This is a genomic window from Paenibacillus anseongensis (genome assembly GCF_009757995.1).
Lineage (GTDB): Bacteria > Bacillota > Bacilli > Paenibacillales > NBRC-103111 > Paenibacillus_E > Paenibacillus_E chondroitinus.
The window spans coordinates 1-57,671 of sequence record NZ_WSEM01000005.1 but is presented as its reverse complement, the minus strand read 5'-3'; the positions used below and the strand labels follow the sequence as shown (position 1 = coordinate 57,671).

Below are 57,671 nucleotides of genomic sequence, written 5' to 3'. Positions count from 1 at the left end.
TGGCCTTGATACTCTTCGTAAATGTTAAAATCATACGTCTTCAGGAAGGATAACTTGTAAAGTAAGTCTCCGTTTGACAAACTGATTTTGAAATCCTTATGTTTGCCAACTTTCAGCTTGGATTGCGGCGTCTCAGGAGCCTCATTGGCGCGGGGCTCGAAACTACTCAAATCCGCCGACCATTCAATCGCCCTCAAGCCATTCGTGTCGTTAATCTGGAAGACAATTTTACGTCCCTCCGTATTTACGCTCGTACTCATATCCTTGACAATCTCATAATTGAACTTCAAGGATAGCTCGTTATTATCCAGTGCCGTGCTGACATGATCCATGGAGAGCGTATATGGCGCAAGGGATACCCCCTTCAGTGGTGTCCCCACTTCCTGCTTCTCTTGCGGCAGCCAGAAGGCAAATGGCTTCACATACATGTCGGCGTCGTCCGAATCTTCGTCATCATCATCGTCGTCATCGTTTGCAGGTACTTGCGTTAGCAGCTTGCCGTCATGAACACCCTCTCCGAGCAGAAGATTCATACCGCTTGTATCAACGCCCTTCGGAATCATGCTTGAGACAATGAGCAGCGCTTTCTCTCCGGGACCCACTTTCTCCTTCACATCCAGCACATTCGCCGGATAAACGGTTCCGTTCGCTGCTCGAAAGCTGGCAACCAGCTTCGCCAAGTTCGTGAATCGCCTCTCCTGATTCTCAACCAGCACCCTCACGGTATATTGTTCCGTGGACTCTGCTTGATAGCTCACCACGTTTTGAATGGAGAACTTAGATTGATAACCTACATCCGTCAATTCAAAGGAAGAAGCCGCATCAAGAATCGGCACATGCAGGAGACCAGCCTGCGACTCTAAATCCAACACGTCGATGATTTTCCCTTCGGACGTTTTTTCCTGCAGCACGAGCTCTATGTTTGAAAATGCATACGTATATGGCACTTTAGCCACCATCTGCATACCGACGGAGCTGTCTTTCGGAAGCCCCAGCACTTTCGCCGAAATGATGACTTTCGCCTCTACCTTCACTTTTCCATCCAATAAAAAGTAACCGGACAACTGTGGAATTGGCAGTGAATCCGAGCCTTTATTCATCAGCATGAAGTCTGCAGTCAAAATGTCCGTGTCTTCCCAGGGCAACCGGTACATGCCGTTCATCCTTGTCGTGTACAAACCATTTTCGTCCGTAAACGCAACTTCCTCGCCTGAGCTTCTCACCTCTTGCTCCGATTCTTTCGGCAGCTCCAAGTCAGCGATCGGCACATTCAACTTCAAATCGGGCATGTACTGTGTAACAACAATCTCCCAGCCTTCGGTTGAAACGTTCGCCGGGACACTTCCCGTAAGGGTAATTTCCTTCGTTTCCTGAGAGTTGATGAGGAGATCGGTTAATCCTTTTGCGATTAACGGATACGTATATCCCTCCGAAGTGCGAACGTTAAACTGATAATCAGGCACGGTTACACTGTATTTTCCTAAATTTTTCAGTTTCAGGGTTACGTTAGGCAAGCTGTTTTTTTCATTTTTCCCAAGGTTAAAATCGGAGAGTGCAGCCTCCACGATCGTGCCTGACATCTTGATCTCTTGAGAGCTTCCTGCGGGTGCCACTTGTGTAAAATCATCCGGCACTGAGATTTCACCGATTTGACGTTCGAATGGACTGCGGGAGAAATCCCATTTCCCGAGAAGAAACTTCAAATCATGCAGCGAGGTTGCTTCATTAACCAGGGCATAGTAGGAAAACTCTTGCGAGGAACCCGCCGCAATTTTTGTTTTTTCTTTGTCCTGCGGCATCATTTTGGCGATGAATGAATCTCCATTCCTCCCTAGTAAGCGTATCCAATATTCAGTCAGCGATAGGCTCTCTGAGCTTTCGTTCGAAATATGCAGGGTGAATGTAACGATATTACCGGTGTGATCGGATAAAAGTTTTAGCTGCTTAATCTCAGCATAAGAATTACCGCCAAGCGGGATTTGCTCGAATGCGGCACTGGTATCGTCTGGATTACCGCCATCTGCGAATGCGGATACCGGCAGGAACATCAGGCTAATGATAACGGCTATCGCAAAAGCCATGAAGTTGGGGAAACGTTTACAAATTCTAGTCATCGGCAGTTTCCTTTCTACGCTTCGTGTTTCAATGCATCCAAGCCGATCAGCTCATCCGGCCGCATCGCCTTTAACTGCTTTTCATATAATTCACGATATAACCCGTGTTGCGCTAGCAGTACCTGATGTTTACCTCTTTCAACGATCCGTCCCCGGTCGATAACAAGAATTTGATCGGCTCTGACGACAGTTGCCAAACGATGAGCGATGACGAACGTCGTACGTCCCTGCATTAACCGCTCCAGCGCTTCAGTGACCAGATGTTCAGATTCTGCATCCAGTGCCGACGTGGCCTCATCCAAAATTAAGATGCGAGGACTCTTGAGCAGCGCTCGCGCAATAGCGATACGTTGTTTTTGTCCGCCTGATAACCTAACGCCGCGTTCTCCAATCATCGTTTCATATCCGAGCTCCCACTCTTCGATGAATTCATGCGCGTTCGCAGCTTGTGCCGCAGCGATAATTTGCTCTTTTGCCGCTTTCGGATTGCCATAAGCAATATTCTCATAAACGGTTCCGGAAAACAGAATATTATCCTGAAGCACAAGCGCCATGTGGCTGCGCAGGTCATGCAGATCATAATTTCGCAAATCAACCCCGTCCAGCAAAACGGAACCTTCGTCCGGATCATAAAAACGAAGCAGCAAATTAATAATGGTAGACTTGCCTGCGCCGCTTGGGCCGACAAGCGCTATCACATCTCCGCTGCAAGCTTTAAAGCTAATTCCTTTAAGAGCTGCCCTCGTCTCCAACACCATCAGAGGCGGATCCGGCCTCATCTTTGGCGGAATCCAATAAAACCGTTTGGCAGGTCTTTGGCGCTCGACCAAATCTTTATCCTTCTGATCGACCTCAACTTGCTGCTTTTCAGGCCTTTCAATCACATAATCGAACCCGACTTGGTCAAACTGGATGTCGCCTTTACACGTTTTTAGAGGCAAGGGATTGTCATTGTTCTTAATTTCAGGTTCAATATCGAACACTTCAAAAATTCGTTCCACGTTGGCAAGTGAATTCTGAATCGTAACATTCACATCCGAAAAACGCTGAATTGGGCCATACATCTGGGATAAATAAGCTTGGAAGGCGATTAATTCCCCTACCGACATGTTGCCCCGAATGACCATTGTCCCTCCAACGAACCAAATGATCAGCCCGCCGAAATCCTGAAAGGTTTGACTAATGCGGCCAAGCGTGTTGGATAAAAATTGAGCCGTCATCGCATAGCCAAAATGAGCCGATGCTTGCTTCTTGAACCGGTTTAGCTCCATGCGTTCCCGGCTAAACGCCTGAACAACCTTCATCCCGGCAATTCGCTCGACAAGCACGCCTGACATTCGTTCCATCTGCCGATGGACAGAGCGCCATGCGTAGCGAATATGCACATTAATGTTCGTAAACGTTAAATAATAGACAGGAAGCAGCCATAGCGACAACAACGCCAGTTTCCAATCCATATGAAACAGCATAAATCCGGCGAACAGCACCAGGAAGAAGTCAATCGCCAGATTAATAACACCTGAGCCGACCAGATTCTGAGCGCCGTTTACATCGTTCAGTATTCTGGAGACGATGCTTCCGACCTGACGGCTGTCGTAAAACCGCTGAGAAAGCTTTTGCATATGTTCATATAGCTGAAAGCGGATATCGATGACCATGGAATTCCCCATTTTGGCCATCACCCATTGACGCACATAATTAACCGCTGTTCCGAAAACGTAAACGCCTCCCAGAACCCCAATTACCTTCGACAATGTCCATGAGCTTTCTTTACGCGGAAGAACTTCGTCAATCAGAACTTTGGTCATCCAAGGTACCGTCATGGGGACGACAAATTGCAGAATACCGAGCCCAACAATGGTCATGATCATGTACCGGTACGGTTTTAGAAACTTAAAATAACGTCGTATGAGATGGGATTTTGTGTCCTTCTGCATATCAAACCTTCTTTCTTTCCGTGGATCGGCAGTCAAGATGACCCGCGAAGCACCCGATCGAAGAAATCCGGTGGTCCAACTTGACCGCCTTTCAAAACGATTTCTAAACCGTCCATCCATTCATCCTGCGAAAATGCCCGACAAAGCGGCCCTCCTGGAACAACAGGAGCTATCATTTCCAGCGCGTACATATTCATTCGTTTTACGGCAAAACCTGAGGTATCCCCTCCAGCCAAAACAACTCTCCGGACTCCTGTAGACTGAACAAGCGCACTCGCCATTTCACCCAAGCGTCCGCCTATTCGCTCACCGCTTCCTGCCAGATTGTGCCCGTTTAAACGCATCAGATTCTGAGTTTCCGGAATAGATTCGTCATTCGGACCTAGAGCAGTATATAAAATAACGTTCTTGCCAGCCTGCAGCAATCGCTCAGCCTCGCTGAGCAGCAAAGCCTGAGCTGATTTCGCTTCCGAATCCTCTGCGAAAAAAAGAGGCGCTGGCACGCGAATACCCGCATAGCCGTGCGCCATTGCCCATTCGATTTGCGCACAAGTCGCTGGCGAACAACTGCCTGATACGACAAGGAGCCGATCCGCAGGCTCTGCCGTCCTCCGCTCAGACATTGCGGGTAGTGTACCTCGCTGCTGCCAATGGGAGACTAGCGCGTACTCCACTCCTGAAGAACCAATAACCAATATCGGTTCATGCTTGCTCTCTTCCGCAAATATTTCTCCGATTTTGGTAAGATGATCGTCCGTTAACACATCAAACAGCAAAACATCGGGTGCTTGATCGAGCTTCTCATTCAATCGCTCTCTCAGCATTGCTCCATGATGCTCCAAATCTAAAACGCTCATCAGACCGATCGTGCAAGATGTCTGCTCAGCCAAATGAACCCGAAGATCCGCTTCCTGCATCGGCGTAACCGGGTGCTGTATCATGTTGGGATGCCTATCCAAACGCAGCATTTCCGTCCCTTTTCCAGCAAAATGGTTCCCAAACACCGTATACCTTTTTAACGCAGGCGAGCCTGCGAGAAGAGGCGTGAATCGTTGTTTCGGAAACACACGCCGTCCGATGTCAATAACCTTACCTATGCTGCCCGTTAAGGGAGAGGAATCGAAGGTGGAACAAATTTTGTAATGCACAATTGGTGCTTGAAATGCCTTGAGGGCAGTAAGTGCGGGATGAAGCGTAATCTCCATCTCTTCCGGACTCATCGTCCGGCTTACGCCCGCCACGCCAAAGCCGTCATACTGGCTGAATTTCTCTTGCCAAGTCGATACGTCTGGCATATCCATAAATAAAATCATTCGCAAACCGCCGGTCGCGAGCGCCTCTAACACATCCGTGGAACCAGTGAAGTCATCGCCGTAATAACAGATTCGCATTCGTTATCATCTCCCTTCCATCCCTTCGAGGCCGGCTTTAACCAAATGCTGCCAAAGCTTGCTTCAACTCAGGATGTTTATCGGCATGCAGATGCAGAGGAATTCCCTCCAAGGCTGCCTCCCACCCTTGCACGAGACTGCGGAATCCTGCCCCGGATCCGCCCGGATGCCCATGAATGCCACCGCCGGCAATATTCATCAGATCGACGGTGCCCAGTGTGCTGTATGTTTCCGGCGCTGCCCCCGCCCATTGCTTGGATGACAGCACGGGAAGCACAGTGTCCGATGGGTCAAACATCGGCGTCATACAAGCACGTACGCTATCAACGACGGATGCATTGTCTTCATAGAACTTGTTATTGAGCCCATTGACATGAAGATGATCTACGCCAGCCAGACGGCACAATTTTTGATAGGCTGCAAAAGACATGCCAAGATACGGGTATCGTGACATCAACCCCCATTGGTTGCGGTGTCCATGTATGCATACGGGGGCATTCTTTCTTAGGTGCGCTAGCCCAGCAAATCCGATACTGTTGATGCTGACCATCACACAGTTGCCTCCGGCTTTCACGACAGTCTCCAGGTGACGTTTCATAGGATCGATATCATCGGTAATATTAAAAGCGTACATCGTCTTTTTGCCTGTTCGGTCCGCAGCACGTTCTATTTCATCCATAACCACCTTAATACGCTCGGCAATCGGGGCATAAGGCGGGTTCCCATGCACCTCGTCGTCCTTGATAAAATCAATGCCAGACAAGGCCAATTCACGCACGATCAACCGCAGCTGTTCCGTCGGCAATCCGATGTTTGGTTTAATAATCGTTCCGATGATTGGCCGACCATGCACACCTGTCAATTCCCTTGTACCGGAAATACCAAACTGCGGGCCTTCATACCGTTCTTGAAACGCCAACGGTAAATCCAGATCCAGCAGCCGAAGCCCTGACAGCTCTTCCAGCTCATACAGATTTCCTGCAACAGTCGCAAGCAAATTCGGAATTGAAGGCCCAATGTTCACATAGGGGAATGCAATCTTCACAATGCCACGTCGGAATTCGCCTTTACTTCCCGCAGGCACCTTAGCGCCTGGGAGCGAAGGGAAAGGCGAGCTTTCCAACTCTTGAATGGACAAAATCTGCGCGCGATGCTCTTGCTTCAGACTATCCGTTTCATTCGGCAGCGGGAGGAACGTTCCCGTAGACTGCTCGCTGACGATAATTTCACAAGCCTTTTCTAAGGAAAATGCGGTTTCGAGCCAATAAGTGGCAATGACTTGGTCGTTCTTCAACATGGATATTTCCCCTGTCTCTCCAACTCGGCGCGTACAGCCATAATGCCAAGACGTGGGCTAGCATAAACGGGTAGTCCGGTTTCTTCGCTTAACGCTTTTTCCATTCTAGCCATGGACCCCTGAGCCAGCACCAGTACATCCGCCTGTTTGGCTACTAATTTGGCCGCTTCATAGATCAAACGATCATGTTCCTCAGGCTGTCCAGAAATTAATGCTTGATAAGCCCCTTCCGCCAAAGCGTCAACAACACGGACATTCCGGTTTTGAAGATCTGCTTCTCTTTGCAGCAACTGCCTGGTTGGCTCGAGTGTAGTAGGCAATGTAGCGAGCACACCAATTTGATTAAAATTTTTGGTGACCTGACGTGCCATGTCATCGTCGATTTTAACGATCGGAATGTTGAACAATGATCGTACCCTGTCCGCTGCTTCACCTACCGATGAGCAAGTATTGAGAATGAGATCGGCGCCGATATCTTCGGCGTGCCGGTAATACTGAACCAAGCGGCGAACTACTGCAGTAGTCACTCCACCTGCCTGAATCACATCGGCAATCAAACTGTCGTCGATAATGTTGACGAGGCGGCAGCCCGGCAATTCCTCCCGAAACAGCGGCCCAATACGTTCCGATAACCCTTGACCTGTGTAAACAGCAACAACTGTAGCCATGCCTATTCCTCCTTTAACTTGCGGTGTTATTCCTATACTTAATGGCTGTTCCTAATCTGCCTTCTTGTTCGAGCCAGTTGTCTGCATCCGGGATATCGAAATAACGGAGCATTCCTGGCAATATGAAACTTAAAGAATCATTCTCATCATAAAATGGTTCTCTGATCCACTGCGCAAGACTGCTCATTCGGTTTTCCAAGCATACGCGTTGGACGCGTGAATCGAGCAATGCCGCTAACTCCGCATAGATGGCATACTTCCCACTGCCGTAAAGTTCAATATCATCTGCATCGATATTTTTCAGAGTTCCTGCTAATTCAATGGCTCTCAATACATCGTAGGTTCGTACGGCTGCCATACTATCGCCCAGCCACATTAATTCATCCGTGTAGCGGTCCATCATGCCGAAACGTTTGTAAGGTCTCTCCTCTGGCGAGTTCACGTGCGGCAAAAGCGAGCCGATGCCCACTGGATTGAGAACCAGGGCAATACGTCCGGCTGCGCAGGTCTCCTCGATCCATTTGGCATGCGCATTCGTTTGTTTGGTCCCTCCATCCCAGACAGCGATGGTAACGGGCAGCTTGCGGCCCGCTGCTTCAGCCGGGAAAAATTGCAAAGCATTATTGAGCAAACCTCGTTGGCTCCACCATACCGTCCTAAGCGCCCACAGATTCTCCACCTCACCGCCTCCGGAAAGACGCGGATTCAGGTCACATGGCTTGCGATTGAAGTACACGGCATTTCGCAGCCACTTCAATGCCTGCTTCTTGCGCAGATCTTCCGGCAGTTCATTGCGCGCTTTCTCCAGCTGCGCCAGCCGTTCGTTGTTCTCGTCGTGTGTATTGCGGGCACTCGGACATTCGCCGATCACCTGCCCGCTCTGCGTGCAGTGAAGCTGATCCGCAGGCAGCAATTGAATACCATCATCCTGCGGAGTAACCTTACGACCCAACAGTTGTTCCGAAAAGAACTCTGCTGCCGCACGGGCGAGCGGGATCGAAAAGCGATGAGCATTTTCATCTTCAAAAATGTCCAGCAGCTCCCCTTTGTCATACATGTCCCAGAATCTACGGTTAACCGCTACGTTATGGCGTGGAGCTTCAATCGGGACGGAATCATACGTCGTAGCGAGCACACGTACAGGGCGTGGCGCCATCGCCAGCACGATATCTTCGTGATCAAAGCCTAGCGCTGAGAAGCCAGGCCACTTCTGTTCGGCATCTTGCGCTTTGCCGGTCAGGAGAAAATACGGCCTGTTCATGATAAATCCGCCCGGGGCTGCAGCAGCGATGCGCTCGTCGGCCATCATAAGCAGCGATGTTTGGGTGCCGCCGCCTGAATGCCCCGTTACTCCGATCCTTTGCGGATCCACTTCTTTTCTCGTGCACAAATAATCAATGGCTCGCATAGCATCGTGCAGCATATAACGCGCCAAGCTGTCGCCAACCGGCATGCATTGTCGCCCTACATTTTCATGCTCGGTTACGCTCGTCATTGGCGCTTGCCCTGTTTCAGGAGCATAGAAGCCGAAGCGCTCCCCTTGACCTACCGGATCAAGCGACAATACGATTAGACCCGCATGCACCAAATAGTGACATACCGTCTGATATTCGTCGCAGTGTTTGGCCTGCTCGCGATGTCCGCACAACACAAGGACAGCGCCACGTGGCTCGGTTACGCCATCTGGTATATAGAGATTTGCCGTTGCATAAACGAGCGGTCTGGGTTCGAAAATCACTTTCTCTACTTGAAAGCCATTTCCTGAAGTTGTACCCGTTATTTGAGGGTTTAACGGTGTGTCAGAAGCAGGCAGCCCACCGATACACGTGAGGATGCCTTCACGGATCTCCTTCTGGCGCTGCATAAGATCGGCTTTATTTGCGATCGAACCACGCGCAAGCTCGCCCCTCTCTGCTGCGCGCATGGCGGATTCATAAATCCACCTTGGCAGCTGGCTTTTCACATCAAAATGGGCGATTTGAACATTTTCAAACTTTTCAAACACGATGAGCTCCTCCTCCTTTTGACACTTCTGCCAGCTCTGACTCGACCAACAGATCGGTTAAACGTATAGGTTGATTGGCAGCCGCAGATTTCCAAACGGCTTCGCCAGTTAGCACCGCAAGCGCCCCTGCCTCTGCACCCGCCATAATGTCATATTGACGCAGCGGATCAGGTCCCAGGAATAAATCCTCCAAAATAAGCGGATCGCCACCGCCATGTCCGCCGGCTTTCGGTACAACGTGTATCGTTTCTTTACCCCCGAACAGCGGGAAGTAGTCAATCGTTTGCTCAGGCACATGGAAAGCAGCGCGCCCGGACATGATTTCCTTTGTTTCAATCCTGCCTTTTGTCCCATTAATAGCCAGACGATAACCCTCGTACGGCACCGAGAAATTCACGGAATAACTTAAGATAGCGCCTTTATCGTACTTAACTACAGCTGCATACGTATCCTCAATATCAATTTCATCATCGAAAATGCAACCGTCCGGACGATATCCTGTAAAGTTATCAGGCTTAATATCAACCGCATTCACATGGTCGTCTGGCGGTACAACCTCTTTGCTCCGTGATGACCATCGCATGAAATACGCACAGGACGATTTGACCCTGCACGTCCCGCAGTGTCTGCCGTCTTCCTTGACGGGATTGAACTCCCCATCTGGACCAAAATAGTTCAGCGCGCCATATGCGAACGCTTCCAATGGTTTCTGGCCGATCCACCAGTTCACAAGATCAAAATGATGTGTGCTCTTATGAATCGATAACCCACCGGAGTTGCTGCGTTTGCGGTTCCATCTTTTGAAATAGCTTGCACCATGATACGTATCAATGTACCAATTCAAATCAACCGACGTTACCCGGCCGATTCTGCCTTCCAGAATCAATTCCTTAATTCTTGTATGAATCGGAGAATACCGATAATTAAAAGTGACGTGAAGTTTGCCCCTGCTGTTATGCTGAGCATCCAAAACCCGCTTGCAATCAGCGCCGGTCGTCACCATCGGTTTCTCCGAGATGACATCCAGATGGTGCTGCAAGCCCCCTACTATATAATCCGCATGGGTGTAATCCACTCCTGCCACAATGACAGCGTCTGGATTCGTTTCCTGAATCATCTGCTCAAATTGAGACGGAGCGTATACAGGTGTCCCTGCCAGCGCCGGAAATTTCCTAAAGCAATTCGCAAAGCGGCTTGGGTCCGCATCCAACAAGCCGACAATCTCGCAATGCTGATGGAACGTCTCCAGCATTGGACGAATAAACATGCCGTTTGCCCTCGTGCTCACGCCGCAAATCACGTATTTTTTCTTCGCCATGATGTTATCCCTCCTTGCTTCTACTGTTAAGTATACAAAGTTGCGAATGGCAAACCATTAGTGAAAACGACTGTCATTATAGGTCAATCCTGTCTGGGCTGGCTGGGCATAGAAATACCCTGCCGGGTTGCGGCAGGGTATTTCTATTAAAAGTTTAAGAACCTAAGATAACTGTGAATTTGAGAATCTGCGTTCCACCAACAAGGTAAATATTGAATTGTTGAATATTGTTCGTCGTAGGATCGCTGCTTTTTGGATTGCGAGTATAAGATAATGTAAAGTTAGGATTCACAGACACCGAATCTTGTTTGGCTGGATCGAGTTCTTTATAAATAATGTCTCCAATAAACGATTGCAAACCGATAAAATCATTGGCTGGGCCAATTTGATCTTGATTCGTAACGGCAGCAGCGCACGTAGTTGCTTTATTGTCTTTGTCTTTACATACATTAGTGAATGTACCGTAATTCGTAGCAGCCTGTAATTGATTCATTAATTGCGTATCCCACAAATAAAGACCGTTTAATTGCAGTTTGGCACCGTTACTTATCGTTTTTGGGTTACCGCCAGATATTTTGATCGATGTTGGGGCCATAGAGTCGATACCGGATCCAAGACTTTGTGTCAGCGACTTAACTCCGCTCGGAGTATCAAAGAAGACGGTAAGGTTGAATTTTCCGCTGTCGAGACCAATAATTTTCCCGTTGTTATAAGCCATGGCCTTCGGATTGTCGGAAGTAACCGCTCTGACCTTAACGGAAAGACCTGTATCCAAACCTGCAGAATCTTTGGTTAAAATGGTGACGCCTCTGGCCAGCGACGAATAGTTACTGAACAAGTACGTCGCATTCGTAACACTGTTGACTTTCGCTGCATCGTACAATATCCTACCGACCGCCAAGAGCTCGCTGCTTGAACCTAAATCTAAAGAGTAGGTCAGATTCGGATTATTGATATCATCGACATCAACAATGATTGAGTCGTTGCTGAGCCTTTCTTGGATCTGCCCGCTTCCATCCAAATGAACTAACGTAGCAGTTAATTTGTAGCTGCCTTTTTTGACGGGATCCGGTTTGAACGTGATGGATTGACCGTCACCTCCGCTGGCTTTGACAATATCCGTAATCTCCCTTAAAACAACGGGAGTAGCATCAGTAAGCGTCACCGCTCCTGTGGTATAAACAGCTCCTGTAACACCGCTCAGCTTTTCAAGTTTCATTTCAACTTTATAATCGTCGCGTTTAGTCGAATACACTTGGTCGAACTGATCATAAATTTTGAATACGCCACTCGTTTTCGCTTGCGACAAGGAATTGATTAACAAAATGGTTCTTGCCGAGTTTCCTTCATCCAGCTTGATGGAATTAGGCTTACGAGCCGGTTCGATCATCATAGGAAGGCTAAACGTTTGATCGAGACCGTTCACTCGGACATAAATCGTGGCTGGTCCTGCCGACGTCACCTGTTTGACGTGAATAGTACCATTAAGGTCTATTCCTACATTGCGCGTAATATTTGTTTTCGGATCTGTACGGGTATTCGGACTCGCTTCTACTACAAGGCCTCCTGTAGCATATACGGAGATTTTGCCAGCTGTTTCTAGCGCAGCTATTTCTGTTGAAGTTAACTCCTGGTTTGACGAATCGATGATTTTCAAGCTTATCGCTTTATCTTTATCGCCTTCTGTCAATGGCGTGAGTACGGGTCCGATTACAACGGAGTAAGCTGTCTTCGGCGCTGCTACATTTAATGTTTGTGATATCTGCTCGCCGTTAAACATTAAATTTAGCGTCACTTCTTTATTGCTGTCCAAATCCGAATAGACGACCAATTGCAATTCCGGATAGCCATCGTTATCGAAATCAACGAAGTCATTAGGATCATCCGTTTTGAAAACATTACCAAGTGCCCCGGTAAAAGATTTGAATATTCCCATATTCAAAATTTTAGGATCTACAATTCGATTGCCGTACTGGTCATAAGCCTTAAAGGTGAGGTATGCCCGCCCTCCGGCTTGAAACACGAGTTGTCCGACCGGCAACTTCAAATTGTTTTTCGGATCACCTAAGTCGACTTTCTTCACTTGCGGCATGTCACCGATCGTGAATGTTTTGATGACATTTAGATATCCACTTTTCTCCAGCACATTAACTGTAATCGCATCATCTGGACGTAAATCGCTTAAATCCAAAATAATTGCATTGCTGTCGGCCAAAATAGTTGATTGAACTTTTTTCGGTGCGCTTACATACACGTTCACATTGCTTGCCGATAACTTCATTGTCTCGCCATATTGATTAAGTGCCTTATAAGAAATCAGCGCCTTAGACCATGGCAACTTCTCCGTATCTGTAACGAATTCGAATTTAGCAGCCCGTTCATTCTCAGCGATAAAACCCATCGTGCCGTTTTCAACATCCACGCCGCTTAAGATAACTTGATATTGCGCAAATTCTAAATCATCACTCATTTCAAGCGTTGCTATCGTGCTGTCATCAGACCATGAAGTGATGGGTTCGAATTTAACAGGCTTGTTGTCCGAATCTAAATAACCCATTTTCGTCACGTTCAGAACAGCCTTATTGCTGTCAACTTCACGATTCAATCTTACGGTTAGCTTATTTTTCCCGATAACTTTTACTTCCGCAATCGAAGCTTTAGCAGGCTTAGCCGTTGTCAGATGAAGCTGCAGCGCTGCATAAGCAGCAAGTGCCAGTGTTTTTCGAGTCACGTTAACGTTGCCGCCGAATTTGCCGCCTGTCTGATTGGTCATGAGCTTTTGCTGCAGGGCGTAGGTGACATAGCTTTTATAATTCGCGTCTACCGTCGCATCTTTACTAGGAGCTGCCGCTTTTGCCTTATCATCTAGGCCAAGTCCTTTGATCAGCAGCATTGCCAGCTCTTGGCGGGTCACGACCGCTGTCGGATTGAATTTGTTATCAACCACGTCGTAGGTCAGATTCGCTTTCTTTAGTGCTTCAATATAGATTCGTGATGCATCATTCGTTTGGACATCCGTGAAACTTGATCCCTTAGCCGTATTGTCCATGGTCAATCCCAAAACGAGTGTTGCCGTTTTTGCTAACTGTGCTCGATTGATGGTATCATCCACACCAAAAGTTTCCCCAGATGACTTCTCAATCGCGTCCATTTTTAGGAGAGCGCTGATTTTTTTCTTGTCATCCTTCGAAAGACTTTTTAAATCACTGAGCTGGTCAGCTAAATAAGTGTCGGCAGTTACGCTTGAAGAAGAAGCTGCTGGTTTCGTTGCCGCTGGTTTTGTTGTTGATTTTGGTGCTGGTGTCGCCGTCGTTGTGGATGACGTTTGTGGTGCAGCAGCTTCTTCTGCACTGACTAAAGGGGCAAAACAGTAACATAGCAGCATAAATGATAGTAACAGAGCAAGTTCTTTCCTCATTTCGTGCACCTCCCTATTATGATGATACCCCGTTTTAAAACGCTTACATTATGTGTGGAACAAAACTAATGCCTCAAAGTAATCAGCCCCGCTCTCATTCGTTCATTTTCTTGCATGGACTAACTTTATTACAAAAACGCGACCAAATTATGGGGGCTTTTGTGCAATTTTATAGGTTGTTTTATTCATCCTGTCGTTGATGGTCTATTTTGGGCTAGTTAAAATTCCACGTATCCCACCAATAGCCGCTCATCCTCCAGCCCTTCCAAGTAGCTACTTTTCTTACGGACTCTGGAGACGCTATTCCGCCATATTCGGTTGAATTTGAGAGGCTATCGGTCTGAGGAGGCACTCGCAAAAAACCCTGACAAAGCCTCCTTCGTCAGGGTTCATCAAGCACACGTGCTTGAACTACAAGCTCAAATTTGAATAAATACTTTCCCCGCTTCTATTTTCACCGGATACGTCTGCAAATCCACACAAGCAGGCACACGTTTCGCGACACCCGTGGGGATGTCAAAACGGCCATTATGCTTAGGGCACTCAATTTGATTGCCCATGACTAAACCATTGGACAAATGAAATTTGCCATGGGTGCAAAAACCATCCGAGGCATAGTAGTCGCCTTTCTCCGTGCGATAAATCGCAAACGTCCGATCCTGATGATCGAAACGGATAACATCTTCGATCTCCACCTCGTCTGCAGGGCAGGCTTCAATCCATTCTCCGAGACTCATCCTAATTCGCTCCTTTCTTCTAATGCATGAGCAGGCCCGTACATATAAGGGCGCGCCGTTTTGGGCAGTGGTTTCACCACAACGTAAGCAGGATCTTGCTTCTGCTTTCTTAGTGCGCCAACAACCTCTTTCAGAGCTGCCCACAGACTTGGCCTGGCTGCCGGACAATCGGATTTCATTTCTTCATGCAGCTTTGGCAGCGCATGGTAAGGGACCATCGGAAACATATGGTGCTCCGTATGATAATTCATGTTCCAATAGAGAAAGCGGAAAATCGGATTCATATAAACCGTCCGTGTGTTTAACCGATGGTCGAGCACATCTTCATAGAGACCTAGATGCTGCGTAACACCAAACAGCAGCACGACGATTCCACCGTAAAACGAAGGCAGAAACACGAACATTGCGGGCAATAGGCTCCCAGTGAACAAGCATCCTGCCAAGACAGCAAGAATAATGAGCATATAAATGCGCGCTTCGCGGAATGTTTTCCGGTGCTGAGAGGAGGGAATGTATTCATTCTCCTGCTCATCCAACTTGCCAAACGTATGCAGAAAAAAACGTTTGATTTCGATAGGACCGCCATACAGATGAAAAATTTGCATAATGAGGATTTTCCAAATTGGCGGCCGTTCGGTAATAATTTCCGGATCACGTCCCACGATGATCGTATCCGTATGATGGCGGGCATGGCTCCACCGCCAAGGTGTGGCGGACCTCAAGACGAGAAAAGACGCGAATTGATACACGACCTCGTTCATCCAAGGCGTCTTGAATGCCGTTCCATGGCCGCACTCGTGCCATCTGGAATCGCCTGGGGTCGCATAGAGAATGCCATAAGCGAGAAAGGCGGGAATAGCCCACCAGGTTCCCCACGACAAAAAGGCGAGATATCCCAAAATGAAAAGTCCGCCAATCCAAATGATGGTGTCGCGAATGGCCGGGCCATCTTTCCGTTTCATCAATTCTTTCATCCGCTGACGAGGGATCGGGCACGTATACCATTCCGCCTCCGCCAGCCCGAGCTCAATTGCCCGTTTATTCTCAGCTCCAGTAATGCTGTAGTCCCTTTTTTTCTTTTTTACAGACATGTCAATTCACTCCCTCATCCTTTACCTTTTAACCGCCGATTGCTTTCAGCTTGTCGTCAAGGAACTTTTTCGCACGCGGGATATCCTGCTCATCCAGATGCTCGATAATAATGGGAATATTCGGGTGAAGCTTAGACAGCTTTTGCAAATATAAGTCATAGTTCAGAATGCCAAGTCCAGGAGCTGGAAGCTCAACGGCGCCTGCACCACGGAAGGTATGCGACTCGACGGCGTCGATTTCCGCATGTTTCTCCGACAAATCTTCCGCAGGCTTGCAGTCCTTGGCATGGGCAATTTTAATTTTATCCCCGAGCGTATGGAAAATGCGGTTCAACGTCTCGTCGACGTGGCCAATGTTGCTGTCCGTGAAATAGTTCGTCGGGTCCATCAGCAGGCCAAGCCCTGGATGATTCACATCGGAGAATAAACGAGTCAGCGCGTCAACGGAACCGATTACGTTATTTACGTAGTTTTCCACAAGGAATACCGATCCATGGTCATAAGCAAACTTGGCTAAAGCCTCAATTTGACGGCACGTCTCTTCGTAAGCTTCTTCCGAGCCATTTTTCGGGTCCCACACCCAATCGCTTTCCGTGTTGTAGGTCCCCGTCTCACTGATGACATAAGGCGTCCCCAAATCGCGGGCAAATTTCAGCAAAGTCTGCAGACCGAACAGGTTTTGTTCACGTTTCTTTGGGTCTGGATGAATGATGTTCGTATAACCGGAAATACAGACGATCGGCAAATTGGCATCACGGAAGGCATCGCGAATCCGGTGGCATTTTTCCTTTGTAAGCGATTCGTAGGCAAGGTCCATGTCTTTGAAGGACAAATCCAGTTGAACACAGGAAAATCCGTCCCTTTTCATGCGGGAAATGGATTCCTCCAAGGAATACGGATAGTACCCGTTAAAAATACCGACTGAGATCATTAGAAATTTCCTCCTCGAAAGTCTATTTTATTGAAATGAAGTTGTGACTTCAGAAAATAAAACCGTCCTGCCTTCGGCAATTGACTTGTAACAAGCATCAACTGCCGCCATGGATTTCAAGTTGTCTCGTCCGCCGATTTCCGGCTCGCTGTCTGTCTCAACGGCCCGCAGCAGCTGCGCCATCGTACCTTGGAACGCATCCGGAAACCAGACTTCCTCCCACGTCGGTCGGAACCACTGATTCGGCGCTTGTCTAGTTGTAAACGCCAGTGTGCTCGGGGATCTCTCCGGGTAAACCGGCCACCCGATCGTGCCCTGTGCCATGCCGTCCAGTCCCTCAACCCGCCATTTGATATAAATGTCCTTCTCAGTGCCTTCCCCAGGCCATGCCCAGACGTCATCGAGACTCGTTGCCATTAACTCGTTCGCATACTGGAATGTATATTGCGATATCCCGTCTATATGCGGGAATTTGGTGCGGGGGTCGCTGCGCGTAACGGCTGTAACCCTCTCCGGATCGCCGAACAAATACCTGAACACATCGATATGATGAATGCCCATATTCAACATTTCGAGGTGTTCATACTTATGCAGAAAATCCTGCCAATGCGGAATCGCGCGCATATCGATCGACGCCAGCACAGGCTGACCCAGGTATCCTCGGTCAAGTATAGTCTTGAGGGCACGCATCGATTGGTCATACCGCATGTTGGAATTGACGGCGATTTTGATACCCGCATTCTCGCACAAGTCCACGATTTTCTTAGCTTCCTTAGAGTTCATCGCCAACGGTTTTTGACACAAAATGCCCTTGATATGCTTCATCTGTACGGCGAGACGAACAACTTCAAGCTGCCGGTCAGGAGGAAAAGCAATATCCAGAATCTCGATTTGCTCATCTTGAACGAGCTCCTCCCACGTCCTGTGCACAGTTTTAATGTTCCGCAGTTCTGCAACGGCTTTGGCGTTATCGTAGGTTCGCGATGCGATCGCCACCGGATTAAAACCGGCATCGCGATAAGCCACAAGATGGCAGTCTCGCATAATGAACCCGGAACCGATGCACCCAATACGGAAATCTTTGCGTGCCGGCCATTCCGGCCTGATATTCAAGTCTAAGTTAATCAAACGCAGCGCCTCCTTATTTTTCAATCCACATCCCTGTCGTGAATAGGACTTGTTCACCTGCCCGTATGCCCCGGGCTCCTGTCAGTTCATGTTCGTAAGGGAGATTGAAGGCATCCGTAACATAGGTGTAAGGCTCCAAAGAATAAGCTGATGCCCAATCCGGTCGAAATAAGACCACATAAGGAAAGGTTTGATCGAACTGGTAAGCAATCGTATAGTCTTGATTTTTCATCTCAATCCGGCATGTTCGATCCCCATCCTGACTCATGGTTATCAGAGAACAGCCAAGCAGCGGGTAGTTCTCGATATCAGCACCTTGTAACAACTCTCTGCTGAATGCTGATTCCTCCGGCGTGCCTATGACGAACGCTTGGTTCGTAACGGGCCATTCCGCAGCCGCAGGTACACGAAGTGAAATCTCTTCTCCGTCCCCGAACGGTACTGCAAAATAAGGGTGCAGCCCAAATGCGAACGGAGCCTCCTCCACGCCTTTATTTTCAATCCCCCCTTCCATATAAAGTCGGCCAGCCTTCAGCCGATACGTCATTGTAAAGACCAGCATATGAGGAAAATAGCCCATAATCTCAGGATAATCAGCGTAACGAAATTGGCTGGTAACCCAGGCCCCTTCCTTCTCGGAAGCGCCGTAGCCTACCACTTTCCATGCTTTTGAACATATTTCACCATGCAAATGATGATCAGGAGGCTCGTTCAGAGGCAGCTTATATTCACGACCTTTGAATAAAAAACGACCGTTTCGAACCCTATTCGGCGGAGATAATAGTGGTGTCCCGTATTTAAACACCTCATTGGGTTCATGCCATAACGAGCTTAAGCTCGCAGGCGGCATGAGAACTTCAACCCCATCGCACGTGAAACGATAAAGATTATTGCCGATTGCCGGGATTAGCTCCGCGGAGGCACGGCTTTCCTCATCGGTTAACCGAATGATGGAGAATCCCTCTTTGTGTAAGGGGCCAGCCCAATATGTACTCATTTGCCCCTCCTTTTTACCAATAAAATTCTTCCTGTAATCGGCGATACTGGCCTGAACGAAGAGGTGCTTTCTCGAATATTTTCCGGTTGTTATAAAAGGGGTGATGCGTCCCTGCCGGACTCAAATGAATGACATCATCCCCGCGCCAACGCGTGATAAACTCCTGTCCTACCGCCTTCTCTATGGTTTGGCGTTCACTAAGCGGGAAGGTTAGCGTAATCTTCTCTCCTGCCTGTACTGGACCGAGCGCGAGGAAGCGTTGATTCACCCATATGCTCGGTTCACTGCCGGATTGTGTCCGTACGCTATCGCCAAGTTCACGGTAGACTTCCACCTTCGCATAACCCGCCCATTCAGGTATACGAACCTGTAATCTTGGCACGCTGCGATGAATTTCCAGTTCCACCTTGCCTTCGTGAGGCAAATGACTGGAGACATCAAGCCAACGTGAGCCCCGGTTCAACAGAAAATTCACGCTAATCGTCCCGTTATGCTCTGTAATCGTATTGCTCCAGCCCATGAACAAACCGCGCGTCCCCGAGCCGATACAGCAGGTTTGCAAATCACTGGTATGCCCTCTGCCTCCACTGACATTACAGCAGAAATCATTGGGAGCGGAGTAACCAGCGAATGCGCCACGCGTACGTTCCGCCACGTTGAAGAAAGACTTCATGCCAACATCATCGTTGGCTTTATTATCAGCTCCCACAACCCAGTCCAGATTCAACAACTGGGATTCCGTTAAGTGGTTGCGCAGGAAGCGTTCTACGATGCCCCAGTACTCGACATACCCAACTCTAGCCAGCGTAATTCCTGTAGAAATTAAGTCGACCAGCGAGCAAGTTTCATGCTCAAAAGCCTGTTCATGCATGTCGCCAGGCGTCCAGCCGAACGTTGTGGAGCGAGTTAACGCCCAGTCATAGCTCTTCTTGACGAAATGGATGATTGAAGCGTCCTGGGTATGCAAAGCGAAACGCGCGAGCGCATCAAGCGTACCAATGCGGGTATGGAAGTGACCGCTGCGGTAAGCAAGCGAATCGTTAAAGCTGCCATCCGGATTAAACACACCACTGCGATGAACGATAAGCGCCGAAAAAAACTGGCATAGCTCGAAAGCATCCATATTTCCTGTCAGCTCATAATACTTGAGCAGCGGCATGACCAAACGTCCGCAGAAGGCTGCCGGATCGGGTGCCAACCGAAGCTGGACCGCGTTCGTGGACGGCCAGCCATTGACGGTGTACTCGGAAGCCGGGTAGTACCACACATCTTTTTCCTTAATAGCGATACGTTTGAGCGCTGCCACATGTTTATCAGCCACATGCTTGATTTTGCGGTCACCTGTTGACATAAACCAGGAGGTCAATGCGAGAATAACAGCCCGCTGGTCAATCAAGTTTGCGTTCGTTTCCCAAGGTGCTTTCGGATTGATTTGCCGGTAGCTGAGACCATCCTCTTTAAAAAAGCTGAGGAAGTTAGCTCGGTAACGCTCCTCAATGTCCCGCCCCCGCTCGTCTCCTGTCATATGTCTGGCCAAAATAAGAGCATCCACCAAGCGGCCATGGCTGGAGCCGTAATCCCAATCCCCATGGGTCAAAAACGCCGGCTTCTCCATCAAATTCGCTGCAAAAAAAGGAATATATCCGAAATCCTCATCTGCCATCCCGATAATGGCGCTAAGCACGTGCCCTGCCCGCTCCTCCAGCAGGAGGGTATCCGGTATTTGTTTCGTTTCCTGACTAATCATCGACAATTGCTCCTTCGTTATACTTTAATTGGAGGTATGAGCACGATCCTGCCGTCCTCCACCGTAACCTTCACTTTGTTCGTTTCTTTCATGCCGATGGTTTCCAAGTAGCTCGCAGGAATTTGCAGCCGACCGGCTTGGTCAAGCACCGCATATTCGTCGTGAGACTCCTCTTCTTCCTCTTCAATGCCTTCTTCTAAATCCTGCATTTCTTGCTCATACGACTTACGCCGTAAAATTTCTGACGACGTTCGTCCGTCCCGGATCGCAACCACACGATCCACCTTCTTGGCGAGCATGGGATCATGTGTCACAATCACGATCGTGAGCCCCAATTCCCGGGAAAGTTGCCGGAACAAATCAAGGATTTGATTCGCCATGCGCGTATCGACCGAGCCCGTGGGTTCATCCGCAAGCAGCAGCTTCGGATGGTTGGCAAGGGCAATCGCAATCGCCACGCGCTGCTGCTCTCCACCGGATAACTGGTTCAACTTGTTATTCCTTCTGTGGCTAAGCCCGACGGCTTCCAGCAGCTCAAGCGCGCGCTCCCGTTTCCGTTTGCCCTGCAGCAGAATGGGCAGCTCCACATTTTCCTGAGCGGTCAAATAAGGGATTAAGTTGCGCGCATTGTTCTGCCAGACAAAGCCGACGGACTCGCGCTTATATTTGACGAGGTCCTTCTCGCGTATGCTGAGCAGGTCCTTGCCGTCTACGATCAAACGCCCGGCCGAAGGACGATCCAGTCCTCCAAGCATATTGAGCAGCGTCGATTTGCCGCTTCCGCTATTGCCGATAATGGCCATCAGCTCGCCTGCTTCCACATGCAAATCCAATCCTTGCAAGGCCACGACTTCCAAATCGGCAATTTTGTAGATTTTAACCAGATTATCGCAATGGATCATCTTAATCCTCCCCAAGCTTCACGGCCTGATGTATCCGGATTCGCGAGACAATATGTCCGAGCACCACAAGCCCAATTGTAATCATGACGGTAACGATCGCGTACAGCCGCTCATGGTCGCGCGGATCGAACGTAACTTGAAACGGAGGCACTTGCGTGCTGGGATCGAACGATAACTCAAATAAGGGAACAAACAAGTGACTGGCGATATTGCCCGTCATCATCCCAATAAGAATCGCTGCGCCCGATACCATCACTTGTTCACCAATCAACATGCCAATGAGTTGAAAAACGGAAACGCCCATCGCCCTGAAAATCCCGAACTGCAGAGTCCGAGCGGATAACGACAACACCCAGTAGAGCAGGAACCCGAAAAAGCAAACGACAACCGAAATGATAAATCCTAACGTCATAACACCATTAATCGCGAGTTGAAAAGGATCTTTGACAGCTATGATCTGCGCTTGCTTGGCGTCGGTCAACGATTCGATATCATACCCATGTTTAATCACAGCCTGATACACGGCTTGACTGCTTGCTTCCGGTTTCAGTTTCATCCAAACCTCATAAGGCTCGATCCCGATGTTATTCTGAATGTACGTGAGGTGACCGACGATTAGCATCGGTTTCTTCACCTTCGTGGTCGTCCCTTGCTTCGTGGTAACCGAAATCGTATCGCCCGCTCCCGGATTAGGATTCCAGGAAGGCCAATAATTAATGATCCCGAAGACGGTCACGGAAGCAGGTTCGAGGTTCCCCCAACCAACCGACAGGGTATCTCCTACTTGGACGCCGTATTCTTCCGCCACCGACTTTGATATCAAAACAGCGGAAGGATTTTTGGCAATTAAATTTAAATACTCGTAAATATGATGGTCCAGCAAATGATCTCTTAACCACGCCGTCTCGCCGAAGGCTTTGGTGTCTATGCCCATCAACTCAACTTTGGCGTTCGTTTTACCTTTGGTGAAGGATGCATCGTTTTTGACAAACACCTTAGCGGCATGTTCCACGCCTGGCAGCTGAGTAAACGGTAAAAAAGACGGCTCGCTATATTGAACCTTAGGCGGTGGAGTTACTGCAGCATCGTCCGATGAAGCCTCCTCAGACGAACTGTCATCGCTCGATTCCTCTGCACCAAATAAGATAGCCGGTGGCGCATCGTTTTCCCAATGAATCTGCATGACGATATCGGAACCGGCGGAATACCGGATTTTATCCGTCGTGTTCTGATTGATGGTACGTGTAGCGCTTGCGCTGAACAGTCCGGTAGCAATCGTAATGATGAGAAACACCATAATAAATTGATACTGAATAATCGAACGGCTCACCTGGATCAAAGTCGTGTACACGGTTGGCGGCCACCAGCGTTTCCCGATTCTGTACAAAAGCTTCATAAACAAGGGATATAAACGAAGCACAAGCAGGCCGAGCCCGAAAATAAACATCGCGGGAATGAGAAACAACAGGGGATCTACTCGTAAATCACCTGATTTCAAACCGAGTGAAAGGATATCTTTGACCCTCGTTTTGTAATTCTGCAATCCGTACAACGAAATACCGATGATCGCGATATCGAGGAAAAATTTATGCCAAAAAGACTGTTTCTGCAGTCTCGCTGATTGCTGCTTGTGACCGACAATGGTGACTCTTGTGGCAAGGATAACGGGAATAATCGTCATGACAAGCGATGCTGAAATTGCGATCAACGCATAGAGAAAAGCATCCTGATTAAGCGCAGTTTCCAGCTTTGCGCGTTGGACAAATTCAAGAAATCCACTAGAAGCACCTAATAAGCTTGTAATCGATTCGCCAATATACGGCCCGACCCCATAGGCAATCGCCCCGAGCACTACGCCTTCAACGGCGTAACTAAGCACAATTTGCCAGCGACTGGCTCCCCGGCTGCGCAGCACGGCGATCTCTGTTTTTTGCCTTTCCGTGATGAGGTTAGCCACCATGTATAAGTAAAATGCGAGCATCAGCATAACAGGCACATTAAGTGACCATAACATTTTCCGCAAATTCGCTTCTTTTACATAATAGTTAGTGAGTGTTTGGAGGGCTGGCACGTTTTTATTATGGTTTTCATAATGAGTATCCATGTAGGTATTGATCGCTTCATCGTTGTACAGAAATCCGTCTGCGGATGCCAAAGTCAACAGCTTGTAATCAAGCGCAAAATACCAATAGCTGGATTGAACATTTAACTTGCCATCCACCGTAAACGCTTTCTCGAACAATTGAAAATCGATGAGAAAGCTGTTTTTATAACTGCTCGTATTGTTGTACCAAAAAATATCAGTGTAGTCTTTACGGTCGAACACGCCGACAGGTTTAATGGAGATCGGCTCCTGCAAACCCGCATCTTTGATAATGAAAACGGTGTTCAGCACCATCCCGAGCTCAGTTAATGCCTCTGGAGCAACAAGGGCTTCATACACACCGTTAACCGGCTCTTTCGCCGGAAGCCGCCCATCTACAAGTCTGATGTGACTCTCCATGCCATCTATTGCGGAAATATCGGCTGATCTTTGAACATTAACATCGATTTTATCCGGCTCAGCTGGCGTTAAATTGTAACGCTGTGTTGCTCTTTCACGCACGAAGGACTGCACGGGGATGCCGAATCGTCCTTCTTTTCCCTTAAGAAACTGCTCTGTTTCTGCGATCGTGACATGCTTCGGTTGTTTTTCTTGCGCGGAAAAAGAGGCCGACAGCCAATAAATGCCCGGATATTGATTGCTGCCCAGCTGCAGCTGCTGCATTTCTTGAATGAGAAGCCGTTGCAAAATGGCACTCGTATAAATCGGCATGCTGCTCGCCAATGCGACGGACAGCACAAGCCCGAACAACAAGCTAAGCTCAAGCCATTTATTATTGATCATTTTGCGCAAGATCATGATAAATAACGCCAACGTCTTAGCCTCCTAGTTGTTCAGGATAATCTGCTGCCCTTCGCTTAACCCTTTGCGAATTTCCACTTCTGTCGCCGCAACGATACCCTTTTCCACATCAATTTCTTTGCGGCTTTCACCATCAAGCACCTGGACGAAATCCCGACCCATGTAGTTGCGAAGTCCGGCTCTTGGGATTACCATCACTTGATCGCGCTTCTGGGTCACAATCGTGATATCGGCCTGATTGCCAATCACGACATCCGGTGGCAAACCTGTCACCTGAATGTAGATGGCTTTCGCATTTTTGTCCTGAATCGCTTTATTACTGTTTGGTGGCGCAGAGAGAGGCGTTTGAACAACCTTCCCCGGGTAGGTTTTATCTTTGATTTTCACCGTTACATCCATGCCGACTTCGACTCCACCCAGATCATTGCTGCTTGAAGCCGTATAAACGAGCTTCATCTGTTTCTGATCGGAAAGCGTGATGACCTGTTTGTAAGCAACAACTTGATCCCCTGGCTGAAGCGTATCAATAAACGTCACAATCCCGTCAATGGTAGACGTCAGCCTTGTATTCTGGAGTTGATTCTGGAGCGATTCCAGTTGCAGCTGGGCGCTCTCCATATCGAGCAGCTTCATCCGAATATCGGGATCATCGCCATCTTTCTCAGCCATGGCTTGCTGAAGTGAAATTTTTAGCTTCTCAATGGCGATTTGCTGGAGCTTCACTCTCATATCCAAATCGGACGTTTCTGTTGTTGCCAGTACGTCCCCGGCTTTTACCTGATCCCCCAGTTTCACGTTGATTTGTTTCAAACGTCCGCCGGACTCCGAGTAAAATAAATAGTCCATTTTATCGGAAGCAAATGTCGCAACACCCGTAATTTGTTGGGCAATATTGCTGCGTTTGACCGTGTACAGGTTTAAGATTTCCTTAGCGGGCTCGACAAGCGGTGGTTTCAGCTCACCTTCCTCAACGGGCAAGAGCGCACACCCCGCCAGCACCCACGCCATGCAGCATAGGCCAATAACCGGCATAACTGCGCGTTTAAGTCGCATCGACAATTTGTCCATCCTCCAATGCGTAAACATGATCGGCATAACTCATAATGGCGGGATCATGCGTCGTGAGGATAATGGTCATGCCCTCATGCTGCACCAAATCTTTGAATACCCGCATCACTTGCGCCCCCATCTTGCTGTCTAATTCAGCCGTCGGTTCATCTGCAAGAATTAACGTCGGTTTGTGGGCAATCGCTCTTGCAATTGCCACCCGCTGCTGCTCTCCCCCAGACATTTCAAACGGCCTATGCTTCATCCTCGCCTTAAGCCCTACATACTCTAAAGCACTCTCGGTATACTCCTTAAAATTCACCGACTTTACGCCGGCAATACGCAAGCCAAACTCTACATTCTCATACGCTGTCATTAACGGAACAAGGCCAAAAGATTGAAAAATAAGCCCCATATCCTTTCGCCGGAGGGCGTTACGTTTGCTCTCGGAATAGCCGCTGATTTCATTGCCGTTAAAAAACACCCGTCCTTCTGTCGGTCTATCCAGCGCACCCAGAATATTGATTAATGTGGTTTTGCCAGAGCCCGAACGACCTCTTAGTGCAATGAGCTGCTTGGAAGGAATACTTAAGCTCGCTCCTCTTAACGCATGAACAGCTGCAGAGCCGCGTCCAAATATGCGAGTGACACCTTCAGCTTGAACCAGAGGTGCAGAGCTTGCTTGTTGAAGGACATTCATGACCACTCACGCTCCTATATGTGCGGATTTGGCTAGAGAAAGAACTCCAGTTCGAAAACTGGAGTTCGACATGTTGATGCAAAGCTATTAGCCGTTTTGCAGTGTCCACAAAACAAGTGCGTCCAAAAGCTTCCAACTATCTTCAGTAGCGTTATCATAATTACCGGCAAAGGAGAAGAAGGAAAGACGTGCTTGCACCTCATAGCCGCTATCGGAGTGCGTTCCTTTGTTGTAGTAGAAAATGGTTGCTTCTTTCGGTTTTCCTGGAACTGTCGCAATAACCGTAGCGTCCTTGCCTGGAAGACCATAAGCCATAGCTGTTTTTGGATCTGTCGTTAATAGAAGGTCTACTTCACCTGAAAGTCCTGCCGCAGCTTTATCTTTTGGCTCAGCAATCGTTGTAGACTTGATATTATATTCGTTGGTATTCTCCTCTTGAGAGGAAAGACCTAAATAGTACATGCCGTGATTTTTCAAGTAAACCGTTGGAATCGCAATATCTTTCATAATGCCGGAACGAAGATATTTGGAGTTGAGCGTGTTGCTGACGAAAACCAAATCATATCCATCTGCTTTATCTGCCGTAAACTTATCACAGTTGACCCATGTCACTTTGAAACCAAGATCTTTCAAACGGTTAATAATTTTCTCATCATCCGGATTTTCTTTCAGTTGTGTCATTTGCGAGCTTTGACGTGTGATGAAAAGCAGTTTTTTGCCTTGTGCGGATATTTCGCCAGCTGGCGCTGCAGGATCTTTACCAGTCTCCGGCTTGACCTCTGGTTCTTCTGTTTGTTCCGGCTCACTACCGGAAAGAATTTGTTTGGCTGCAAAGCTTGCTAGAGCCAGCATTTTACGTGTAGCGGATGTTTTTCCGCTAAATTTACCTGCCGATTGATTTGCTAGCAGGTTCTTCTCTAGTGCAAGTGAAACATAACCCTTGGCCCAGTCATCTACCGTAGAATCATCAACCGGCGTAGCTGCAGCCGCATCGTCATCCAGACCTAATCCGCGAATCAAGAAAGCTGCAAGCTCTTGACGGGACACGTCGCCAGCCGGTTTGTACGTTTTGCCTTCTGCATCATAACCATTGGTAAGTCCTGCCTTCTTCAATGCTTCAATATAAGGAAGCGCATAAGAATTGGCTGGATCGTCACTTCTGACGTCAGTAAAAGAAGAAACCGTCAGTGTATCGTCAACTTCGAGGTTAAAAATAATCGCAGCTACTTTCGCAAACTGTGCCCGATTCATGCGAGCATCCAGTCCGAACGTATCTTCCGTCAACCCATTAAACACGCCGTCTTGAATCAGTGAATCAAACTTATCCTTATCTGCTTGCGGTAAATTTTTCAAATCTTTGAAGTCGTCAACACTTTTAACCGTTGCGGCTGGTGCATCCGTGTCTGCTGCGAAAGCAAACGGAAGAACAGTTAGTGACATAAGAAGGATGGACAGTAGCGAGAATACAAATTTTTTCACGTGAACTCACCTTTCTCAATTTGATTTGTAGTGTATGTTAGCATGGTTGGTAAACGGTTATTTGGTCGTGCTTGCTGCCTTATTAATTTCAGTTTTAGCTGCCTTTGCAGTCTCAATCGCTTTCGTAGCTTGCTCCTGAACCATCCTGAGCGCTGTTACGGAATCTTTGGACTCCTTAAAAATCAGCGGTTGGAATACGCCTTGAACAGGAACGTCATACCAAACTAAACCAGGATTACGTGCAGCAGGAGGCATCGCATTTTGACTGCTAAAAATGGATTCTACGTGCTTACCCTGCATTTGAGGCAAGTTTTTCCCGAAGGCTGCTTTGACCGCATCCGTCTGAAGCGGACCGATGACGCCTTCTTTGGCAAGCTCAATTTGATGCTCTTCCGAAAGCAGTGCATCCATGACCTGGAAGGCAAGATCTTTTTTCTTCGATTGCTTCGTGATGTACATTGAGTACACATTCGGCTGATATTTCGTGTTAGGAGCATCACTTAAAGACGGAACAGAAGCAATGTCGAAATTCAAGTTTTTGTTTTCCTCATAGAACTTGACTAAATGATCACTTACCGTTGCCACGGCCATAGCGATACTTGGCTTGGAGGCAAACGTCTCCACAGTATCGAACTGGTTGGCTGGAATGTCGTAGAACCTTCTCATGTTGTCTACTAGCTTCTTCCAATTAGGATCGCTCATATCTCCTTTATCCTCGGTTTTGCTTAACGGGGACAAGGACAATTGATTATAATTTAAATAATGACCCGGGTTTTGTGAGAAACCTTTGTACGTAACGTCACCTTCAACGCGCGTCAGCTTTTTCGCCAACTCGTAGATTTCATCGTACGTCATACCATCTTTTGGATAATCAACACCGAATTTATCGAAAATATCTTTGTTGTAAAACAAAGCAAAATCGTTGTTATAGAACGGCAGACCGTATATTTTTCCATCCGGGGTTAAATTTTTGATTTGCGCCATATAAGCCGGATTCAATTTGCTCGTATCGAAGTTATACTTTTTGATCAGATCGCTAATATCATACTGAAGATCATTATCGATCAAATATCTTTGAACATTCATCCGAGTGTCGTCCATGATGATATCAGGAATCGTCCCGGCTGCGATCAAGTCCTTGTACTGTCTGCCCGGATTGTCCCAAGCTACGTGTTTGATCGTGACATTCGGAAATTTCTTTTTAATAAAGTCTCCGACTTGTTTCTGAAAAATTTCCTCTTTGACGTAATAAGCCGGCCATACGGTATAAATAAACAATTCGTTATCCGGTGACGATTGGGCTTGCGGTGACGTTTTCTCATCCGTTCCCCCCGGTTTGGTACTTGGAGCTGCCTCGTTCGTGCATCCAGCCGCCAGCGCTAGGGTAAGCGCAAGGGCCAGACTTATTTGTACTCGTTTCATTACGACTATGACCTCCTTCATGAACCGCAAGATTTAGTTATCCGTTCTGCAGCGTCCACAAAACAATGTTATCCCAAAGCTTCCAGCCCGCATCCGTAGAAGTATCCTGCATGCCGTTACTCCAATAGTAGTAGGATAATCGCGCTTTCACTTCATAACCGTTATCGCCTTTTGCGCCTTTATCATAGTAATAAAGAGCAGCCTTCGTTTTGTCGCCAGGAACCGTAGCGATCACTTTCGCTTCCTTGCCTGGAATCCCATAGCTGACGCCGAAATTATCGCCGGTTTCCGTGTAAACTTCTACAGTGCCAGATAATCCGCCGGCAATCTTAGATTTGCTATCGACGATATCAATGGATTTCAACTTCTTAACCGTCGTGCCTTCCTCTTGGGAGGAGAGTCCGAGATAGAACATCCCGTGGCTTTTCACATACACCGTTGGAATCGCAACTTCTTTCATCGCACCTGTTTTCAAAAATTTTGAATTCGTCGTTTGGCTGACGTAGATCAAATCGTACCCTTTCGTCGCATCAGCGGTAAGCTCGCGATCTGCAAGATGGGTTACGCTAAATCCCATCCCTTTCAAACGGCTTGCAATTGCAACGTCTTCAGCGGGAAGCGGCTCGGAATCCCTGCCGACAAGAAGCACTTTCTTCCCTTGCGGAGAAACTTCCGCTTTCTGAGCTGCCTCTGGTTGGCTCGCAGCCGGCGCTGGCGCAGCCGTTGCCTGTGCAGGTGCTTCACTTGCCTTCGCTGTGGAAGCCGCAGTCGGTGCCTTCGTTGCATCAGCCGTAGGGCTTGCCGCTTTCGTTGCTTCCACGGTTGCAGCAGGCGTTGCTGAAGCTGCAGGTGTTGACGAAGCTGCTGGAGTCTCTGAAGCTTTCGGCGTAGCGGTTGGAGTCGCCGATGGTGTTGCCGTTGCTGTCGCTGTTACCGTTGACGCAGGTGTTGTCGATACGCCCGGATCAGCTGCTTTCTCTGAGGATGAACAGGCGCTCATCGCGATAGTCATAAACACAGCGATGAGCAGCAATAGTAAACGTTTCATGAAATGGGTCACCCCTTTTTCAAATTGGAATGAAGGCCCCTCCATGAATTGGATGAAGGAGCCCTATACTGCATTATTGGGCGGCTTTCTCAGTCTGAATCGCTTTTGTTGCAGATTCTTCAATCATGCGCAGTGCGGTTACGGAGTCCTTGGATTCTCCGAAGATCAGAGGCTGGAACACGCCGTGTACCGGCACGTCAATGTAAGTTAAACCTGAAGCGCGAGCCGCTGGCGGCATCGCATTTTTGCCGTAGAAGATAGCTTGCGTATGTTTCCCTTGCATTTGCGGCAAGTTTTTACCGAAAGCTTCTTGTACTTTCTGCGTTTGCAGCGGTCCGATGATACCTTCTTTAGCAAAGTTGATTTGCATCTCTTCAGACAGCAGATACTGGATCACTTGGAAAGCTTGATCTTTCTTGGTCGACTGTTTGGTAATGTATGCCGAGTATAGATTTGGCTGAGCTTTGACGCCCGGCGCATCTGAGAAGGATGGCATTGCAGCGATATCAAAGTTCAAGTTTTTATTTTGCTCATACCACTGAACGATCTTCTCTGTCACGTGAACACTCATCGCCATTTTCCCTTTCGGGAAATCATCGACGGATGTAAATTGGTTAGCCGGAATCTCGTAGAAACGTCTTAAATTGTCGACTTCCTTCTTCCAGCCCGGAGTATTCATCTCCGCCTTATCTTCCGTCAAACTAAGAGGTGAAAGGGAAAGCTGATTGTAAGTCATATACAAACCAGGATGCTGTTGATACCCTTTGTACGTATTTTCACCCTCGACACGAGTCAGCTTTTTAGCCAATTCATAAACCTCATCATAGGTCATTCCGTCTTTCGGGTAATCCACACCGAATTTATCAAAAATATCTTTGTTATAGAACAGAACGAAATCGCTCAATTGGAAAGGCAAACCATAAATTTTCCCTTCCGGCGTTACGTTCTTCATTTGCGTCATTGCCGCAGGATTTAATGTGCTCGTGTCAAAATTGTACTTTTTGATCAGGTCCGTCATGTCATACTGCAAATCGTTTTTCAAAATATTGCGCTGCAAGTTCATCCGGGCGTTATCAATAACAATGTCAGGAATCGTACCTGCTGCAATCAAATCCTTATACTGCCGGCCGGGATTATCCCACTGTACGTGTTTGAACGTGAGATCCGGGAATTTCTTCTTGAGGTATTGCCCCACTTGTTTCTCCCAGATATCTTCTTTGGCATAAAAGGCTGGATACACGGTATAAATGAATATTTCGTTATCCGGTGATTTGTTTGCTGAGGCAACGGGCTGCTGTTTATCGCTTTGAGCGGGCTCGGACGTACAGCCTGTCAGGATAACAAATGCCGACGTGATCGCTAAAGATGCTTTGAGAAATTTTTTCATTTTCTCTATAAACCTCCCAATCTTGATTTCAAATTTTGTATACTTTCACTTTATTACGAAATGTTTACGTTTACATTAGGGGGGTTCTCCAACATTATAGGTTGTTTGTTGCATCATTCCGATTCAACCTTTACCCACTGCCCAGTGAACGGCTGCATCAAAAAGCTTCCATCCATTATCCGTCCTGTTGATTTCTTCCCCGCCTGTCAAATTGAAAAACAAGCGCTTAGCCGGCAAAACTTGGCCGCTCATATTTTTCGTACCTTTGTCAAAAGCACAAATCACGGCACGTTTATCGTTATCCGGTGCTGAGGCGATAATGACGCCTCCCTGCGGCACAACAAAGTTGATCTTCGCTGCTTCTTTATAAATGTCCACGCTTCCCGGTAATCCGGCCGCAAGCTCGTGCTTACTCTCTTTTATACCGATCGACAGGCCGGTATAATCTCCGTAATCGGAATCATCTTTGCTCGCCAATCCCACTTCACCTAATATTTTGCCATTGGCATAAATGACAGGCGCAGTTGATCCGAGCAATTTATCCGCAACACGATGAGAGCCTGCGAATGAACTGACAAAGACCAAGCCGTAATTGGCCGGCTGTTCCGGAGTAAGCTCTTTATCTGACATCAGCGTAGTCTCATAGCCAAGCTCCTTGAAATGCTTCATCACAATTCGGTCGTTTGCACTGTCCGTGCCGACAAAAAGGACTTTCTTCCCGTTTCCAGCGTCTTTTTGCGTCGTCGGCATGGAACAGGCAGCGCTTGCAAAAATAAGGATGACCATCATTAAGTAAGAAAACAACCGCTTCATTAACTCCCCGCCTCTCTCAAGAACTCGTGTTATTTGGTCTCTTGCGCCCAGCGGACAGCGGCATCAAACAGCTTCCATCCCTCATCCGTTTGATTGATTTCTTCACCTGTCATCATGTAAAAGAAAACCTCACGTGCAGCAACCGTCTGCCCTTTCACATTCGTCATGCCCTTATCGTAAGCAAAAATGGTCGCCTTCATCTCATCATTGGGCACAGTTGCCACAACAATCGCATCTTTGCCCGGCGTTGCCCAACTCATTTTTCCATTATCTTTGTAGACATCCACATTGTTTTGGAGACCGGCTGCCAACGCATGCTGACCATTGCGGATTTGAATCGTCTTCGCTGCATTGTTCCCTTCCAGCTTGCCGTTCATGTCAACATCCGTCATGCCTGTATCACCGGAAATTTGCGGCTCGTCGTAGATAACAGGGACTGGAATAGCCACGAATTTGTCCTTGATTTTCCCTGAATTGACCGACTCGCTAACAAAAATCAAATTAAAACCGTTGGCTTTCTCTGTCGTCACTTCTTTGTCGGAAACCACGGTGACATTCATCCCGTGTTTTTCCTTAAACCGTTTGATCATAATCCCGTCGCCACCGCCTTCTTGGCCGATAAAAAGCACACTTTTTCCATTGCTCTGCGACTTGGCTGCCGCGCTGGATGCCGGTTGGTTGGATACCGATACAGGATGACTGGTCACTGAGCTGCAAGCGGAGAGTGCAAAGACCATACAAGCCATGAGGGCTGCATTTACCTTTTTCATAGACGAATTTCCTCCCTGTCAGGAATGTTTATTTTTGTCCATTTTGAGCTGCCCATTGCACAGCCGCATCCAATAGTTTATAGCCGTCATCCGTCTGATTCATTTCTTCCCCTGCACTCAAATAAAAGAATACCTGCCGGGAAGCGACCGGCTCATTGTTCATATTTTTGGCGCCCTTCTCATAGCCAAAAACAACCGCTTTCTTATCATCACCGGGAGCTGTTACGATCGTAACAGCCTCTTTGCCCGGGATGGCGTAACCGATTTTACCGTCATTTTTATAAACCGTTACTTGATCTTTAAATCCAGCGGCCAAAGGATGTTTACTGTCTTTAATTTGAACGGTTTTTGCCGCGCTGAGCTCATTGTAATCCAGCAGTCCCGTTAATGCGGAAATACTGGCCACTTGCGGCTTCGCAAAAACGATAGGCACCTTCGAGCCCTTAAGCTGATCATTGATTCTGGAAGCATTGACAGTCGGGCTGACATAGACAACGCCATAACCGTTTAGATTTTCCGGTTTAAACACGTTATCCGCCATATCAATGACGGTATAGCCTACCTTCTCAAAATGTTTCACCACATAAGGGTCATTCGTCCCTTCCCCTCGTTTGATATAAAGCATTTTAACCGGTCCGGCTGACTTGCTTGCCGTCGTTGTTGCATTCGAACATGCCGTCAATATGGCGACCAGCACGCCAACTAAACATAATGCGAGAAGACGTTTCATCTCTTTTTTACCCTCCGTTTCAACTGTCACTGATCAAGTTTCTACTCCACTAAACCTGTACGTTCTACGCCTTCTACAAACCATCGCTGCGTGAACGTGTACAGTAGCAGTGGCGGGATAATCATTAAGAACGTTGTGGACATGCGGATCGCCTCGTCATTCACGGACGGCCCATAAGCCTCGGCTTGCTGCCGCAGGGCTGAAGCGATCTTCTCTATCCCGAGCGATAACGGCGCCGTTTCGATATCCGACAAGTACATGCTCGGCAGGTAGAAGTCGTTCCACGTCCAGATGAAGGAAAACAGAAAAACGACGAGAATCGCCGGTTTGGCTAACGGCATCATAACCTTGTAAAAGATTTTAAACACGCCAGCCCCATCAATCCGTGCTGCTTCTTCCAATTCCTTCGGCTGTGTGGAGAAAAATTGGCGGTAAATAATGACGAACAGCGCTCCTTTTAACCCCAAGCCGAAAAAGGCCGGAACGATGATCGGATAAATCGTATTCAACAGGCCTAACTGTCTGGCATAAATAATGTTGGGCAGAATCGTAACTTGCATAGGCACAATGAAGGTTAACATCAGGAAAAAAAACAGCACTCGCTTAAACGGGATTTTCAGCCTTGCAAACGCATAACCGGTAACGGCACACGATAAGGTTTGCAAGATAGCCACAGAGAGTGAGAGGCCTAGGCTGATGCCCAGCGCCTTCGGGTATTTCATCCACGACCAAGCCTCTTGGAGATTCCCGAGGTAGATTGTCCTCGGGAACCAGTTGACGGCCGGATCCAGTAAATCGTCTGCATTTTTAACCATGGTCGCTACCATGTGCAAGATCGGCTTCAAATAAATGTAAGCTGTATCCAGCAAGATCAAGTAGATGAACAATTTGAATAACAGACCTTTATCCGCTTCCCGCCCGATAACCGCATAACGGATTTTGCTGAGCAGCTGTAGCATACCGACCGTCTGCTCTTCTTTCAATTTGATACGAAACATAGCGTCATCCCTCCTGTCGTAAACTTGTTAAGCACGATGTGATTTCGTCACCCTGGCGAAAATAATGAATAGGATCGCTAAGAAAAAGGCGATGATCATGAAGTAGATCCAGAACAAAGCGCTGTATTGTCCATACTCGCTCTCCCGTACCTTCGACAAAATCGGATTGGTCGGAAACGTAAAGAGATCGACAACAGTATAAATCAAATTGAGGAAAATGAACGGCGTCATGGCAGGCAGCGTAATTTTCCAGAACGTTTCCCAAGGTCCTGCGCCATCAATTCGGGCTGCTTCATAAGCGGAATTCGAAATCGTCTGTCTGCCGCCCAGGAAGATCATAATTTGCACGCCGGAATACCACAGAATAAGTACGAACGAGTTCAAAATGGAAATCAACGGATCTGACCAAGTGGCCGATAAGTTAGCCTGGATAAGGCCTGAAATATTAAATTTGGACATAAAGCCGAGATCGCCTTCGCCCTGCGTTAGAAATTCCTTCACGACCTCGCCTGTCGCCAAAATGACGGGGAGGAAGAAGATAGCCCGAAAAAACGTGCGGCCGGGGAATTTTTGATTCAAAATAATCGCAATTAACAACGCGAATATGACAATGATCGGAATCATGAAAAGCGCTTGGCGCAGAAACGGCAGCAGCTGATTGTACAGCAGGCTTCCGTTCTCAAACAGGATGTACTTATAATGCGTCCAGCCAATATATCGGGTCGTCGTCTTGGTTGCGGTTATGGTTACATCCTGAAAACTCATAAACAAGGAATAGCCGATCGGGAACGCCATAAAAAAGATAAAACCGATGAACCACGGAGCGATGAACAGCGTTCCTTCCAAATATTCGATCAGGGATGACCTCAGTCTCGCTTTCCGATTCATTTGCCTCCCCCTCCTCGAATAACAACAAAGTTATGTGCCGGTACGGCCAAATCCCCGTTCCGGTATTCCGTCAAATTATAGTTCACGATAATTCTTTTTCCGTTGGAATACGTCGTTTCTTTCACACCTTCAGCAAGCTTCTGATGCCCGGTAATAAACTGATCCTGCACGTCTCCAAGCGCTTCGTTGTAGCGTTTATACTGCTCGGATGCAAAGTTCTCCCAATCCGGGTAATACGTGTTATAGAAGCGCAAGCCGTAAGAATTTACGTATTTCTTCGTTTCGGCCTTCGTGAATACGAAGGATGGTGCCGCACCATATTCGATATCCCTTAAGAAATCGTTCACGTCTTCCTGGCGGTTGTTCACATATTCCGATGAATAGGAAACTAATCCGTGTGTAGCAATTTGGGCGAAGGGCACCGATTCATCCGAAAATAAGTCATAGGAATTGTCATATACCATGTCTCGGATGTAATTGATATGCGGCAGTGCGTAGACATTGGATTTCTCCCCCTGTACACCGCCAAGCGTATCTTTGATTTTTTGTAAAATCCGCTCTTGAATTTTGCGGGCCTCGTCTCTTGAGGAGCCATACCCCGTGTTGTAATCGTTGTACAGCCTCTGGCCCAGCAATCCGACGGCAAGTCCGTCGACACCCATGGCTTTATATTTAGGCAAATCGTTATCTACCATCTGTTCGATGTATTTATCGCTAACGACCGGCGTTCTCTCCCGGTTGAACAAAGGGCTCTGCATCAACGTCCGGCCGGCTAAGTTAACCATGGCGTTAAACTTCTCGTCGAACCCGCCGCCTTTGGTATTATTCAAGGAATACTGTGCTTCCAAATACACCGGATAACCAAGTCCATGCGCATGATCGATGAATGCCTTCATGCCGGAATCTCCGCCAAGGCGGGAATCCACCGGGAACGTTTGGCCAAAGGAACTGTAGCCGCCCTTTTGCCAGCCCGTGAAGGTGAGCGACATATTGTTTATTCCCTTGTCATGCAGGGAATTCATAATTTGAATGCCTTCGCTCGTCGTGGTCAAATTAAGGTAGCGGTCGCTAATGACCCCTTTTTCCCGATCGGCACCGATGATGTTCGTATATAACGGGATATTGGGGTCTTTGACCGTAACCGGTTTGACCGCTTTCTCCTTCATTAAATACTGGCGGTAAGTCTCAGCCATGCCAACGTAATCTGTCTTCTTTTCATCCAACATATAATAACGAACGGAACGATCGCTCCCAAACATGTGATCCCGATCATAGTCGACATATCCCCACGAATCAGGAACATTCGTATTTCTTGTTGTAAACTGCAAGAAGCTGGAACGATAGTTCATCTGGGCCCCAATCCAGTTGTAATTGCTTAGGACACCTGCCGGAGCAGCGACCACGTCGGCATACTCATCGCCTTCGTGCACCACGGCCAGAAAGCCTTTCGATCCCGACTTCATACCGAAGACCGGCATCATGACTTTATTCCGGTTGTTATTGATTCCCGGGAATGCAATATCTTGGCCGTATGTTAATTCATCATACAATTTGTTGACATTTAATTGATTATCCTTGAATCGCACCAGAGCTCCTGCACCATCCGGAATAAACAAGTAACCATCCTGTCCGTCTGTGTACTCCGCTCCTAAGAAGGGATAAGGTCTGACCCAAACGAGACCCATTTTGGTCTCCTTAACGCCTTCCTGCAAGATTTTCGTCTCAACGTAATCCTGAGCGACCGTTACTTGAACAGGAATCGTGAAGCCCGTCACAGGAAATTCGTAAACAAGCTTGAAACCGCCTGGAATCGTTTGAATATCCTTGATGCTTCCGCCTTCCGCCGCCAGGTTCGTCTCTTTGGCCTGCAAAATATTTTTGGAAAAATCCACATATTGAACCATCAGCGGTGAGGCCAAATGCTTTTTCCAGGTCTCCGAAATCTTCTCTTTCGACCAATATTTCGGATCTGGGTAAGAGCGATACAGATTGCCGTTCCGTTTGTCCTCGACGATAAAATGTCCCGTCTTGTCGTCCATTTTCAATCTCAACGTCTCGGATTCTGCAACTTGCTTGAAATCGGTATCAAGCGGCAGTTTGGCGGGAACACTCGCTGCTTCTACCGTCGTATTTTGCTGCACCGCTTGCGTACTGCGTTCTCCCGAATCTTTGAACTCAAATTTGGCACGGGTCAGGAAGGTGACGACGGCCGCCAAGATCAGGATGGTAACGATGATGGCTGTTTTATTGGTTTTGATCATCCGGATCATCTTAAGGTCACCTCCTGATACATCTGATAAAGTAACGATCCAAGATCACTGGTAAGTCCCATGATAATGAAAATAAGCACACCGATGACAAGCATCGTACATAACGTAAGGAAAACATTCATGATCGTTTCACCAAACGTGTAATTATGGACGTTCTGAATTTTCCAGAAAATGAGCAGCCCGATCCATACCGTCATCGCATTGCCAACGAAATGATAGATCGATGCCTCAGACATCGTCATAACATTGGATATAAAAGCAAGCGGGATGCCAATAGCTATGTAAGGCAAGAGCGCATAAGCGCTGCCGATGAAAATGTGCTTGAAGCGTCCCTCGCCCCGATAAATCGAGCTGACCAAGTAGTTAGCGACAATCCATGCGATCCAAACGATGAAAAATTGCGTGAACGTCGAGTAAATATCCACAAAAGTCTTCGGATTAAAAGAAAAGCTAGTCGCGAACTGGCTGATAATCAGAGACGCGTATACACCTAGCAGAACGATACTGGCGCTCAAGTAGCTGCCTTTGTTCTCATAGTGAATGGCGGAAAAACCGTCAATCGGATGTTTTAAAACATGCAGCGCAAGCCTTAAATTCGAGAGGAAACGATTCTGGCTCTTCGGTCGATTGCGCCATCTGGTTCGAAATTCACGTTTTGCGGTGAGCTTATTGGCTACGGTGTATAGGATTACACCAAGCAGCATGACGCTCGCTATCCAAGAAAAGTTACCCTGCAGCCACAGCATCCTGATTTGCCAGAAAGAATCGGAGTACCCTTGTTGATTTCCCGCTTCTTTGAACAAATCTTTTGCAGTTTCGTACTGTTCTTTTTTAAAAGCTGACTTCGCAAGCCCCAGATAAGCTGGAGCGAATTGCCCGTTTAAACGCAGCACTTCTCTCCATGGCTGCTCGCTATCCTCATAACGGCCAGCCAGGGTTAGCTGGTTGGCTTGGTCTACCTTTTGCCCAAACTCGGACAAACGGAACACTTGCACGATATTTTCCTGATCGTCTAAGACAAACAGCTCGTTTCTTTCATTAACATCAAGCGCCACAGGACTTTTTAACAGTCCTACCTGCGAGGAACCAATCGCAGAGGCTCCACCCCAGAAGTACAATAAATTACCGGATCCATCGTAATGGCTGATATATTTATTCTGCTGATCCACAACAATCATATTGCCGCTCTGATCGACCGCGACATCCGTTAGTTGAGGACCTGTCATGACTCCCTCCGCCGGTACGTCCCATGGGGCTGTTTCGCCGAACGGTTTCGAGGAGCTGCGCAGCAAGTTATCGCCTTTTACATTCAGCTTTTTCAATTGATTCGTTGTTGCTGTTCCGCCCGTTACTGTAAAAATATAGCCGTTTTTGTCCGTCGCTACGCTGTTGATCGGCTCGGGCCTCTTAGCAACTTCATTGGCGTACATTTTTTTGGTGTAAAGCATTCTTTTCAAAGCGTCTAACGGGGAAATCGCCGTGCCGTTGGCACCGAAGAAACCTTGAAACTTGCCTTTCGGATCAAGCATCACAAGCCCTTCATAGCTGCCGTGTACCGCAATATACATAAATTCACGTTCATCGACCATGACCTTCGCCGGATCGAAAACAAACGTATCAGGAATGTACCGGGATTCCGGCCGTTTGTACTCTTGCATGACCTTGCCGCTGGCATCCAGCTTAAGCACTCGTTTATTGCCTGTATCCGCGACATAGATGCTGCCATCATTGGTTACGAAAACACCTTCTGGTTTGTTAAAAGGATTCTCCGGAAGGGTAATGTACCGCAGCAGCTGCCCGGATTCTGTCATATGTACGATACGATTATTGCCCGTATCCGCAATATAAACTTCACCTTTCGCATCGATGAAGATGTCTTTCGGATTTTTCATCGGCGAACTCATCTGAACCGACTTGTTGCCCGGATCTGGCGCCATCAGATTCTGCCCGATGACCCCCAGCGGGAAATACGCCGGCTGAAGCCATATTAAATTTCCCCGGCTGTCTTTGGTATACGTGGAGTATTTCACCGAGGCGAATGCAGTCGCAGGTAATAATGCGGCGCATAAGAGGAAGAACGATAGAACTAGCCCCCACTTATGGATTTTCATGCTCAAACCTCCGTTCCCATCTCTCTGTGTATAGTGTCATTTGCCCAAACAAGCCATAAGGGCTCAATTGATAGTCGCGAGTAAAATGCTGGCCTTCTTTGCGGAAAGACGCCCAACTGGTTGTCTGCGTATCGCCCGACGTCTGATGGAAAGGTCCGAGCATATTGCGCGGGCTTCCCATGACTTCCACTTCCAAGCGGTTCACACCCTCGTGAAGCTGCTCCGTCAAATCAAGACGGTTCGCACTGCGCCAAGGCACATGACCTGCCGTTTGCCCGTTGACCCTCACTTCAATGGTAACCGCAGCATAATCGCCAAGTTCCAGCACCATCTGGCTTTCCACCTTATTTTCCACCTGAATGTCAAAATGATAAATCATGCTGCCGCAGTAGTGAGGATATCCTTGCTTGCACCAATCGCCAAAAGCCAAGGTCTCAGGTTCGGCCACAATGCTCCTTGAAGCATCGACGCCAAACGATCCGATCAAATAAATATCTTCCACTTCCATGCGATTTAAATAGTTGCACGACAAGGTCAACTCGTTTTCTCCAGCTCTCAAACCGGATAAAAGCACTCGATCAAACGACCGGTCCAGAAACCACCCGTCAGACTTATTGGCGATGGGTTCACCGTTAAGGCTGATCTCGTACTGTTCCGCAGACTCCACAACCAGATACACAGCTTCCTTCGGAACTTCGGTGATATGAAAGGAAAATTTGAAAGCGACCGGCTTGCCATCTTCCGAATGGGGCTCGTGAATCCATTTATACCTTTGCTCAATGCCATTGCCGTAAATCTGTCTCATGTCCAAAAGCGTCCGAATGGCTTTCTGCGCTTGCCATACCTCCATCTCTTCCGACCAGCCGCCGTGATCGATGCGGTAGGAGCACATATCCAGCGTCAACACATTCGGCATTGACCGCGTGAACTTGCAGACCTCGCCTAACACCTGAGTGTCGGCTTGATCCGCTTTCGCGCGGCTTCCTTCTGTTTCAGCCTTGCGGCCGTTCTTATGCCAAATATATAACTTGGAATCTGCCGGACCGAATACCTCGTCAAAGCTGATATACCCTTGACGAAAACGGGTGTCGACTGCGCTTACTTCGCCAGTCAATGCCTTCCACTCTTCCAAGTAGCCAGGTCCTTCCAAGGCAACTTCGATCCGAACGCGATGTTCGCGCTCGCGGTCGTTATTGACGATGAACAGCGCATAACGATCCCCCATATCTCTGAACATATACAAGCAGTCGGCAGATTCTTCATCTTCTGCGCTCTTGATGCTGACTTGGCGTATCAGTATGTTTTCCAGTGCTTGGGCGGCCCCAGACGCGTCCCCAACGATGACCATGTTCGGGTGATCATAGAGGTCGCCTAGACGATTGCTCGCTCGACCCTCGAGCATTTCGGCGCGAGGTCCGACAGCGACAGCTTTGCCGCCAGCGTCAAGGAATTGCAGGAGCAGCTGGAACGTGCTGTTTAGCATCGTCCGTATCTCCGGAATGACGACTACTTGATACTCGGCTGTATGAATAGCAAGCTTATTGCCGTGAATGGCCCCTGTTTCCGCCATGATGGTTTCATCGCCAAGATCAAAATCGTAGTGCGCTCTTAGCAGCTTGCCGAGAAAAGCGTTAAAATCGTGACCATACCGGTTCGTCTCGGAAACGTCGCGGTCCTTGCCTCGGGCCGCAAAGCCGTAAGGTCCCGTGCCGACCATACTCCATGCGGTGGAAGACGGATGAAGCACAAGCACGTCTCGTACCGGGCGACCTTCAGTCAAAACAGCTGACAACCTGGCAAAATAATTTTCCATGATCGCATTGTATTTCCACCAGCTGGTGTTGTAGTTGAAGACTGGCGGATAATCCCGCTTCCGGCAGCCTTTGATCGAGTAAAGCGCCAAATGCTGAGACCTAAGATTAACCCCAAGAACGAATTGGAAATCCCCGATCCATCGCTGTCCTTCAAAGGTGAAGCCCCAGCCCGTACAGCCATAAGTTTCGGTCAGAACGAATTTTCTCCCGTACTGATTTGCCACACTGGTACACTGCTTAACCGTGATATATTCGTTCGTTTGCTCCGTCAACATATCGATGCCCGGCACATGCTGATAGCGGTAGTTGGGCATGATCGCTCCGCAAACGCGGGTGGCTGTGCCCAAATTATTTTCCCAAAGAAAATGCCCGGTAAAAGCAAGCCCATTGTTATCGCACCACTCGCCGATTTGTTTCGCATAGGATTCGCTGAATCGTTCGGTAACCGTACGCCAATAATCGTGACGCGCCTCTGTGGAGCGTTCGCCATTGAAATATAGATAAGGAACGAGATCCAGTAGATCGTATCCGCGTTTCTCTTCGAAATAAGCGGGGTAAGACCAGCTCCAGGGAATCCAGCCCCGCCCCTCTGTAAATTTACAATGACGGTCATGTAGGCTCGGCTCGTCAGTAAAAACGCCACGAACGGTTTGGCCGAAATGTTCGCCCACTACTTTTTTGTAAGCTTCGTAGGTAATGTCGATGAACGCTTCAACCGATTCGGGATTCAATTGATCCGGAGGCGCTTCATTGTTGAACCATTCACTTCGTTCCGATATTTCTACCCGGAAAAGAAGCAGCACTTCATCATTTCTTAACTCTCTGCTTGCACCTGCTTGGAGTCTTTCACAGCGAATCAAGTTTCTTTCGTTAATCACTGCTTTGAACCGTGCTACGGTGTCGGAGTCGGTGTCGTCATTTTCCGATTGCAGTAAGTCGGCCGGGATGACCTCTAGCGTAAGCCCCTTGGCACGAAACGCGTCACCGCCTCTCGCTTGCACAAGTCCCCCGGCAAAGCCTGAAGGCCAGCGGTCTTCGTCATACAGCCAAGCCTGCATACCCTGCGCTTTCGCTGTTTCCACGGTGGAACGCACCAGCTTCATCCACTCTTGACCCATGTAGACGGTTTCCAATCCATCTCTGGAATGAATGAAAAAACCGCCCATCCCTTGCTCCTTCATTTGCTTTACTTGCCGGTTCAGCTCTTCCTCTTCCAAGTCGTCATTCCAAGCCCAGAAAGGAAGCGACCTGTAGACATTCGGAGGATTCTCAAACTGATGCCGCAATCGGTCCAGATGGGGCGCTTCCACAAGTCTCCGCCTCCTTCTTTTGTTGGAAAATCGCGACGCTCTTCGGCAGAAGTTCAACATCTCCGCTTACGCTCGTGCCGCTGAGCAGCTCCTTTTGTTCGTGCGTCCCTACATTTATCTTCTGCGTTTGTTCGCTATGATTTAACACAAAAGTGAAGACAAACTCATCTTTATGGCGCTGAATGATTTCCACGTCTTTTGGTACATGAGCATGTGCTTCAATGGGAGAAGAGATTCCTTTACTTGCGCATAAATAGCTGATCCATTGCTTTAAAAAAGATCGGCTAGGATTCGTTGCCGCATACCAAGCTTCTCCCTTGCCAAAGCGGTTACGGGTTAATGCCGGTGAACCTGCATAATAATCGCTGCCAAAGCTCGCAACCGTCTCCGCTCCCTCCGGATGAACCACCTCACACAACAAGCTGCAATCGTAGGTGCCTTGAAGCTCTCCTAAGTTCGTCTGCAGCACGAGTTGGTTTTTTTGATCCGGGTGCAGCGCGTCCAGCTCTTCCACCCAAATGCCGAGCAGCTCGCGCAGCTCGCCAGGATAACCGCCTGGTGTGACAAGATCATTTTCATTCGCCACACCGCTGTAGAACGTAGTGAGGAAGGTTCCACCGTTTTTAACATAACGCTCCAGCTTCTCCGCATAACCAGGTTTCACCATATATAAAACAGGGGCGACCACAAGTTCATATTGTGAAAGATCTGATTCCACATGAATGAAATCGACTTGAATATGATTGTCATAAAAAGCATCGTAATATTTCTGGATGTGATCGACATATTTCAGGTGAGCGGACGGTCCGCCTCCTAATTCAACTGCCCACCAATTATCCCAGTCGAACAAAATACCTATCTTGCTTTTCACCCGTGCATCGAGCAATTGATTGCCCAGCTGCTTAAGCTCCTGGCCAAGCTCTGTACATTCCCTAAACACACGCGTATGCTCATGGCCGGCATGATCGATAACAGCTCCGTGAAATTTCTCATATGCCCCCAGCGAGCGTCGCAGCTGGAAGAACATCACCGAATCGGCGCCGCGCGCCACGGCTTGAAAGCTGCGAAGCCGCATAACGCCGGGCCTTTTGGTCGGATTGACCGTTTTCCAGTTCAACACGCTCGGCGTCTGCTCCATCAGCATGAAGGGAGCGCCGTTTTTCAAGCCTCGCATGAGGTCGTAACGAAGCGCCATGTAGCTTTCAGGCGTTTGATTTTCCGGATATATATCAAGAGCGACGATGTCCAGATAAGGCGCCCATTTGAAATAATCAAGCGGCTTATAGGTCCCGTTCCCCTGGAAGTTGGTCGTGACGACCGCATCCGGGATGAACGATTTGATCGCGTTATATTCCAACTGATAACAGGCCAACCAGCTGTCCGAATTAAATCGATAATAATCCAGTGTCATGCCTTGGAATGCCGTTTGATCGGAGTTTCCTCCAGAAAGTCCCTCGCTTAATGCGCTGGGAAGTACGATGTCTTCCCAATCATAGAAGGTGTGCCCCCAGAATCGCGTATACCAGGCTTCGTTCAGCCGTTCGAGCGTTCCATATCGATTTTTCAACCATTCTCGAAATGCATGCTCACAGTTCTCACAGTAGCAGCGGATTCCAATTTCATTGTTGACATGCCATAAAAGCAGCGCCGGATGGCCCTTGTATCGCTCCGCCAGCTTACGGACCAAAACCTCGGCATAATGGCGGAACGTCGGACTATTCGGGCAGGAGTTATGTCTGCGGCCAAACTTTCTTTTTTTCCCATCGGTCGTTACGGTTAATATATCCGGGCACTTCCTCGCCATCCAAGCCGGATGCGCGGCCGTCCCCGTTCCCAAACAGGCATACATGCCATTCTCATGCAGCTTGTTCATGACCTCGTCCAACCATCCAAACTCGTACGTCTCCTCATCCGGCTGATTAAGTGACCATGAGAACACATTGACGGTTGCAATATCAATGCCCGCAAGCCCGAACAGCCTCATATCCTCATCCCATATGTCCTTCGGGAACTGCTCTGGGTTATAGTCGCCGCCATACATAATTTTCGGAAATGTCCGGCTAATCATTAAATCGCCCCCTGAAGTGTTAATGGAATCATGGTTTCACTGTCGGTACCTTGTAACGAAAATGGCGCCGGCCACCGTTTACTCAGCTGCATCGGCGAAACATCTCTTGCCGAAAACGGCTTCAGCCGCAGCTCAAAAATCGTCTCCTTCGGATGAAGCAAATAACGCTCCAACGGAGGAGCTTCCCCGCAGCTGTGATTGCCAATCGGAGCTTGCTGATGATCCAGGTTCACGATCGTTTCATTTAACCGTAGTAAGTCGGTTGTATGTTTCGCTCGCGTTACATTCGCCGTGGCATAATGACTTGCGCTCACATCGAACGTCGGCAATCCGCCTATAAACAAGCCCGTTCCTAACGTGTTTGTTACGGTTGCCCATCGTGCTTCCGCTTTATTGCCATGCTCCTGCGGCTTAATATAAGGAACATATTGCTCCTGCACTGTTCCTGCATAAATGCCTAGTCGCCCGCTTTCCTTGCGGTCGATATAACATTCGTGCGGGCCCAGCCCGAACCAAGCTAAGCGATCGAAGGTGCCGGGCATGACCATCTGCAAGCCCAAGCGCGGTAATGGCGGGAGTCCATCTCGCGGATTCACATGGACTTTGAGGAACACATCCCCTGATCCGTAAACCGTATACACCATACAAGTCTCAAAACATATGCCTAAACCCGCTGCGCCAAGCGTCGCCTTCACCGTGATTTGCGCCGCATGATCCCCATACGACTGCACAGAAAATTCGTTTGTGCGCTGTTGCAAGGCATCGTAACCGGCCTTTCTCCACTCTTTGGCTTGACGGCCGTCATTATCAATCGGTGCTCGCCAAACGTTGACTTTCGGGCCGGACTGGAGCAGCGGAAGTCCGTTATATTCGAATGCGCTCAAAGCACCGCTGTTTTTGTCCCAGACCAGACAAAAATCGTTACCGCTTACAAGCAGTCGCGTATTCTGCTCTTCCACACACAAACTGTGCATCGGCTTCACGTTGATCAGCGGTGCGCCACTCGGTGGAGTGGATAGCGGCATATCTGCCCAAGCCACTTCATGTCCTTGCGGCGCCCACCGTGTCTCCTCCCGCATCGTGAACCGAATGCGGAGCCAGCACTCGCCTTTCCACCGCTCATAGGCCTTGCTGAAAGGAACGGTAATTTCCGCTTCCACGCCAGGCTTCACATCAGTTTTCGGCAGCTCTCCCTGCTCCACAATATCCCCGTCATGCAGCAGCTGCCACGAGCCCTTCAGATGATCAAGCGATAAGAAGTCGTAGCGATTCTCAATTCTTACAATGCCGGACGGCATGTGGACCGCATGAATCTTCACCGGCTCAATCACTTTTTTAAACTCAATGAGAGAAGACTTGATCGTTCGATCCGGGAACACCAGGCCGTCAATGCAAAAGTGACCGCTGTTGGGATGATCGCCGAAATCGCCGCCGTACGCATACCACTCTGTGCCATCCTCCGTCTGCTGCCGGACTGCGAGGTCCGCCCATTCCCAGATCATGCCGCCAAGCAACCGGGGATACTGATAGATCGCATCCCAGTATTCTTTCAAGTTGCCGGATGCATTCCCCATGGCATGTGCAAATTCGCACATCAGGAAGGGTCTAGGATCTTCCGATTTTTCTCCTTCTTCAATCAGTGCATCCAAGGAGGGATACATGCAGCTCACAATGTTTACGACCTCTGCATCTTTGGCCCGTTCGTAATGAATGGGGCGAGTTGGATCTGCTGCCCGCACCCAGTCTGCCATAGCATCATGATTTGCCCCATAACCCGATTCATTCCCAAGGGACCAGATGATGATAGACGGATGATTTTTATCCCTCTCCACCATGCGGCGGGCACGGTCGACAAACGCTTCCCTCCATCGCTCATCTTGCGCAAGATGGCTCTCGTTGCCAATAAAATGACAACCATGCGTTTCGAGGTCCGCTTCATCGATGACATACAGCCCATATCGATCACATAAATCCAGCCAACGTGTATCATTCGGATAATGCGAGGTCCGCACAGCGTTCATGTTATGCTGCTTCATCAGGCGGATATCCTCCACCATCGCTTCCAGCGGTATCGCATAACCGAGATCGGAGTGGAACTCATTACGGTTTACTCCTTTGAGGGTAACTGGGGTGCCGTTGATCAAAAGCCGCCCGCTTCGGATCGCAATATCGCGAAAACCAACGGAAACGCTTACAGATTCTAGCGAGGCCCCTGTCTCATCCGTAAGTTCCAAAACTAACGCGTATAAGTACGGATCTTCCGCCGACCATTTGTGCGGGGCCGAGACGGGAATGTGCATGTTGAGCACTTTTTCATCCGTTAGCGAGAAAGCTTCGGTTTTTCCGGTGTATACCGTTTGGCGCTTTTCGTCCATCAACGTAACGTTAACCGTATGGTTGTGCAGCAGCTCCTCATGATTTGAAAAACATTTAACCGCAATCCGGAGGTTCAGCTCTGCATCGATCTGATTTTCATGGAAGTTGGTTTGTACAGAAACATCCTGCATATGAACATCGGGCGTTGCTTTCAAATACACGTCTCTGAAAATTCCGCTTAACCGCCATTTGTCCTGATCTTCCAGATAACTGCCGTCGCTCCATTGATAGACCTGCACGGCAATCGTGTTCTCTCCCTCATTTAGCAAAGAAGTAATGCGAAATTCACTATGCATATGGCTGCCCTGCCCATACCCTACGAATTGCCCATTCACCCAGACATGAAAAGAGGAATCAACACCTTCAAACACGAGAAATACTTGCCGATCCTCCCAGGTATCCGGTACGTAAAAGCTTCTGCGGTAGCAGCCCGTTGGATTATCATTAGGGACATGCGGCGGATCAATGGGAAACGGATAATAGCTGCTGGAATAATGCGGACGTCCAACTCTCTGCATCTGCCAATTACCAGGTACCGGCATGGCAGACCAATCATCGGTCTTGTAGGTAGGTTCGTAGAAGTTCGCTGGCGCCTCCGACGGACTTGACACATACTTGAATTTCCAACTACCATTTAGCGATTGAAAATATGGCGAAAGTGCCCGCTCGCCGATCAACGCCGTTTCTACATCTGCATATGGCATGTAACCGGTATTGGAAGGCTCCATGCTGCGCCCAAGCACCTCCAGATTCTCCCAATCCGGAATTTCTTTCTCTCTCATCGAAATGCCCTCCTATCTTTCACCATCAACCCTGTGTATCCCTGAAACGCAAAGCGTTATGTAAAACTAGCGCGATAACCCATGAAGGGTTCCATTTATTGCTGTGTCCCCGGTGGTTCCAATAGGTTTGGAAAAAGCCTTCTCCTTGCTCCCCGGCAACGGTAAATCCCCATTCGCCCGGTTTCGTGCAAATGCCCTGTCCCATCGCCTCCAGCGACACGCGTCCCCACCGCTCGTACTGCTCTTTGCCGGTTAAGCGGCCAAATTTCCAAAACTCGTAGGTTGGAAAAAATACATCCAAATGGTGGTTTTGCACACTGACGCCAGGCCATCCTACAGCGCTAAAATCCGTGTTCCGGAATGCTGAGCCTTGGTTGTATGCCGGATTCCACACATATACAAAAGTTAAAAGCCAATCCGCAGCGATTTCAGCCCACTCCTGATACCGTTCATCACTGGTCAAAAGAAATAGTTCGTATGCGGCTAGGAAAAAGTACATGCCCGCTTCTTTGTCCTCGCATTTTGCATCCAGCGTGGAACGGGCAAATGGCCGTTCGAACGTCTCGACATGCAGTTCGTAATAACGCTGCATCATTCGCTCAGCGAATTCCAAATAATTGCTCTCCTGCGTGATCCAATAGGCTTTTACGAGAGCGATCAAACAGGGAATCCCCGCAGCTGTTATCATGTCATCTGCCGGGGTACCGTCCATTCGCCATGCGGAAGGGTAGATGCCCGTTAACAACGCGCCGCCCGTTAAGAAATCTGCGGACTCGCGCAGCGCTTCGATCCAGCTTCGCGGAACTTCCAGACCGTTTTCCCGAAATAACAATATAATTTCCGCCAAATCAGCAATTGTTTCACCGTATGCCCGGCTTGAGACTACCGGCTCTTTATTCCAGTAAAAGTCATCCCAAACTCCTTCATCTAGCCGATACAAACTATGTCTCACACCCGGGACGTCAGTACGGCTCTGCGACACATAGAAATCAACAGCTCGCCTGCAGTTCAGGACCCGTTCTTCCTGCCCGTTTTCAATGCCTAATTTGGCATCGCACCAGGCCAGCTTCAAGCACTGCCCCGTCCAACCGTACATGTAATGCAGCGGATGCTTGGGGACGGTTCCGTTAGAATCGGTAAACTTGATATAGCCTGCGGCCCCCTGCTCCCCAATTCGATACCGATCATCCATTGCATTGGTCTTAAGTCGGATCATCTCATCCAGAGATAACGGGCTTTGCCCCACCGGCGCGAAAAGCTTATCGCTCTTTCGAACAATTTCACGAAAAGCATGGCCTTGGCGGTCTGCCACTCCCCAATCCAGCGCATACATTTTGGTTAATGTGCGGCCTTGCTCGAAATCCATATATCCGTCGGAGTAAGTTTGCGTAGTATTTTTAGCGATAAAATAAGTGTCTTTCTCCCCGTTAAACATCAGAACGCCGCTTAGCGCAACCGCCGTGATGCAACTCTCCTCCTGGATGGCTCCCAGCGAGCCGTAATGCACAACTCCGTCTTCCGACTCCACAAAGTCAGGGATCGAAAACAAGGAGAGAAACCGCGTCTCCTCTTCCTCCCATTCCACATTCACGCAGGGAATGGGCAGTCTGTGCTCTTCGCAGATGAAGCCAAGACCTGGCTCCACGCCGAGCCGTGGCACGATCCGATTCGGATCAGAAGAAGGATTGTTATTGTAAATCATGTGGGGAATCGTCACTCTTTCACAGCTTCGCTTCGGAAGCGCGAACAGGATGCCCACGGCCGCTTCACGAATGAAGTGATCGCTCCGATTCTCCCAACTCACTTGCATCCGCAGGAGATCCTGTTCGTCAAATGTCAGACACATCGTGACGTATAAGGCTTCTAAGAAACCGCTGATCCGAAGCATGCCCGTCTCGTCACTAACTTGCACATCCCTCAGCCCGGGAGTGTCCATTCGCCACGGTCTTCCCGTGGAATAACTTAGCATTTCATTTAAACGCCCTGTGAAAAAGGGAGAGGGCTCGCCCTCTGATCTAAGCATGAGCTGTAAACCTTCTTGCGTGACTGCTATCTCGGCTCGTCGCTTCTGATTGCGGCTAACAATGGTGTACAACACTCGGGGCTCACTCCTTTCTCACTCATCAAAGTCACCAGCAGACGGTCTAGTGTTGGATTAAAGCCGACTCGGCCCGTTAACGGCAGGCAAACGAAGAATAGGAGCCCTTTGCCTAAACGTTTCAATCCTACGACAGGCAGCTTCCGCTTACCCGGCGTCTCCGCATGAGCCTGGTAAGCAAAAACAATCGGTTCGATGCCCTCGCCGATCAAATGGCTATTGGTCATGCCATCCAGCCGGTCTGTCGTCAAATTATAAAAATAAGAGTAGTCGTCCGGCTTTACGCTTGGCATGTTGAGACTGTCAGCTTGCATAGAAAGCGTATACACTTCTCGTAATTTCACCGTCTGAATTTGTGTATCATCTAATTCCCATGTACCGTTATCAGCGTGCTTCAAAATACATACAGCTGTTGCGCCTTTGCGAACTTTTGCAAGGATAGCGGTCCGTTGGCTGTTGAATGCTTCCGGTGATGAGACAACAAGCGTACAGTCGTCCTGCACCTCTTCGGAATAACGCTCTCCGTTAATGTTCAGCAGTGAACCGAGCAGTTCGGACGCTGCGTCGAGATAAGCGACCTTCTGAGGAGGCTGGCTTCTCACCTTTGCAAAAGCCTCAAAAGTAAACCGTTCAGCATTTAATACATGGCCGTTTTCATCTATCAATTCCGCATCTACGTATAGTTTCTGTCTGTCTTGGACGGAAGGCACGGAGAAACGAATTGAACCCGCATACAGCGATGAAGCTATCGGTAGTAAACTAGCGATTTCGTAGTGTGCGTAGTCCTTAGAATCGTCACGCAGTGTTGCAACAATCCGGCACTTCCCGTATTCCTTCGCTGTATCATTCAAAAGCCAAGCTTCTATTTCCAATGTCTCGCTTTCATATACCTTCCAGCGATCGCTTCGCAAATTAACGCGAACAGGCTCCAAGCAGTCCTGATAGGTGAAAAACGCCGGTTTCGGTTTTCGATCGACACCTACAAGAGCTTTCATCCAACCTGCGGGCCATGCGTCTATCAGCAGATGGATGGCCGTGGATACAACCCGATCCGCTCTTCTGCGCCATGCATCCGTCATCAATTTCGTCGCTAAACTTTGATGCTTCTGACTGGCCTGAATCCAATCGTGCATATTGGTTTGTTCCGCATACCAATCTCCGTGGAGATTGTAGGTTTGTGCACCATGGATGCTATTCGGCAGCCACCAATCTTGCTCCAATGTCGGGAGCCATTCCTTGGGATAACGGCTTATCATAAGCTCCGCATGATCCAATCCTTCGGTCCCGTACTCGCCGCATCCCGCTTTCCAGCCCTCTCGGATCGTTGGAAGGTACCCTTTGTACATTTTCCCAACAGGAATAACGTTGTTCGTGTACCACAAATTATAGCAATGAAAATCGGGCAGCCCTTCACGGGTAGGCGGGTTATAGTCCCCCTCCACGTTTTTAACAACTCGATCCGGATTCTCAACAAATATGGCTTGCCTGGAGGCTACGAAAAAAGCTTCCAACTCATTTCTGTGCAAATAACGGTGACCCTTTCGTCTTTTCTCCGTTCGAGAAGGCTCGTTGATCAGCGATACCATGATGGAGGACGGATGGCTGCGAATCAGCCTTTCCATTTCCGCTGCTTGCTTCACGCCTTCGACAAATTGATTCCGACGAATAAAGCCGAACGTGGGCAAATCGCATTGATGCATCATGCCGAGCATATCAAAATAGTCATAGATTTCTTCCTGCACGGGACGTTGTGTAATTCGGTAAAAATTCAAATTTGCCAATTTGGCAATCAAGATATCATCCATTAATTGGTCAAAATCGTTGTTCATCACACATTGCTGCAGATGCCCCATTTCATTGGCACCTCTTAGTACGATCGGTTGATTGTTCAAATAAAGCGTGCCTTTCGGAACCTGCTGCTCATCCATATGAAATTTCCGCATACCGAAAGTGCGATCCCGGCTGTCTACGCAATGGCTGCCATTTTTCACTTCGATACGCACGGCATAAAGCAAGGGAGATTCCGGTTGCCACATTTTAAATGCAGGAAATTCTACTTTATAACGGAAATAATTAATACCTGGCCCCGCATAGGCCACTGTAAATGAAATTGACTCAATACCATCACCCTCAAAATTCTGAGGCATAATGACCAGTTCCAACTCAAAATTCTCCATCACACGCGTGGTGGTGTTCACGGCATCAATCCAGACTTCCACAGAGCCGGTGTCAATATCCGGTCTAACAAAGACATCCTGGATAAACAGTTCTGACCGCTGTTCCAGATACACTTGATTGTAAATGCCCGCTCCCGGTGGACAGTGGCTCCAACCGTTGTACGGATCATCCCACCCTGGACCCGTCGCTGCGTATATCTTATCGCCATCCAGCTTCGTTCCCCCGACACCCATCATGGGAATGTCCGTCTGAACCTCAACGACGAGCGTATTGTTTTCCTGCAAAAAGTCGGTCACATCAAATTCGAACGGTGCGAAAAATCCCTCATGACTGCCAATGCATTTATGATTGAGGTATACCGTCGTTTTATAATCAACACCCTTGAATACGAGATATACGCGTTTTCCTTCTGGAATGCCGGGATAGGCAAACTCGCTGCGATAAAATCCCGTCCATTTGCCTTCCTCCCCGCTAGGTCCGCGGAAATCAGGGATCGTCACCGCTTCCCAATTCCCTGCACCATCCAGTACGCGAGTAAAGCTGACATCTTCAGGCGTTTGATAGCGAAATTGAAATTGGCTGCATACTTGCCGATCCCGTGTCATCGAAGGAGTAGGCACTAAATTTCTCATATAGGGTCTATACTTTTCGCGCAGCTGTCTCAACTCGTCATGAAATCGATCCATCTGAGCATCAAATGTAAGCTCTGGCACGCGCTTCGCTTTATCCGTGCCCGGTGCGAAATATTTTTTATCAACAGATATAGGCGGAATGTCCCGCAGTTCATCTTTATTTCCGGGATGTTCACGAAACGCAATTTCCGCGAACTGATCCAAACGTTTGGTTGGCTCCAATCACATCTCCACCTTACTTCTCGTCATACCCTCACGATTTCATAATCTAACGTATAACCATCTTCATCTTGCGGATACATGCGTACTTCTGTCGTTCCAAATCGCTGTGTCCAGATCTTGTTCTCTCCTATAAATGGCGCCACAGCCTCTTTCACTTCACTTGCAAGAAAATCATTTGTGACGATCCAACCTCCGAAGCCAGCTCTCCCGCTTTTCTTACGGTGTTCCGGGCAATCCGAAGGAAGAAGCCAATCTGCGATGACAACAACGGCGCCGTCTTCCGCCTTTTTCGTAAGCATTGAAAACGTGTTTGTGTTCAGTGTCGTACCACCGACGATAATTAACTTGGGCTGACCTAGTTGGTCGGCAGTCACGTGCTCATCAAACGCCAGAACATTTGGCATTGGATAAAATAAAGGGTGCACCCGTCTGCCCGCTGCTCCAGAAAATCCTTCCACTAATGGAAATTGATCAAGTGGAACGTCCTGCTCCAACTGATGTCTCGGGAAGTCGTACCCCGGAATATGCAGGCAGCTGCCATGGGCCGGTATGGTTCCTCGGCTAAGCAGATGCCAAATGTGAAACACGCTTTGGCTATGCGTGATATCCAATGCCTGACTTGTGCGATTGCCAAAAAGCCGTTCATTTTGGCCATAATTACTATCATCCGAATGAATAACTGCGATATCGGCCTCTGCTTGGGAGTGATGCCAAGTCAGCGGGTGTTCGGGAATAAATTTTCGAACGAATTCCAGCCAAACCTCGCCGAATTCCGTTTTCATGAAGCCCTCAGGCTTATGTCTAAGCAAGACGTCGATATTTTCTACGAATAAATGGGTTGGCCCCATGAAATAGCCCATTTTCAAAGCCGACTCGAATTCCTGCGGAGAATGTCCGGGAAAACCGGGGAACCGTGTAAACCAACTTCCCGTATCTGGCCCCCAAAGATCAGCACAAATCCACAATGCCCGCCCATATTGCTTCGCTGCTCCCAAAGCTGTCGACAATTGAAGCGATTGGAACGATTCCTTCATGATTTTCGGGCAAAGATCCATCCCCGCTCTGGCAAATGTATGAAACATGGTAGGAAATACATGCTCCGCAATTAAGGGTACGGACGTACTCGCTAAACCCGCTTGCTCCACAATGCGGTTCACATGTTCCGTTCGGGATCTCACGGACTGTTCGACCTTGCTCCGAGCTTCTGCCAAACTTAAACCTTCCGTGCTGCCCCAATGCGGAAACCATCCATCCTTGCGGTATTGCCCCGCGTTTATTTGCAAATGCTCTGGCTCGTCATACAGCAATCCCAGGCATCGTCCTGAGGTGGAAGCTTCGACAATCGCCTGATCTGGAATATCGTACCGATTCGTTCCTTCCACCCAAGGTCCGTTGATGTTGCCATATTCGTTTCCGAGGCAAATATCCATCCCAGCTGCGGTAATATCCGCAACCACATCCCAATGATCCGTGCCTGGCAGCACGTGGTGCACGTAGAAATCCGTTCCCAATTCGCGCAAGCAGTTTACAAAAGCAGCTGGTTCCGGTCTCGGATCCTGTGAAGGACAAACGCTTCCTGTTCCCGTCCGCATGATGAGATCAGATGCCTCACCCGCCCATGGATCCTGCCACGCCACGACCGGTCCTTGAATACCTAATTTCGGTTTATGCATCACCGGTGTTCGTCACTCCCCAGCTCGCCTCAACATTCGCAAATGATTGGCGGATAATGGTCAGGCAATCAGCCACTTCTTCCGGCTTCGCATGCTCCAGAATCAAGGGAACCTCCGGCATCCGGCGAGCCAGAAGCTCCGCATAGACGTTCCAATCCGCTTGCCCCGCCCCGACTCGAGGTGTTGTGAATCCTTCGGCAGCGTAAAGCGTATCTTTGGCATGCGCGATAGGGCAATACGCGCCGATATGGTCAAACATTTTTGCCATCGCTTCGGTCTGTCTGCTCAAATCCTCTTGCTTTAGGTAGTTAAAAGGATCCATAATGAACGCCAAACCTTCTGTACCAAGGCGCTCTATCATTTCCTTAGCTTGTTCCGTAGTGGCAAGCACGTTGTTGACAAAACCTTCGGCTAGCAAAACGGCACCTTGCTTCACCGCTCGATTTCGCAAGCGATCTATGATTTGCAGCAGCTGCTCCCATGCTTCAGGGGTACGATTGCCTTCGTAGTCGCGCCAAGCGTTAGTCGGATGAAGACTTCCCGTCTCCGTCGCCATATACCTAGTCCCATAAACCGAACATAGGTCGATCATCTTTTCCAGCTGCTCCAGCTTGGCTTCCCTTTTTTGCAGATTGGGGTTCATTAAATTCGTATAACCGGATAAACCGATGACCGTGATGCCTTTACTTTCAAAAATAGAGCGGATTTTCTCAGCACGGGTGAGTGAGAATGGCTGGTCATCCATCACCTGCATCGCTTGCTTGGGATCAAGTTGCACATATTTCATGCCATGATTACGCGCATCTTCCGCCATGGCTTCCGCGCTCCAGCCCATATACACGTAGCTCATAAATCCGAGTTGATTCATCTCACAACGCTTCCTTTCAACAAATCCGCTCTCTCCACGACACAGGCTTCCTGGCTGGATTTTACCATCGCGGTTGTCAACGCTACCGTTTGGATATTATCCTCCGCAGTGACCGGCGGGAGATTGCCTTCTTCCAAGGCTGTCATGAACGCCATCATCGAACCGGCGAAAGCATCCGGGAACCACGTGCCTTTGAGCTTAATTTCGTGAACGACATTTTTGTGTTTGTTGAGTGCCATATAGAGGGTATCTTGCGTGCACCACAAGCTTCCTTCTGTCCCGTCAATCCACCAAGTATTGCTGTGTGAGCGGCTTGCTTTGGCAATATTGTTAAAATGCAGCGTCGCCATCAGCGGGTTCCTGCCGCCTTTGGGACCAAATTCGATATTCGCCGAATAGATCAGCGGGTCGATGGCGTTTTGCTTCGTTAACTGGGCTGTTGTGCAGTGTACCCTTGACCATTCCTCTGGATAAGGATTGAAGTAGCGGCAGAGGTCCACATAGTGCACACCATGGTCGACAATGTTAAAATTTTTCATTGTCGTCCACCACCAGCCGGCCTGATCCTGGAACGAGCGCATATTGTGGTGAATGCTGTATACTTCCCCGATCAGGTCCTGCTCCAGCACCGTTTTCAGCGCTTTATGCGCTGGCGCAAAGCGAGCTTGCTGGTTGACTCCCAGAATAATCCCCATCTTGGTTGCCTCTTCGTTCAGGCGATCAGCTTGTGCCAGATCGAGGTGCAAAGGCTTTTGGCACAATACAGGCCTTGGTGCCTTCCCGATTAACCTCAGCACTTCCAGTCGCGGTTCAGGATGGATGGCCAGGTCGATTACACCTACATCGTCCCTCTCGAGTAGCTCATTCACATCCGTCGTCCAAAATGGAATATCAAACTTTTCCGCAGTGGCGCGTGCCGCCTCCTCGTTGACATCGCAGCAAGCAGCTATGTGCAAACCGTACTTGCGGTATGCCGGTAAATGGGCCGTATTCGCTATGCTGCCGCATCCAATGAGGCCGATTCCGTATTCATTTACGTTGCTAAGACGCTTCTTATTAGGCAAATAATCGTCTGGTCTAATGAATTCCATAGTTACACCTCTTTATTTCTTACATTACACGAGGATGGAAAAACATTTATAGGGTGTTCATGCTTTTTTGTAGGGAGGATTCAACCACGTTGGTTTTTCTGCGTAAAAAGCATCGAAATATGGCGAGTGGCGGGGCATGTGGTGGGAGTTGGCTGTATGTGGAGTTGCGCTATGGGATCGTGGAAGGTTGGTGAAGTAGCTAGCTTTGCGCAGACGGGGTTTGATCCGCCGTCTGGCTTCCTTGTGGAAGGTAGCATTCCTGTAGATGCTAATTATTCAGCTTTGCAAAAAACAAGCACCCTCTGTACAT

The 57,671-nt window shown here is 48.6% G+C and carries 37 protein-coding genes (1 of these 37 running past the window's edge); all 37 read right to left on the bottom strand.

Features of this window, described 5'->3' with window-relative positions; genetic code table 11:
• Positions 1-2,081 carry the 5' portion of a hypothetical protein gene (locus GON05_RS04950; RefSeq protein WP_157318105.1) on the bottom strand. The gene continues 52 nt to the left of window position 1, outside the view, so 2,081 of the gene's 2,133 nt are visible here — the first part of the coding sequence; the start codon lies at positions 2,079-2,081; its stop codon lies beyond the left edge, outside the window.
• 47 nt (positions 2,082-2,128) lie between these two features.
• Positions 2,129-4,051 carry an ABC transporter ATP-binding protein gene (locus GON05_RS04945; RefSeq protein WP_246238832.1) on the bottom strand — a complete coding sequence of 641 codons (1,923 nt, stop codon included), beginning with the start codon at positions 4,049-4,051 and terminating at the stop codon, positions 2,129-2,131.
• A gap of 32 nt (positions 4,052-4,083) precedes the next feature.
• Complete coding sequence (locus tag GON05_RS04940; protein ID WP_157318104.1) at positions 4,084-5,442, bottom strand: four-carbon acid sugar kinase family protein; 1,359 nt, start codon at positions 5,440-5,442, stop codon at positions 4,084-4,086.
• Between the two features lie 37 nt (positions 5,443-5,479).
• Positions 5,480-6,739: a RuBisCO large subunit C-terminal-like domain-containing protein gene (locus GON05_RS04935; RefSeq protein WP_181646417.1), complete on the bottom strand. Its 1,260-nt coding sequence runs from the start codon at positions 6,737-6,739 to the stop codon at positions 5,480-5,482.
• Positions 6,733-7,407: an aspartate/glutamate racemase family protein gene (locus GON05_RS04930; RefSeq protein WP_157318103.1), complete on the bottom strand. Its 675-nt coding sequence runs from the start codon at positions 7,405-7,407 to the stop codon at positions 6,733-6,735. Before GON05_RS04930 ends, GON05_RS04935 begins: the two co-directional genes overlap by 7 nt.
• Before the next feature lie 13 nt (positions 7,408-7,420).
• Positions 7,421-9,412: an alpha/beta hydrolase family protein gene (locus GON05_RS04925; protein WP_181646416.1), complete on the bottom strand. Its 1,992-nt coding sequence runs from the start codon at positions 9,410-9,412 to the stop codon at positions 7,421-7,423.
• Positions 9,405-10,730, bottom strand: coding sequence for a Gfo/Idh/MocA family protein (locus tag GON05_RS04920; protein WP_157318102.1), 1,326 nt, complete (start codon positions 10,728-10,730; stop codon positions 9,405-9,407). Before GON05_RS04920 ends, GON05_RS04925 begins: the two co-directional genes overlap by 8 nt.
• A gap of 154 nt (positions 10,731-10,884) precedes the next feature.
• Positions 10,885-14,148, bottom strand: a complete 3,264-nt coding sequence (locus GON05_RS04915) for an S-layer homology domain-containing protein (RefSeq protein WP_157318101.1) — start codon at positions 14,146-14,148, stop codon at positions 10,885-10,887.
• Between the two features lie 419 nt (positions 14,149-14,567).
• Positions 14,568-14,885 (bottom strand): MocE family 2Fe-2S type ferredoxin, encoded by a 318-nt coding sequence (locus tag GON05_RS04910; RefSeq protein ID WP_127449195.1) that lies wholly within the window; start codon positions 14,883-14,885, stop codon positions 14,568-14,570.
• Positions 14,882-15,976 (bottom strand): fatty acid desaturase family protein, encoded by a 1,095-nt coding sequence (locus GON05_RS04905; protein ID WP_157318100.1) that lies wholly within the window; start codon positions 15,974-15,976, stop codon positions 14,882-14,884. The genes GON05_RS04910 and GON05_RS04905 overlap by 4 nt, the downstream gene beginning before the upstream one ends.
• 28 nt (positions 15,977-16,004) lie before the next feature.
• Entirely contained in the window at positions 16,005-16,907 is a 903-nt protein-coding gene (locus GON05_RS04900) for a sugar phosphate isomerase/epimerase family protein (protein ID WP_157318099.1), read from the bottom strand.
• Positions 16,908-16,934: 27 nt separating this feature from the next.
• Positions 16,935-18,035 (bottom strand): Gfo/Idh/MocA family protein, encoded by a 1,101-nt coding sequence (locus tag GON05_RS04895; protein WP_246238830.1) that lies wholly within the window; start codon positions 18,033-18,035, stop codon positions 16,935-16,937.
• A gap of 13 nt (positions 18,036-18,048) precedes the next feature.
• Positions 18,049-19,032 carry an aldose 1-epimerase gene (locus tag GON05_RS04890; protein ID WP_157318098.1) on the bottom strand — a complete coding sequence of 328 codons (984 nt, stop codon included), beginning with the start codon at positions 19,030-19,032 and terminating at the stop codon, positions 18,049-18,051.
• Positions 19,033-19,045: 13 nt separating this feature from the next.
• A complete protein-coding gene (locus GON05_RS04885; protein WP_157318097.1) occupies positions 19,046-20,779 on the bottom strand; it encodes a glycoside hydrolase family protein in 1,734 nt (577 codons plus the stop codon).
• 17 nt (positions 20,780-20,796) lie between these two features.
• Complete coding sequence (locus GON05_RS04880; RefSeq protein ID WP_157318096.1) at positions 20,797-21,681, bottom strand: ABC transporter ATP-binding protein; 885 nt, start codon at positions 21,679-21,681, stop codon at positions 20,797-20,799.
• A 1-nt stretch (position 21,682) separates the two neighbouring features.
• Positions 21,683-24,598 carry an ABC transporter permease gene (locus tag GON05_RS04875; protein ID WP_157318095.1) on the bottom strand — a complete coding sequence of 972 codons (2,916 nt, stop codon included), beginning with the start codon at positions 24,596-24,598 and terminating at the stop codon, positions 21,683-21,685.
• A 12-nt stretch (positions 24,599-24,610) separates the two neighbouring features.
• Positions 24,611-25,639: an efflux RND transporter periplasmic adaptor subunit gene (locus GON05_RS04870; protein ID WP_157318235.1), complete on the bottom strand. Its 1,029-nt coding sequence runs from the start codon at positions 25,637-25,639 to the stop codon at positions 24,611-24,613.
• The gene (locus tag GON05_RS04865; protein ID WP_157318094.1) at positions 25,629-26,333 is read right to left on the bottom strand and encodes an ABC transporter ATP-binding protein; all 705 of its coding nucleotides are present in this window, start codon (positions 26,331-26,333) and stop codon (positions 25,629-25,631) included. The genes GON05_RS04870 and GON05_RS04865 overlap by 11 nt, the downstream gene beginning before the upstream one ends.
• An 87-nt stretch (positions 26,334-26,420) precedes the next feature.
• Positions 26,421-27,812, bottom strand: a complete 1,392-nt coding sequence (locus tag GON05_RS04860) for an S-layer homology domain-containing protein (RefSeq protein WP_181646415.1) — start codon at positions 27,810-27,812, stop codon at positions 26,421-26,423.
• Between the two features lie 57 nt (positions 27,813-27,869).
• The gene (locus tag GON05_RS04855) at positions 27,870-29,234 is read right to left on the bottom strand and encodes an ABC transporter substrate-binding protein (RefSeq protein ID WP_157318093.1); all 1,365 of its coding nucleotides are present in this window, start codon (positions 29,232-29,234) and stop codon (positions 27,870-27,872) included.
• A 37-nt stretch (positions 29,235-29,271) separates the two neighbouring features.
• Complete coding sequence (locus tag GON05_RS04850; RefSeq protein WP_157318092.1) at positions 29,272-30,282, bottom strand: hypothetical protein; 1,011 nt, start codon at positions 30,280-30,282, stop codon at positions 29,272-29,274.
• 73 nt (positions 30,283-30,355) lie between these two features.
• Positions 30,356-31,669, bottom strand: a complete 1,314-nt coding sequence (locus GON05_RS04845) for an ABC transporter substrate-binding protein (RefSeq protein WP_157318091.1) — start codon at positions 31,667-31,669, stop codon at positions 30,356-30,358.
• A gap of 123 nt (positions 31,670-31,792) precedes the next feature.
• On the bottom strand, positions 31,793-32,482 hold the full coding sequence (locus GON05_RS04840; RefSeq protein ID WP_157318090.1) for a hypothetical protein: 690 nt from the start codon (positions 32,480-32,482) through the stop codon (positions 31,793-31,795).
• A 29-nt stretch (positions 32,483-32,511) separates the two neighbouring features.
• The gene (locus tag GON05_RS04835) at positions 32,512-33,252 is read right to left on the bottom strand and encodes a hypothetical protein (RefSeq protein WP_157318089.1); all 741 of its coding nucleotides are present in this window, start codon (positions 33,250-33,252) and stop codon (positions 32,512-32,514) included.
• Between the two features lie 28 nt (positions 33,253-33,280).
• Positions 33,281-33,982 carry a hypothetical protein gene (locus GON05_RS04830; protein ID WP_157318088.1) on the bottom strand — a complete coding sequence of 234 codons (702 nt, stop codon included), beginning with the start codon at positions 33,980-33,982 and terminating at the stop codon, positions 33,281-33,283.
• Between the two features lie 41 nt (positions 33,983-34,023).
• Positions 34,024-34,941 carry a carbohydrate ABC transporter permease gene (locus GON05_RS04825; RefSeq protein WP_397370149.1) on the bottom strand — a complete coding sequence of 306 codons (918 nt, stop codon included), beginning with the start codon at positions 34,939-34,941 and terminating at the stop codon, positions 34,024-34,026.
• Positions 34,942-35,007: 66 nt separating this feature from the next.
• The gene (locus GON05_RS04820; protein ID WP_157318086.1) at positions 35,008-35,868 is read right to left on the bottom strand and encodes a carbohydrate ABC transporter permease; all 861 of its coding nucleotides are present in this window, start codon (positions 35,866-35,868) and stop codon (positions 35,008-35,010) included.
• The gene (locus GON05_RS04815) at positions 35,865-38,138 is read right to left on the bottom strand and encodes a DUF5696 domain-containing protein (protein WP_157318085.1); all 2,274 of its coding nucleotides are present in this window, start codon (positions 38,136-38,138) and stop codon (positions 35,865-35,867) included. Before GON05_RS04815 ends, GON05_RS04820 begins: the two co-directional genes overlap by 4 nt.
• The gene (locus tag GON05_RS04810; protein WP_157318084.1) at positions 38,135-40,249 is read right to left on the bottom strand and encodes a YIP1 family protein; all 2,115 of its coding nucleotides are present in this window, start codon (positions 40,247-40,249) and stop codon (positions 38,135-38,137) included. Before GON05_RS04810 ends, GON05_RS04815 begins: the two co-directional genes overlap by 4 nt.
• On the bottom strand, positions 40,236-43,373 hold the full coding sequence (locus tag GON05_RS04805) for a glycosyl hydrolase (RefSeq protein WP_309491885.1): 3,138 nt from the start codon (positions 43,371-43,373) through the stop codon (positions 40,236-40,238). The genes GON05_RS04810 and GON05_RS04805 overlap by 14 nt, the downstream gene beginning before the upstream one ends.
• Positions 43,333-45,441: a beta-galactosidase gene (locus tag GON05_RS04800; protein WP_157318082.1), complete on the bottom strand. Its 2,109-nt coding sequence runs from the start codon at positions 45,439-45,441 to the stop codon at positions 43,333-43,335. Before GON05_RS04800 ends, GON05_RS04805 begins: the two co-directional genes overlap by 41 nt.
• Positions 45,441-48,599, bottom strand: coding sequence for a beta-galactosidase, LacZ type (gene lacZ / locus GON05_RS04795; protein WP_157318081.1), 3,159 nt, complete (start codon positions 48,597-48,599; stop codon positions 45,441-45,443). The genes GON05_RS04800 and lacZ overlap by 1 nt, the downstream gene beginning before the upstream one ends.
• A gap of 25 nt (positions 48,600-48,624) precedes the next feature.
• Positions 48,625-50,697, bottom strand: coding sequence for a glycoside hydrolase family protein (locus GON05_RS04790; RefSeq protein ID WP_309491883.1), 2,073 nt, complete (start codon positions 50,695-50,697; stop codon positions 48,625-48,627).
• A complete protein-coding gene (locus GON05_RS04785; protein ID WP_246238827.1) occupies positions 50,649-53,729 on the bottom strand; it encodes a glycosyl hydrolase 2 galactose-binding domain-containing protein in 3,081 nt (1,026 codons plus the stop codon). The genes GON05_RS04790 and GON05_RS04785 overlap by 49 nt, the downstream gene beginning before the upstream one ends.
• Before the next feature lie 23 nt (positions 53,730-53,752).
• Positions 53,753-55,402 (bottom strand): hypothetical protein, encoded by a 1,650-nt coding sequence (locus GON05_RS04780; protein WP_157318232.1) that lies wholly within the window; start codon positions 55,400-55,402, stop codon positions 53,753-53,755.
• Positions 55,395-56,270, bottom strand: coding sequence for a sugar phosphate isomerase/epimerase family protein (locus tag GON05_RS04775; RefSeq protein WP_157318080.1), 876 nt, complete (start codon positions 56,268-56,270; stop codon positions 55,395-55,397). The genes GON05_RS04780 and GON05_RS04775 overlap by 8 nt, the downstream gene beginning before the upstream one ends.
• Complete coding sequence (locus GON05_RS04770; RefSeq protein ID WP_157318079.1) at positions 56,267-57,361, bottom strand: Gfo/Idh/MocA family protein; 1,095 nt, start codon at positions 57,359-57,361, stop codon at positions 56,267-56,269. The genes GON05_RS04775 and GON05_RS04770 overlap by 4 nt, the downstream gene beginning before the upstream one ends.
• Positions 57,362-57,671: the final 310 nt, after the last annotated feature.

Coding starts and splice junctions, on each gene's coding strand:
- GON05_RS04940 (WP_157318104.1), bottom strand. CDS start 5,442: ATGCGAATCTGTTATTACGGCGATGACTTCACTGGTTCCACGGATGTG.
- GON05_RS04900 (WP_157318099.1), bottom strand. CDS start 16,907: ATGATCTCAGTCGGTATTTTTAACGGGTACTATCCGTATTCCTTGGAG.
- lacZ (WP_157318081.1), bottom strand. CDS start 48,599: ATGAGAGAGAAAGAAATTCCGGATTGGGAGAATCTGGAGGTGCTTGGG.
- GON05_RS04945 (WP_246238832.1), bottom strand. CDS start 4,051: ATGCAGAAGGACACAAAATCCCATCTCATACGACGTTATTTTAAGTTT.
- GON05_RS04775 (WP_157318080.1), bottom strand. CDS start 56,270: ATGAATCAACTCGGATTTATGAGCTACGTGTATATGGGCTGGAGCGCG.
- GON05_RS04880 (WP_157318096.1), bottom strand. CDS start 21,681: ATGATCCATTGCGATAATCTGGTTAAAATCTACAAAATTGCCGATTTG.
- GON05_RS04815 (WP_157318085.1), bottom strand. CDS start 38,138: ATGATCCGGATGATCAAAACCAATAAAACAGCCATCATCGTTACCATC.
- GON05_RS04830 (WP_157318088.1), bottom strand. CDS start 33,982: ATGAAACGTCTTCTCGCATTATGTTTAGTTGGCGTGCTGGTCGCCATA.
- GON05_RS04890 (WP_157318098.1), bottom strand. CDS start 19,032: ATGAGTACATATTGGGCTGGCCCCTTACACAAAGAGGGATTCTCCATC.
- GON05_RS04905 (WP_157318100.1), bottom strand. CDS start 15,976: ATGTCTGTAAAAAAGAAAAAAAGGGACTACAGCATTACTGGAGCTGAG.
- GON05_RS04840 (WP_157318090.1), bottom strand. CDS start 32,482: ATGAAGCGGTTGTTTTCTTACTTAATGATGGTCATCCTTATTTTTGCA.
- GON05_RS04855 (WP_157318093.1), bottom strand. CDS start 29,234: ATGAAACGAGTACAAATAAGTCTGGCCCTTGCGCTTACCCTAGCGCTG.
- GON05_RS04915 (WP_157318101.1), bottom strand. CDS start 14,148: ATGAGGAAAGAACTTGCTCTGTTACTATCATTTATGCTGCTATGTTAC.
- GON05_RS04870 (WP_157318235.1), bottom strand. CDS start 25,639: ATGCGACTTAAACGCGCAGTTATGCCGGTTATTGGCCTATGCTGCATG.
- GON05_RS04910 (WP_127449195.1), bottom strand. CDS start 14,885: ATGAGTCTCGGAGAATGGATTGAAGCCTGCCCTGCAGACGAGGTGGAG.
- GON05_RS04935 (WP_181646417.1), bottom strand. CDS start 6,739: ATGTTGAAGAACGACCAAGTCATTGCCACTTATTGGCTCGAAACCGCA.
- GON05_RS04920 (WP_157318102.1), bottom strand. CDS start 10,730: ATGGCGAAGAAAAAATACGTGATTTGCGGCGTGAGCACGAGGGCAAAC.
- GON05_RS04885 (WP_157318097.1), bottom strand. CDS start 20,779: ATGATTAGTCAGGAAACGAAACAAATACCGGATACCCTCCTGCTGGAG.
- GON05_RS04835 (WP_157318089.1), bottom strand. CDS start 33,252: ATGAAAAAGGTAAATGCAGCCCTCATGGCTTGTATGGTCTTTGCACTC.
- GON05_RS04800 (WP_157318082.1), bottom strand. CDS start 45,441: ATGATTAGCCGGACATTTCCGAAAATTATGTATGGCGGCGACTATAAC.
- GON05_RS04820 (WP_157318086.1), bottom strand. CDS start 35,868: ATGAATCGGAAAGCGAGACTGAGGTCATCCCTGATCGAATATTTGGAA.
- GON05_RS04865 (WP_157318094.1), bottom strand. CDS start 26,333: ATGAATGTCCTTCAACAAGCAAGCTCTGCACCTCTGGTTCAAGCTGAA.
- GON05_RS04930 (WP_157318103.1), bottom strand. CDS start 7,407: ATGGCTACAGTTGTTGCTGTTTACACAGGTCAAGGGTTATCGGAACGT.
- GON05_RS04850 (WP_157318092.1), bottom strand. CDS start 30,282: ATGAAACGTTTACTATTGCTGCTCATCGCTGTGTTTATGACTATCGCG.
- GON05_RS04810 (WP_157318084.1), bottom strand. CDS start 40,249: ATGAAAATCCATAAGTGGGGGCTAGTTCTATCGTTCTTCCTCTTATGC.
- GON05_RS04845 (WP_157318091.1), bottom strand. CDS start 31,669: ATGAAAAAATTTCTCAAAGCATCTTTAGCGATCACGTCGGCATTTGTT.
- GON05_RS04780 (WP_157318232.1), bottom strand. CDS start 55,402: ATGCATAAACCGAAATTAGGTATTCAAGGACCGGTCGTGGCGTGGCAG.
- GON05_RS04770 (WP_157318079.1), bottom strand. CDS start 57,361: ATGGAATTCATTAGACCAGACGATTATTTGCCTAATAAGAAGCGTCTT.
- GON05_RS04825 (WP_397370149.1), bottom strand. CDS start 34,941: ATGCTACAGCTGCTCAGCAAAATCCGTTATGCGGTTATCGGGCGGGAA.